This window comes from Sphingomonas pseudosanguinis, assembly GCF_014196255.1.
Lineage (GTDB): Bacteria > Pseudomonadota > Alphaproteobacteria > Sphingomonadales > Sphingomonadaceae > Sphingomonas > Sphingomonas pseudosanguinis.
In genome coordinates this window covers 1-57,671 of record NZ_JACIDH010000004.1, presented here as the reverse complement: position 1 = coordinate 57,671, position 57,671 = coordinate 1, and the positions used below count along the sequence as shown (strand labels likewise).

The following is a 57,671-nucleotide window of genomic DNA, read 5'->3' as shown; positions in this document are numbered from 1 at the left end:
TAAATCCATGCAGCGCTACGGTGTCTATGCGATGGAAGTCTTGATCAACGCCATGATGGCCCTGGGAGCCCAGCGACACAGCCTGAAAGCCAGGCTGTTCGGTGGCGCGACCATGCGCGACGGGTTCCGCGACATCGGCGGCGCCAATGCGCAGTTCGCGCGGCGTTTCCTGGCGGACGAGCGAATCGCGCTGGTCGGCGAGGATGTCGGCGGCGTCAGCGCGCGCCGCGTCGAATTCCGCCCCGCGCTGGGCCTCGCCCGGTGTCGCCACGTCACCGATACCGTGGCGCCGATGCCGCGGATCGCCCGCCCCGCCCCGCCGCCGCCGCCCGCCGCGACCGGCGACGTCGAATTTTTCTAATGTCTCTCGATCCTTCCAGGAAAGGCCAGTTCGTGTCCCAACTCATCATGACCGTGGACGATTCGCCCAGCATGCGAATGCTTCTGCGCGCCGCGCTCACCGATATGGGATATCGGGTGCTCGAGGCCGAAGACGGCGTCCATGCCCTCGATACGCTCGACGGCGTGACGGCCGATACCGTGCCCGACCTCGTCATCACCGACATCAACATGCCCCGCATGGACGGTTTCGGCCTGATCGAGGCGCTGCGCCGCCAGCCGGGTCATCGCAACCTGCCGATCCTGGTGCTGACCACCGAAAGCTCGGACGAGAAGAAGGCCCGCGCGCGCGAGGCCGGCGCGACCGGCTGGATCGTCAAGCCCTTCAACCCCGAAAAGCTGGCCGCGGCGATCCGCCGCGTGCTGCACTGATCCCATCCAGAGAGGAACCGACCATGTCGCGTCAGCTCATCACCTTCCAGCTCGGCGACCAGATCCTGGGCGTCGACATCATGGCCATCCGCGAAATCCGCGCCTGGTCGCCCGCGACCCCGCTGCCCAACGTGCCCGCGCATGTGCGCGGCGTCGTCAACCTGCGCGGCGTGGTCCTGCCGGTGCTCGACCTGCGCCACCGGCTGGGCTGGGGCGTGACCGACCCGAGCGCGCGCCACGTCATCATCGTGGTGCGGATCGGCGAGCAGCTGCAGGGCCTGATCGTCGATGCGGTCAACGACATCGTCACCATCCCGCCCGAATCGATGCAGCCGCTGCCCGACATGGGCGATGCGACCGCCGCTCATTATCTCGAAGGGCTGGCGACGATCGAACAGCGCCTCATCCTGATCCTGGCGCTCGATCGCCTGTCGGACAGCGTGGCGTTGACGGCGGAAGCCGCGTAACACCCTGTTTTTCAATACGTAACGGCGTATCCGTTGGAAGGTAAATGCGTAATGGCGGACGTTAAGGTTCTGGTCGTCGATGATTCGCTGACGATGCGGGTGCTCATTTCGGGCGCGCTCGAGCGGATCAAGGGCGTCACCGTGGTCGGCGCCGCCGACGGCGCGGCGGAAGCGCGCAAGATGGTCGAACAATATCGCCCCCAGGTGATGACGCTGGACGTCGAGATGCCGGGCATGAGCGGCCTCGAATATCTTGCCGAGATCATGGAGGAGCGGCCGATGCCGGTCATCATGTTCTCGACCAAGACCGCCGCCGGCGCCGCCGATTCGATCGAGGCGCTGCGCCTCGGCGCGATCGACTGCTTCCCCAAGCCCAAGGTCGCGGTCCAGGCCGAACTGGACGAGATCATCGGCAAGCTGGGCAAGCGGATCAAGGCCGCGCGCAACGCCGACCTGAAGAAGACGAGCGCCGCCAAGTCCAAGAAGGGCAGCCCCGCTACGCCGATCGACTGGAACGGCCGCCTGCTGGCGATCGGCGCCGACGCCGCCAACACCCAGTCGATGTTCGACCTGTTCGCGACCTTCCCCGCCAACTGCCCGCCGACCCTGGTCGTGCAGCAGATGTCGCCCGGCCTGCTGACCCCGATGATCGAGCAGCTGAAGGACCAGATCGCGCCCAAGGTGGTCGAGGCGACCGACGGCATGAAGGTAGAGCAGGGCACCATCTATTTCGCGCCGCAGGGCGAGAACCACATGGTCGTCGACACCTGGCCCAACGGCAGCCTGCGCCTGCTGGCGCGCGAGCCGGTGGCGGGCGAGCGTCCGTCGATCTCGCTGCTGTTCGCCTCGGTCGCCAAGGCGGCGGGCAGCAACGGCCTGGGCGTGTTGCTGGCGCTCGACGACGAGGACGGCTCGGCGGGCCTGCGCGCCATGCTGGCGGGTGGCGCCTATGCCATCGGCCGTTCGGAAACCGACTTCACCCTGATGAAGGGCGCGGTCACGCAGCCGGTCGCACGCGATGCGATTTCGGCCAATATCCTCAAGCTCTGCTCGAAATAAGCGCGAGGGGCCAGCGGGTGGGAAGGGAATTTGGCATGGATCAACAGCTTGCCCATGCGCTGGCCGACGAGCTGGTCGAACTGACCCGCTCGCTCGCCGACCTGGCCTATGACCTGGGCAGCGACAGCGACACGCTGCGCCGACACATGGTCAGCATCCAGTCGGTCGACCGGATCACCCAGGCGCAACTGGCGATCGCCGACATATTGCGCTCGGACGCGCCGGTCGCGGCGCGGATCGACGGGGTCACGCTGGAAACGCTGGCCGATCGCCTGCGCGAGCGGGTGGCCGGCAACGCCTGACCGCCGCCGTCCTTGGCGCAGGGTGGCAGGGATGAACCCACCCCGCTTCGGGGGATCGTTGCGAACTCTTCACACCGTCCCGACGCAGACCGGGATGGAACGTGAAGAGCGAGGAAACTCTGATTTCGCCCCCTCCCCTTCAGGGGAGGAGCTCGCATGAATTCGATACGATGTCGTCCTGGCCTGAGGCATAGGCCGATCAGCCGCGCGGGGTCGCCCGTGCGGCCTCGACCCGTTCGAGGAGTGGGCGCAGGCCGCCCAACCATTGACGCATCCCTTCGCGCGCCTCGTCGCTCATACTGAGCAACGCCAGGCGGCGGTCGGTGGGATGCGGCGCGCTGTGGAACAGGCCCATGCCGATCAGCATGTTGATCCAGCGCACCGCCGTGGTGCGCGGCACGCCCGAGGCGCGGTAGCAGGCGCTGGTTTCGACCTGCCGCCCCTCCTCCTCTTCCAGAAACACGAACAACAGCATGTCGAAGGCCGGGTCGGCGAAGAGCGACCGGTCGAAGAAGCGGCCTATCCCCTCCCGCGCGGAGCGGATGACATTGCCGATGTCCCCGGGCGTCAGCCGCGCCTCGCTCTCGGCCCGGACCAGGGTTTCGACTACATCCAGCTCATCGCGAATCCGCCGCAGCCGGTCATCGATCCCCGACGGATCGGACCCCGCCCCGTCCGTATAGCGATCGCTCACGAAATCCACGCTAGGCCCCTGATCATCCATTCCCCCGACAGTCGGACAGCCCTTCAACGCTTTGGCCGACGCTCCCTGACATCGCCGTGCCGCATGAAATCATAGGACATGTCCATCATAGTGTTCGAGACTATCGAAGTTTCATAACCGATTGAAACTAAATTCGTTTGCACCGATCCGGCTTTTTTGGACGGGATCGGATCAGAAAAACAGCTTGCGGATCGACAGCCGGACCGTGCGGCCCAGAGGATCGAGATAGCCCGGCTGATAGCCGATCGGCACGGTGCCGGTGGCGTCGGTCACCCGCTGGCGCTGGTTGAACAGATTGTCGACCGACAGGCTGATCCGTGTGCCGCGCAGCCAGGGACGCGTGCGGACCAAATCCAGCCGCTGCCCCAGATCGGCGAACAGCCGCAGGTCGATCGTCGCCAAGCTGCCGAACGCCAGCGGTTCGGGATTGGCGGGGGTGCCGCCATTGACGCGGGTGGCGCTGCGCCAGTTGCCCGACATACGCACGCCGATGCCATTATTGGTATAGCCCGCCTGCGCCTCCAGCTGATGCCGCGAGCTGCCGCCGCTCGCCCCGATCGCATCGCCGCGCAGCAGGTCGAGGACCGGGCCACCATCGGCGACCGTCACCCGGTCGGCCAGCGTCCAGCTGTGATAGAGCGCGAACTGTAACCGGCCGCCGCCGCGCCCGCCGCCAAAGCCGCCGCCCCGGAAGCCGCCACCGGCCCGCCCGCCACCCGGTCCGTTCGCCCCCGGCGCACCGCCCTGCCCGTCACCGCGCGGCCCATCGCCACGGGGGGCGTCACCGCCACGTCCTTCGCCGTCCCGCCCTTCGCCCCGAGGTCCATCGCCGCGTCGGCCGGGGAAGGTCATGCCCGCAAAGGGATTGGGGCCGGTCCCTGCACGATACGCCTCGATCTCCTTCTGGATCTTGGACTTGATCGGCTTGGAGAAGTTGAAGCCCCAGCGCAGCTGCTGCCGCTCGGTCCGCGCGAAATTGATCGGCCGCGAATCGACGCGCAGCAGATTGCCGGCGGCGTCGCGGGTGAAGCGATCGGGAAAGGCCGCCTCGATCGCGGCGGTCGGCGTCGGGAAGGACGCGATCGGATCGTCGGTGCCGATGCGGTAATAATTCGCGGTCAGGTTGATGTCGCGGTCGCGCCAGGGTTTCAGCGTCAGGCCCAGCTTCATGACATGGCGGTTGTCGGCGATCAGGTTCGGATTGCCGCCGGTGACGGCGGTGATCGTCGCGGTGGTGCCGCGCACATAGTCGAATAGGCGGACATTGGGGGTGGTGATCGTCGGATTGCCCAGCTGCTGCGCGCTCGGCGCATCCTCCTGATCGGTCCAGGAGGCGATGATCCGCACCCCCTCCAGCGGCGCCCAGTTGGCCCCGTAACCCACTGTGGTCAGCGTGCCGAAGTCCGACAGGCGATTGGCCGCGGCATTGAGGTTCAGCGACAGATTGCCGATCGCGCCCAGCACCGAGCGATCGCGATTGGCGATCGGCAGGTCGAGGTTGAGCTGGCCGTTGACGATGTCGCGCGACACTTCGCCGCTCTGTTCCTGTCCGAAGCGGAACGAACGGCTGGAAAAGTCGCTGGTCTGGCCGCCGAACTTGACGCTCGCCTGCGCATCGCCTGCCGGCAGTGCGAAGACGCGGCCGTTGAGCAGCGCATCGACCTGCGCGGTGGACGAGGTCGAGCGGGCGAAATTGCGCGGCGACAGGCCGATCGCCTCGATCGGGCCATAGGGATTGGCGGTCGGATCATTCGCGTTCAACCGCGCCTGGAACGCCGCCGTGTCGAGACCGGTATCGGTCGCCACCCGGCTTTCGGCGCGGTCATAGGCCCCCGTCACCGACCAGCGCCACTTGCTGCTGATCTGGCCGTTGAGCACCGTGCCGAAATGCGCGGTCAGCCCGGTATTGTCCTGGGTCAGCGGGCCATAGGCGTCGGTCAGCCGCGCAATGGTCGCGGTCGTGCCGAACGGCGAATAGGGATTGCCGACCGGCAGTTGCAGATTGGCGGACGGCAGGCCGTTCCAGCTGTTGCTCTGCGTCGCCTGCACCTCGGCGTTGAACGAGGCGGCGACATTGCCCAGGATGTTGCGCGCATAGACGATATTGGCGTCCCACTGACGCTGCGCATTCTGGAGCGTGCGATAGCGGGTGACGTCGGTGCCGTTGACCGGCGTGGCGGCCAGCGCCGACAGCGTCGGGACGCCCGCCAGCCCTGCGGGAAGGCCGACCACGCTGGGGTTCGAACCGGTCAGCGCGGCGAGGCCGGGGTCGGTGGTGACGATATTGCCGCCCAGCGCCGCATTGCTGGCGGGCGCGAGGATGTCGCGCTCCGCCTCGGTCAGGCGCGAGCTTTCCTGATAATCGGTATGGATGCTCAACCGCTTGTCGCGGCGGATGGTCAGCCAGTCGAGCCGCCCCTGCCCCATGGCCGAGCCGCCCTCGGTCGGCACCCGCGCGATCGCCTCGGTCGCCAGCGAGCGGAAACGCGGGCGCAGGACGAAGTTCACCACCTTCTGGTCGGCGCTATAGCCATATTTCAGCGCGACCTCCTCGGGCAGGATGTCGACGCGCAGGATCGCCTCGGTCGGCAGGTCGCGGATTTCCTGGAAGCCCGCGATGCGCCGGCCGTTGAGCAGGACGACGGGCGATCCACCGCGCCCGCTGGTCGTCTGCGGCGCGAGTTCGGTCAGCAGGTCGGCGACGCTCGACACGCCGTAGGAGCGGATGTCGGCGGGGCTGAGCTGTTGCTCGGGCGGGATGTCGCCGGGCACGGTGCCGGGCTGCCGCCGCGCGGTGACGACGACATCGCCCTCTTCTGCGCCCTCCTCCTCTTCCGGCTCGGCCTGCGCGGCGGGCGGGGTGCGGGCCGGCGTCGTCTGCGCCGTGGCGGGGGCAGCGGTAACGGTCGTCGTGATGGCCGGCGGTTCGGGTGCCGCGGCGGGTGGTTCCGACGGGGCAGCGGGGGCCGGGGCCACCTGCGCCTGTGCGATCGCCGGCATCGCACTCGCCAGCATCAAGCTCGCCCACAGCCGCATGTCCGTCCCTTTACCTGAAATCGAGGCTCCGGGCGTTAGGACGCAATTGTCGCACAAATGTGCCGCGTATTCGTAACAAATGTCGCGGTTCGGGAGGCAGCACTTCCTCCCCCACAGGGGGAGGGGGACGATGCGAAGCATGGTGGGGGGGTGTCACCGCCAGCGATCGTCCCGGCCATCAGCCGGGACACCCCTCCGTCAGGCCTCCGGTCACCTCCCCTTGCAGGGGAGGATAGAGGTTCAGCCCGCGAACGCCTTTTCGATCACATAGGCGCCCGGCTGCGCATTCGAGCCTTCGGGGAAGCCCATCTCCTCGAACTTGGCGCCCAGCGACTTGATCATCTCCATGCTGCCGCACATCATAATCCGGTCGGTTTCCGGGTTGAAGCCGTGCTGGCTGGGCAGCCCTGCGAACAACCGGCCATCCTCGATCAACGCGTCGATGCGGCCCGTGGTATGGAACGGCTCGCGCGTGACGGTCGGGACATAGTGGAACTTCTCCTGCGCCACATCGCCGACCAGGGGATCGTCGGCCAGCTTGCCCGCCAGCTCGTCGTGGAAGGCCAGGTCGCTGACCCGGCGGACCGAGTGGACGATCACCACCTCGTCGAACATGTCGTAGATGTCCGGGTCGCGCGCGACCGACAGGAAGGGCGCGAGGCCGGTGCCGGTCGACAGCATGAACAGCCGCTTGCCAGGCAGCAGCGCGTCGGCGACCAGCGTGCCGGTGGGCTTGCGGCCCAGATAGATGTTGTCGCCCGGCTGCACCTTTTGCAGCTTGCTGGTCAGCGGGCCGTCCTCGACCTTGATCGACAGGAAGTCGAGCTTCTCGTCATAGGACGGGCTGGCCACCGAATAGGCGCGCAGCAGCGGCTTGCCGTTGTCGCCCTGCAGCCCGATCATCACGAACTCGCCCGAGCGGAAGCGGAAGCTGTCGGGGCGCGACACCGAGAAGGAGAAGAGATGCTCGTTCCAGTGATGGACGCTCTGAACCGTCTCGACGCTCAGCGCCGTGGTCGGGGTCAGTTCGGGCAGGGCAGTATCGGTCGACAAACCTCAAAACTCCTTTGCGCCCCCACCCGCCGAGCGTCCGGCGAAGGGGGCGAATACGTCATATGCGAGTGAATCGGATGCGCCCTTACCAAGAATAGCGCAGGCTGCCTACAAAGGTCCGCGATGCCCCGTAATAGCAGCCATTGTTGAAGAAACAGCTGGTGATGTGGCGCTTGTCGAACAGATTGGCGATGTTCGCGGTGAAGCTCAGCCCCTCCATCGCCGGGCTGACCCGGCCGAGATCATAGCCCAGCATCAGGTCGGCCAGCCAGTAATCGGGCGACTGGAAACGACGCACGACGGTGCGTCCCGAGGCCATGGTCGTCGCGGTCCCATCCGATTCGCCGACATAGCGCACCCCGGCGCCCAGGCTCAGGCCGCCCAGCGCGCTGCCGACGCCAGCCTTGCCCAGATCATAGGACAGGAAGCTCGACGCGCTCCACTGCGGCACGCCCAAGGGCCGCGTGCCGGTGACGCCGCTCATCTGGTCGCCGGTGCCGACCACGGGCGTCCCCTGCCGGACATAGGGGTCGTTATAGGTGGCGGCGACGATCACGTCGAAGCCGGGCGCTACCGTGCCGCGCCCGTCCAGCTCGATCCCGCGCACCGAAACCTCGCCGATCTGCACCTGCGAATTGCTGGGGATATTGCCCGTGCCCGCGCGCGGATCGGCGACCGGCACGTTGCGGCGGCGCAGGTCGAAGGCCGACAGGGTGAACAGCGCGGTCGTCCCGCGCGGCTGGTATTTCAGCCCCGCCTCATATTGGCGACCCGTGACGGGGATGAAGTTCGTGCCGTCCCAGGTGCTGCCCGCCTGCGGCTCGAAACTCTCCGAATAGCTGACGAAGGGGGCCAGGCCGACCTTGGTCTCGTACAGCGCGCCCAGACGGGTGGTGAAGGCGTTCTGGCTGAGCCGCGTCACGCGGTTCGTGACGCGATTCTGCGTCGTCTGGCCATAGCTGTCCCACCGCCCGCTGGCGATCAGCTGCAATCCGCCGATCGCGATCTGATCCTGAAGATACAGGCCGACCTGATCGCGCTTGGTGTAATTGTGCGTCTGGTTGACCGGGAAGGTCGGCAGCGGCACGCCATAGACGGGCGCGAACAGGTTCAGATCGGGGATGTTGAACACCGGATTGGCATTCTGCCCGGTGTAGAAGGCCTGGTAATTCTCGCCGCGATTATGCTGCCAGTCGACGCCGGCCAGGATGGTGTGCGCGACCGGGCCGGTGTCCAGCTTGCCGACCAGATGATTGTCGACGGTGAAGGTCTGGAACGCCTCGTCCGAACCGCCGCCGCCGCGCTGTAGCGTCGAGAAGTCGCTGTTCGCATTGGTGCCCGTCCCGCGCGTCACATAGCCCGAGCCATAGATTTGCCGATAATGCAGGTCGATCGCCAGATAGCGGGCATTGGTGGTCCAGCTCAGCCGGTCGTTCAGATCGTGGCGGAACAGGATCGTCGCCGATTTCTGGGTCCGGTCGAACGCCTCATAGGACGGCTCGGACGTGTTGAAATCGACGGGCAGCACGCCGAACGGATTGGGCAGCGCCGAGCCATAGACGGGCACGCCGCTATAGGAGGCCGATTCGGGATCACGCTGATAGTTCAGGATCAGCGTCACGCTGGTCGCGCCATCGGGGGCGAAGCGCAGCATCGGGCGGGCGTAATAGCGGCGATTGGCGGTCCGCTGGATGAAGCCATCCGACTCCTCGGCGCCCGCGATCATCCGGAACAGCCAGCGATTGTCCGCATCCAGCGGCTGGTTCACGTCGATCGACGAGCGGAGCAGCGCGAAATTGCCACCCGCGAGCTCGATGCGCCCGCCCTCGCCGGCATAGGGCAGCTTGCTGGTCAGGTTGATCAGGCCGCCAGGCGTACCCGAACCATAGGTGACGCCCGCCGGCCCCTTCACCACATCGACCGATTCGACAAGGTGGAAGTCGATCTGCGGGCTGGAATAGACGCCGCCGAGCAGCCGCATCCCGTCCATGAAGATGCCCGGCTGGAACCCGCGCAGGAATAGCTGGTCATAGCGGGTGGCGACATTGCCGCGCTGGTTGGGCGCGACGCCCGCGACATAGCCGAGCGCCTGGTTGATCGACAGCGCGTTGCGCCGGGTCAGCTCCTCCTGATCGATCGCGATGATCGTCTGCGGCGTGGCGATCAGCGGAATGTCGGTCTTGGTCCCCGACACCGCGCTCTTCTTCGCGCGTTCCCCCTCGACCACGATCTCCTCGTTGCGCAGCCGCTGGGGATCGTCGTCATTCCCGGCCGCCGAACCATCTGCCGACCCATCCGTCGGCAGGCCCAGAGCGAGGGTCGGCGAGGCCCATCCCAGCACGGCCCCCGTGACACAGGCCGCCAGCAGCATTGCGCGAAACCCCCGCATGTTTTTCCCTAACCTTGCTATTGATAGTGACTCTCAAATGCTGCTAAAGCGAGGCCGTCACGATGACAAGGGGAAAGACCAGGTGGCGCAAAGCCGGGCCATCACTGCCGCTGCAACGCCCCGCTGGCGCGGTCCGCTGGCCATGGCGTGGCGCTGGCTGACCGCGATCGTCGGCGGCTATGCCTTCGCGGTGGCGACGGCGATGCTGGCCGCGCGACTGCTCCCCGTGTCGGACGCGCTCACCCGGGTCGAGGCGACCGGATGGCCGATGATCCTGTCCTTCCTGGTCTATGCGTCGATGGGCCTGTGGGCGCTGCACGACATCCGGCTCGGCCGGGTCAGCGCGGTCATCTGGGGCGGCGCGATCGTCATGGCGGGGCTGCTCTGGTCGCTGGGCGTGCGCGCATGAGCGGCGTCGCGGCACCCGAACAGCGCGCGCTGCGCCAGACCATGGCCTGGGCGCATGGCTGGCTGGGGCTGATCGCCGGGTGGATTCTCTTCACCATGTTCCTGACCGGCACCTCGGCCTATTTCCGGCCCGAGATCACCCAGTGGATGCAGCCCGAGATCCATGCCGCAAGGACGTCGCCGGCACAGGCGGCGGCCTCGGCGGTACGTTATCTGACGCGCACCGGCGCGGACGACCTGCAATGGTATATCTATCTGCCCGAGGAACGGACGGTCGCCACCCGCGTCTTCCGCATCCCCGCCAAGCCCGACCCCAAGGCACGCGGCGGCGAGTTGCAGCTCGACCCCGTCAGCGGCGCGCCCCTGTCCGCGCGCGCGACGCGCGGGGGCGAGCATTTCTATCGCTTCCACTTCCAGCTGCAATTGCCGCACCCCTGGGGCCGCTGGCTGGCCGGGCTATGCGCGATGGCGATGCTGGGCGCGATCATTTCGGGCGTGATCACCCATAAGCGCATCTTCGCCGACTTCTTCACGCTGCGCTGGAACAAGGGACAGCGCAGCTGGCTCGACGCGCACAATGTCTCGGCGGTGCTCGGCCTGCCCTATCATGCAATGATCACCTATACCGGGCTGATCACGCTGGTGACCATGTACATGCCCTGGCCGGCGATGATGAACTACGCCAAGCCCGCCCAGTTCCTGCAGGCCGCCTATGACACGCCCGCCGATGTGCCCGCCAGCGGCACGCGGCAGCCGCTGGTCGCGATCGCACCGCTGGTCCGCGACGCCGAGCGGCGGCTGGGCGGCCCCGCCACCCGCGTCATCATCCAGAATCCGGGCGACGCCGCCGCACGCGTCTCCATCGCGCTCGCCAAGCACGGCGCGATCAGTTCGCGCACCCCCGCCATCGTCTATGAAGGCGCGACCGGCCGCTTCGTCAGCCAGAGCGGCGACCCCGCCTCGGCGATCGAGACGGCGGGCGTGATGCTGGGCCTGCATCTGGCGTCGTTCGCGGGCACCGGGCTGCGCTGGGCCTATTTCGTCATGGGCCTGACCGGCGCGGCGATGGTCGGCACCGGCCTGCTGCTTTGGACCGCCAAGCGGCGCAAGCCGGGGGCGGCGCCGTTCTTCGGGCTGCGCCTGGCCGAGCGGTTGAACATCGCGGTGATCGCCGCCTTCCCCAGCGGCATGGCGGCCTATCTGCTCGCCAACCGCCTGATCCCCGCCGACCTGGGCGGCCGCGCGGAGGCGGAGGTGTCGGCGATGTTCTGGACCTGGGGGTTGCTCGCACTCGTCCAGCTCGGCCTGCCCGCCCGACGTGCCTGGACCAGCCTGTTCGCCATCGCCGCCATCAGCTGGACCGCGATTCCGGTGGTCAACGCGCTGACCACCTCGCGCTGGCTGATCCCCTCGCTGCTCGATGGCGATCACCTGTTCCTCGCCTTCGATCTCGCCTGCCTGGCGATCGGCATCGGCTTTGCCGCCGCCGCCTGGCTATCCGCCCGCCCCGCGCCGCGCGCACCCAACCGCATCCGCCGTTTTTCGGAGCCTGCCCATGCTTGATACGATCGTCCTGTGCTTCATCGGCTTCTGGCTGCTCGCCGCCGGCTCCTATCGCCATGCGCGCGAGGCCGGGACGCTGCACGATGCGCGGTTGCGCGGCGGGTTGAAGCTGCTGGGCGGCGCGGTGCTGCTGCTGGCGCTGTCGGGCTGCGGCACGGCGGTCACCGGCGAGCGGATCGTGCGGCTGGCCGGCGCGGCGTCGATCGCGGGTGTCGCGCTGAACCTGATCCTGTCGGTGCGCGCTGCGGCCGCCTTCGCCCCCTTGCGCGCGGTCAACCGGCTTGCGGGTCGAACACGGACCAGCCGGTCCGCTGCACCAGCCGTTCGAGCGCCAGCGTACCAAGCTGCGAATTCCCGCGCGCGTTGAGCCCCGGCGACCACACGGCGATCGAGGCCCGGCCGGGCACGATCGCCAGGATGCCGCCCCCCACCCCCGACTTGCCCGGCAGGCCGACGCGAAAGGCGAACTCGCCCGATCCGTCATAATGGCCGCAGCTCATCATCAGCGCGTTGATCCGCCGCGCCCGCTGCGGTGACACGACCGAGCGCCCCGGCCCCGGATTGACCCCACGCGCCATCAGATAGCGTCCCGCCAGCGCCAGTTGCCGACAGCTCATCGCCAGCGCGCAAAAGTGGAAATAGACGCCCAGCACCCGCTCGACCGGGTGATGCAGATTGCCGAAGGCGCGCATATAATGCGCCAGCGCCTGGTTGCGGTGCCCGGTCTCCATCTCGTCATGCGCGACCGCGGCGTCGATGCGGATGTCCTCCTCACCGGCCAGCGCGCGCACGAAGCGCAGCATCTCGCCGATCGCCTCGCGCGGCTCATGGCTGCCAAGGAGGACATCGGCGACGACGATTGCGCCGGCGTTGATGAAGGGATTGCGCGGGATGCCGTGTTCGGTCTCCAGCTGAACGATCGAGTTGAATGCGGTACCCGATGGCTCGCGCCCCACCCGCCGCCAGAGCTGGTCGCCGACCGCGCCCAGTGCCAGCGTCAGCGCGAAGACCTTGGAAATACTCTGGATCGAAAAGGCCCTGTCGGCATCGCCGGCCAGATGACAATTGCCGTCCGCCTCGACGATCGCCATCCCGAAATGCGCCGGATCGACCCCGGCGAGCGCGGGGATATAGTCGGCGGGGGTCCCCCGGTCGGGCGCGTCCGCCATTTCGGCGGCGATGTCGGCGACGATGGCGGACAGGTCCATGGCCCCGTGGTGCCGTGCGCACGCGCCTTTGTCGAGCCGCCGCGAACCCGTCACAAACCGGCGCTAGGGAGCCGGGGCTTCTGCAAAAGCACCGAAACGGACCGACATCAGCATCATGCGCGACAGGGACACCGCCCCGCCCGCCCCCGGATTCTGGACGCTGGCCGGCGTCGAGGGATGGGAGCGTTTTGCGATTCACGGCACGAAGTCGCTGCTGACCCTGTTCCTGCTGACCGATCTGCTGGCGCGGCCGGGCCTGCCGGTCGCCGGACTGGCGACGTTGCGCGCCGGTATCGAGGGAGTGACGGGAACGACGACCGATCTCGCCTTCGCGTCGCAGCTTTACGGCCTGTACGGCGCGCTGACCTATCTGGTGCTGCCGCTCGGCGGCTGGATCGCGGATCATGGGCAGCGGCGGCGGCCGGCCATGTATGTCGGCGCCGCGCTGATGGCAGCGGGGATGGTCGCGCTGGCCAGCCGGCAGGGCGCGCTGATCGGCCTTTGCCTGATGATCGGCGGCATCGGTCTGCTCAAGGGCAATCTGGCGGCCGAGGTCGGCACGCTGCGCGGACGATCGGGGAGCGAGCGGCTGTTCGCGGCCTATCTGGCGTTCCTCAATGGCGGCGCGATGCTGGGGCCGCTGCTCGGCGGCTGGCTGACGGCGCGCATGGGGTTCGCCACCGCCTTCGCCGCGATGGCGGGCAGCATGATCGTCGCGATGCTGTTGCTGCGCACCGCGCCGCGCGTCGCACCGGCCGCCTCGCCGGTCGGCGGAGATCGGCGGGTCGACTGGGCGCGCGTGATACCGGCCATCGTGGCGGTGACCCTGTGCTTTTGCGCCTATGAGCAGTTGAGCAACATCGTCCTGGTCTGGGCCAAGGCACGTGTCGCGTTGAGCGTGCACGGCTTCGCCATTCCGCCCAGCTGGCTGATCGCCGCCGACGGGCTGTTCACCATCATCCTGGCGCTCGCCGCCTATCGGCTCTGGCCCCGACTGGCCGCGCGCGGGGCCGAGCCGTCGAGCGGGATCAAGCTGGCGCTGGGCGGGGTGGCGATCATGCTGGCTTACGGGGTCCTCGCGCTGCTGTCGGCGGGGGTGTCTACGGGTTCCGGGCGGATCGGCCTTGGCGGGCCGCTGGCGGCGATCCTGCTGCTCGACATCGGCGTGGTGCTGGCCTGGCCGGCGGCATTGGCGATCGTCACGACCGCCGCCCCGCCCGCCCGGCGGGGGACGATGACCGGGCTATTCTATCTCCACGGCTTCGTCGCGCATCTGGCGGTCGGCCAGCTCGGCACCCTCTATCCGGGGATGAGCCAGCCGGGTTTCTGGATGATCCATGCCGCCTTGGCGCTGGCGGGCGCCGCCGTGGCGCTCCTGATTCCGCGCGGTCAGGCGATGACGACCTCCACCTCGCCCAGCGCCGCCGCATAATCGGGATCGAGCGCCGCATCGGTGACCAGCATGTCGACCCCGTCGAGCGGCGCGACCTGCACCGTGCCATGGCGGTCGAACTTGCTCTGGTCTACCGCGATCAGCGTGCGGCGCGACCGGTCGATCATCATCCGGCACACCGCCGCCTCGCCAACATGATAATCGGCGAAACCATGGTCGAGATTGACCGATTCGACCGACAGGATCGCCAGTGACGGCGTGAAGGCGGCGAGATAGTCGCGCGCGGTCGCGTCGAAACAGGCGCGATATTCGTAATCCAGCTCGCCGCCCGCCAGCAGCACGCGATTCTCGTTGCGCCCGCCCAGCTCGGCCGCGACGCCCACCGCATTGGTGATGACGGTCAGCCGCTGGTGATCGCGCAGCGCGCGGGCGACATAATGGCCGGTGGTGCTGGCATCGATGTAGAGCGTCTGGCCATCGGCGACCAGTTCGGCGACCGCGCCGGCGATCCGCTGCTTGGCCTCGGCATGGCGTTGCAGGCGGGTGGCGAACGACCCTTCGGTCTCCACCTTGGCCAGCCGCACCGCGCCGTGCGCACGCACCACCGCGCCCGACGCCTCCAGCACGCGCAGCTCGCGGCGGATCGTCTCCTCCGACACCGACAGCGCCTCGGCCAGGTCGCCGATGCCGCGGAAATGCCCCTCGGCCAGAAGCGCCACGATCTCGTGCTGGCGGCGCTGACGTTTCATCATGATCTTTGGCTTCCTCTCGTCGGGGGCATGCTAACCGCCCTCACGTTTCGGTCAATCGGGTGGGTTATCCGGTCCGAATCGTCGCCTCCCCCACAAAAAAACGCCGATGGCCACGGGACCATCGGCGTGAAGTTGCGCCCCGATACCTGCGGGGGTCGCAGATACCGGGTCGGGGAGAGGGTAAGATCAGAAGGCGTAGGTCATGTTGAGCATGTAGATGCGGCCCGTCTCGACATAGCCACCCTTGCGGTCGTTCGACAGATACGCCTTACGCTCGCTGGTCGTCGCCCAATAGCTATGTTCGTTGAACAGGTTCTGTATCGAAGCACCGACCGTCAGGCCAGAGGGCATCGTGTAGTTGACGATCAGATTCGAAATGGTCGTCGGCTGGATATAGGTGTCCGGCCGGCTGGAGCGCAGATCATACAGGCGGTCGCCGGTATAATTGTAGTTCCACTCCGCCGCGAACCCGCCATGGCTGTAGAACAGCGCGGCGTTGTACATCACCTCGGGCGCCTGGGTCATGCGCTGTTCGCGCATCTGGCCGTTGACGAAGACGTTCGCCTTGGCCTTTTGCAGCGTGACATTGGCCTGGACGCCCAGACCGCTGAGCAGACCCGGCAGGCCCTTCAGCGTGTAACGGCCGAACAGCTCGACGCCGTAGATCTGGCCGGTCGCATCGGTGGTCAGGCCCGACACCTCGACGCCACCCTGCTGTTCCGGCTGCGGATTGCCCCAGATGTTGTAATCGCCGCCGGCATTGGTGGTGCCGGTCGCGAACAGGACATGGTTCAGCTTCTTGTAGAAGGGGCTGACCGAGAAGAAGTCGGTGCCCTGCCCCTTGATCTCGAGCGAGGTGTCATAGTTCCACGAGGTCTGCGCATCGAGGTTCGGGTTGGGGATGAACACCCCCGTCACCTCACCCAGATCGTTGCGCGTCACCTGCGTCGGCCCGAGCAGCAGGTCGAAGGCCGGCCGCGAATAGCTCTTCCGGATCGAGGCGCGGATGACCATGTCGTCGTTGGGCCGGTAATTGGCGATGACGCTGGGCAGCCACTGGTCATAGTTGCGCGAGCTGTTCACGAACTTGCCGGTGTCATTCCCCTGATCCTGGAAATACATCCCCTTGAACCGGTTATATTCGTAGCGGACGCCCGGCACGACCTGAAGCTGGCCGAATTGCAGCGTCGCCATGACATAGCCGCTCAGCCGGTTCTCGCGACCGTCGAGCCGGTTTTCCTTCAGCTTCACGGGGTCGAGATTGGCGAGCTTGGGCGAGGAGAGCTGGCGGACCTGGTTCTCGATATAATCGGTGTCGATCAGATAGATCGGCACCTGCGCGGCGTTGTTCATGAACCCGCCCAGGAAGCGGCCGGGCAGCGAGGTCAGCGCCGGGCCGGTCGCGGCATAGCGCGGCGAGTTGCTGCCGTCCGCATTGGGGAAGGTATATTGCAGCGCGCCGTCATCGCCCAGCGCGTTGGCGTAGCGCTTGGCATCCTCGACCTTGGCGCCGGCCGCGATCGACACCAGGCCCTGGTCGGCATGATGCCAGGTCGTGTCGAACTGGCCCTCCAGGCGGCGTTCCCAGGTGTTCTCGAACTGCTGGGTGACGTACCACTGCTTCAGCTTCGACGGATCGGCCAGATAGGCGCGCGCCGCGTCGGTCAGCACGACCTGCGGGAAGGTACGGTCGCCGATCGAGGTGACCATGCGGTAAGCGGCCGTGCCGCTGTTGGTCGCGGTGCCGATATAGGGACGGCCGGCAAAGCCCGACTGGATACGCAGCGGATAGTCCTGCGATCCGCGCGAATAGGCGCCGTGATAGTCGAAGGTGAAGTCGCCCGACCGGCTCTGGCCGCCCAGCTTGGTCGTCACCAGCTCTTGCTTGCTGTGCTCGGTGCGGAAATAGTGAGTCGCGGTCAGGCCGTAATCGGCGCGGAAGCCGGCGGCGTCGTACGACCCCTTGTTGGGGTTCGGATTGATCTGATCGGGCGCCAGGCTGGTCTGGCGCAGCGCGGTCTGGTCCATCCAGCTCTTGAGATTGTACCGGCCATAGGTGGAGTGCAGGTACAGGTCGGTGCTTTCACCCTTCCAGTCGAGGTTCAGCGTGCCGCCGACGCGCTCGATCCGGTTGCGGAAGGACTGCCACTGCACGCCGCGCGGAAACAGATTGTCCAGATTGTCGCGGATCATGCCGGGGATGTTGTTGTTATACTTCTCCCAGTCGTGCTGCATCGCGGTCGATTCGCCCAGCACATGCTTCAGGCCGTAATAGGCCGAGGCATAGACGCCGAGATCGCCGACGCGCTGCGCGGTTTCGACCTGCACGGTGCCGCCCCAGGGGTCCTGCCGGCGCGCATCGGCGCGGCCCGCGAGCTGGCCCTGAAGACGGATCTGGGTGCGGTGGTTGGGCAGGTCGAACGCGGTGATCGGCACCATGTCGATAATGCCCGCGATCGCATCGCCATCGAAGCGCGCGGTCGGCGCCTTGTCGACGCGCACCGTCTGCAGCGAGAAGGGCGACAGCAGGTTCATCGAGATGGCGCGGGTGCGCGCATCGGTCTGCGCCAGTCGCACGCCGTCGAGCGAATAGGCGTTGTACGAGGTGTCGAGGCCGCGGATCGAGACATATTGCGCCTCGCCGGTCGCCGCCGCGTTGCGCGACTGGTCGACCGAGGAGCTGATGCCCGGCAGGCGGGTGAGCAGGTCGGCCAGATTCTGCTGCGGCAGGACGCGCAGTTCCTCGCCCGAGACGACGGTGGCCAGCGACTGGCTGCGCAGCTGTTCGTCCTGCGCGTCGACGATCGCCTGGCGGTGGCCCTTGACGACGACTTCCTCGCCGACCTGCGGATCGACCGCCGGATCGGTGGCGGGCACGGGTTCGGCGGGCGCGGCGACGGGCGCGACGGGATCGTTGGCGAACGCCGGGCCGGCGATCAGCAGCGTGGCGGCGGTGCCGCACAACAGGCGCACGACATGCGCCCGCTTGGCAGAAGCGGTCATGATTTCCCCCTGGAACAGTCTTGATTGGCGACGCCCCCGGGCGCCTTCGCCGGTCCCGCTAGAGATGCCCTGTGACAGTCCGATGACTTATTGACCGAATTTTGATGAATCTTGAAAATTACGTTCAGACCGCACTACGCAGCGTCATCATTCGGGCAATGTCACCAAGGTGACGCGGAAAGCGTGCAAGGCGCGCGCATGATCCTATCCCGTCTCGCTCCCCTCGGTGCGCTCGCACTCCTCGCCTGCGCCGCGTCCTCCGCCACCGCCCGGACCACCCCCCGCACGACCGGGCTGACGCTCGACCGTGTCGTCGGGCTGATGCGCCACGGCGTGCGCGCGCCGCTGGATGGCGAGGTGCCCAAGGGCACCCGCACCGCCAAGCCCTGGCCACGCTGGACCACCCCGGAAAGCGAACTGACCCCGCACGGCGCCGAAGCGCTGATGGCCGAGGCGCGCGCCGACCGCGCTCGCTGGATCGCGCAAGGCCTGCTGCCCGCCACCGGCTGCCCGGTCGAGGGCGCGGTGCGAATCGCCACGAACACGTCCTCGCGCACCATCGCCAGCGGCGAGGCCTATGCGCGCGGCCTCGCCCCGCAATGCCCGGTGGCGGTCGCGCATCTGCCCATCGGCCAGGTCGATCCCCGGTTCGAGCCGCTGCGCGCCCGCGCGACCCGGTTCGACGCGGCGGCGGCGGTGGCGGACATCAACCGCTTCACCGGCGGCATGGACGCACTGGTCGCCCGCCACCGGCCGGCGCTGCGCCTGCTCGACAGTGTGCTGGGCTGCGGCGATGCCAAGGGGTGCGACCCCGCCGGCCCGGCGCGGCTGACGCCATCGGCGGACGGGCATGGCATCAACCTGAGCGGTCCGATCCGCACCGCATCGGGCACCGCGCAGGTGTTGCTGCTGCAATATGCCGAGGGGCTGTCGCCCTCGGTCGGCGGCGTGCCCGTCGATGGCGCGATGCTGGCGCGGCTGGGCGGCATCCACGCCGCGCTGTTCGATGTCTATTCGCGCTCGCCCTATATGGCCGCACACCAGTCGGCGGCGTTCGGCCGACACATGCTGGACGCGCTGACCGCGCCGCAGGGGGCCAGGGTCGACATGCTGGTCGGGCATGACACCAATGTCACCGCACTGGCCGCGCTGCTCGGCTTCGATCTGGTCGCGCCGGGCTATGCCACCAACGATGCCGCGCCGGGCGGCGCGATCCTGATCCAGCGCTGGCACGACCGGCAGGGCCGCGCCTTCGTCACGCTTGCCTATCGCACCCAGTCGCCCGAACAGATTCGCGGCCATGCGGCCAATGTCAGCGTGAAGCCCGTCCAGGTGCGCGGTTGTCCGGTCGCTGCGCCCTGCCCACTCGACCGGTTCGTGACGCTGATGCGCGAACGGCTCGCCCCGCTCGCGCGGTGAGGGCCGTGAACGCTTCGCTTACGTTTTTTGCGCTATGGCGGCCAGCATGTCGCCTTCCGACTCGCGTTCCGGATCATCCGCCACGGGCCTGATGCCCGTGGTGCGCGGCTGTCGCCCGCATCTGATCGCGGCGGCGCTGTTCTCGGGGTTGATCAACCTCCTGAACCTCGCGCCGACGATCTTCATGCTGCAGGTCTATGACCGGGTGGTGCCGACGCGCGGGGTGCCAACGCTCCTGTTGCTGACGCTGATCCTGGTCGTCGCGCTGGCGGTCTATGCGATCCTCGACGCGGTGCGCATGCGCCTCCTCCTGCGCGCCAGCATGCGGCTGGAGCGGCGGCTGGCCCCCGCCATCCTGCTGCGCATCCTGGGCTCGCCCAGCGGCACGCCGATGGAGCGCGCGCAGGCGTTGCGCGATTTCGACACGGTGCGCGGCACGCTGACCGGCGCGCCCATCATCGCGCTGTTCGACGCGCCCTGGGCACCGATCTACATTCTGATCGCCTTCCTGCTCCACCCCTGGATCGGTCTGCTGACCTTGGTCAGCGCGCTGCTGCTCGGCGCGATCGCCATCGCCAGCGAGCGGTTTACCGAGCCGACCGTCGCGGCCTTGCGCGGCCGCACCGCGCTGGCGCAGCGCGAGCAGGACAGCTCGATCGTCGCCTCCGACGTGGCGCAGGCGCTGGGGATGCGCGATGCGCTCGTCACCCGCCATTTGCTGGAGCGCGCCGATCTGGCGCGGCGGCAGGCGGGGCTATCGAGCACCTCGGGCCAGTTCCTGGCGGTCACCAAATTCCTGCGCCAGCTGCTGCAATCGCTGGCGCTGGCGCTGGGCGCATGGCTGGCGGTGCGACAGGATATTTCGGGCGGCGCGATCTTCGCCGCCTCGCTGCTGCTGGGCCGGGCGATACAGCCGGTCGAACAGATATTGGGCGCGATCAAGCCGCTGACCGCCGCGCGCAGCGCATGGCGCTCGCTCGACGCGTTTTGCAGCCGCCCCGGCCCCGACCGCGCGACCAGCACGCTGCCCGCCCCCACCGGACGGATCGAGGTGCGTGGGCTGAACGTCGTCGCGCCGGGCAGCGACCGGCCGATCCTGACCGACATAAGCTTCACGGTGCAGCCGGGGGAGGTCGTCGCGCTGGTCGGCCCGAGCGGTGCCGGCAAGTCGACGCTGCTGCGTGTGCTGGCCGGCGCGCAAAGCCCCGACAGCGGCGAGGTGCGGATCGACGGCGCGTCCCTGACCGACTGGAATCGCGAGCAGCTCGGTCGGCATCTGGGCTTCCTGCCGCAGGTGCCGACGCTGTTTCCCGCCACCGTCCACACCAACATCGCCCGCTTCCGCAGCGTCCTCGACGGCGAGAGCGAGACGCTGGACGGCGAGGTGGTCGCCGCCGCGCAGGAAGCAGGCGCGCATGACATCATCCTGGGCCTGCCGAACGGCTATGCCACCATGCTGGAGCGCGGCGAGGCGGGACTGTCCGCCGGTCAGGGCCAGGCGGTCGCGCTGGCGCGCGCGCTGTTCGGGCGGCCGACCCTGCTGTTCCTCGACGAACCCAATGCCCATCTCGACAGTGAGGGCGAGGCGCGGCTGGCGCGCACCATCGAGGGCCTGCGCGCGCGCAAGGCGACGGTGATCGTCTCGACCCACCGTACCGGGCTGCTCCAGATCGTCGACAAGGTGCTGCTGCTGCGCGACGGCAAGGTGCAGTTGTTCGACGATCGCGCCAAGGTCATCCGTCCGCAGGCCGCCGGCCGCCCCGCCGATGGCGGCATCGTCACCGCCGGGGGCACGCGATGACCGACGCCGCCCGCGCCCAGGTCGCCGAAAGGCTGCACCTCGACGATTCGCCCCGCCGCGCGATCCGGATCGGGGCGATCGTCGCCATATTGTTCTTCGTCGTCGGGCTGGGCTGGGCCGCGCTCGCCCGGCTGGACGCCGCCGCCGCCGGCGAGGGCCAGGTGACGGTGTCGGGCAATCGCCGCACCGTGCAGCATCGCGACGGCGGCATCGTCAAGGCGATGCTGGTCCGCGATGGCGAACGTGTCCGCGCCGGTCAGGTCCTGTTCCAGCTGGAGGGGGCCGAGGTCGCCGCCAGCGAACGCGCGCTCGCCGCCAGCGTCATCGACCTGCAAGCCCAGCGCGCGCGGCTGGAGGCCGAGATCGCCGGCCGCGCCATCGTCTGGCCCGCTGAATTCGCCGCCGCCACCGGCGACGATCGCCGGCTGGTCGAACGCGCCAAGGCGCTGCAACTCGCGCAATTGCGCAGCCGCAACGCCGCGCTCGCCGCCAGCGATCAGGTGCTGCGCCAACAGGCGGCCGAGGTCGGCAAACAGACCTCCGGATATAATGCGCAGGCGAGCGCCACCGAGCGCCAGCGCGCCAGCCTGCAACAACAGCTGGAGAGCACCCGCAAGCTCGCCGATGAGGGCTATGTCTCGCGCAACACGGTGCGCGCGATCGAACGCTCGATCCAGCAGCTCGAAGGGGCGGACGCCGACTATACCTCTCGCTCCGCCGCCGCGCGCGAACAGATCGGCCAGACCCGCGCACAGATGGTGCAGACCCGCCGCCAGCAGGTAGAGGGGGCCGCCACCGCACTGCGCGACACCCAGTTCCAGTTGAACGAGATGCTGCCCAAATGGGCCGCCGCGCGCGAGCAGCTGGCGCGCACCGAAATCCGCGCGCCCGTCTCGGGCCAGATCGTGGGCCTGCGTGTTTTCACCGTCGGCGGGGTGATCCAGGCGGGCCAGCCGATCCTCGACATCGTCCCCGATGCCGCGCCGCTGATCGTGCGCGCCAATTTCGCGCCGGGCGATATCGACGGCGTCGTCGCGGGCCGGCCGGCCGAGGTGAAGTTCCTGTCACTGCACGATCGTGGCCTGCCGATCCTGGCCGGCACGGTCCGCTCGGTCTCCGCCGACTCGCTTCGCGACGAAGCCTCGGGGCGCAGCTATTTCACCGCCGAGATCGCGGTGCCACGTGACCAGATCGCCCGCATCGCGGCGGTGCGCGGCGGCGACACCGGCATTCGCGCGGGCGTGCCGGTGGCGGTCACCGTGCCGCTGCGGGCGCGCAGCGCGCTGCAATATCTGCTCGATCCGCTGACCGAGACCTTCGCGCGGTCCTTCCATGAGCGGTAAGCGCTGGGCCCCGCTCGCCGGCCTGCTGCTCGCCGGTCCCGTCGCCGCGCAGACGGTCGAGGCGCCCGACACGCTCGACCGCGCGATCGCCGATGCCTATCGCTCCAACCCCACGCTGGAGGCGGGCCGCGCCCAGCTGCGCGCGCTCGACGAACAGATCGTCCAGGCGGGATCGCCCTATCGCCTGAACGTCGGCGTCAACCTGAATCTGCAATATCGTCAGCAGGATCAGCGCAACCTGCTCGATCAGTTCGCCACGGTGCGCAGCCGGACGATGGGCGCGACGATCACCGCATCGCAGATCCTGCTCAACGGCGGGCGCACCGCCGCGCAGGTCTCCGCCGCCGAGGCGACCGTGCTGGCGGGGCGCGAACGGCTGCGCGAGACCGAGAACGGCATCCTGTTCGGCGTCGTCGATGCCTATGCCTCGGTCCTGCGCGATCAGGCGCTGGTCGCGATCCAGACACGCTCGCTCGACAGCTATGGCCGGCAGGTCGACCAGGCGGTGGCGCGCGAGCGCGGCGGCGACCTGACCCGCACCGACATCGCCCAGGCGCAGGCGCAGCGCGAGATCATCCGTGCGCAGCTGGCACAGGCGCAGGCCAATCTCCAGGCCAGCCGCGCGCGCTTCGCCGCGCTTGTCGGGCGCAATCCGGGCCGGCTCGCCCCGCCGCCGCCCTTGCCCGGTATTCCCGGCTCGCTGGAATCGGCGTTCCAGATCGCCGAAAAGGAAAGCCCGGCGCTGTGGCAGGCGATCCTGGCCGCGCGCGCCGGCGATGCACGGATCGCCGCGCAGCGTGCCGAGCGCGCGCCGATCGTCGCGCTGACCGGCGGCTATGGCTATACCAGCCCCTATTCCTACCAGCTGCGCGACATGGGCAGCCAGGCGACCGGCGGGGTCAGCGTGACCATGCCGCTGATCGCGGGCGGGCTGATCGGATCGCGCATCCGCGCCGCCATCGCCGAGCGCCAGCAACTGGGGTTCGAGGCGGAGGGCACACGGCGCGAGGCGCTGGCCAATGTGCAGGAGGCATGGAACCAGGCGGTCGCCGCCGGCGAGCAGCAGGATTCGGGCCGCGTCGCCACCCAGGCCGCCGAAGCCGCGCTGACCGGCGTCCGGCGCGGCTTCCAGGAGGGCTTCCGCTCCAATTTCGAAGTGCTCGATTCCGAGCAAAGGCTGCTCAACGCGCAAATCGTTGCGACCAATGCGCTCTATTCGGGCTATGTCGCGCAGGCGCGGCTGCTCGCCACGCTCGGCCGCTTGCAGGCGGGCGTGATCGCCGCCGGGGTGCCGATCTATGATCCCTCGGCCAATATCCGCGCGGTGAAGAAAGAGGTGTTCGGCCCGTTCGATCCGCTGCTCGCGCCGATCGACCGGGCCGCGCGTCCCTCGGCCGCCGCCCCCCCCACGCCCGTCCTGGCGACGGCCAGCGCCCCGACGCTGCGCCCCGCGACGACACCGGCCGCATCGGGCACGTTGGGGCAATCCCTGCCCGTCACCCCTGCCCCCGCCCTGCCCGCGCCGTCCTTCGCCGAGCTAAGCGACACGGTGGTCACCGGCGGACGCTGACGCCTCCCTTTCCTCCCCTGTAAGGGGAGGTGGCAGGGCGAAGCCCTGACGGAGGGGTGTCGCCGGTGGCGAGAAAAGGAGTCTTCGCGACCCGGGACACCCCTCCACCATGCTTCGCGTGGTCCCCCTCCCCTTGCCGGGGAGGATTGGGCAGGTTTTATCCCCGCGCCGCCAATTCCCCGTACAGCCGCCGATACGCCCCGATGATCGTCGGATGGTCGTAATCGCGCTTCACCCGCTCGCGCATCGTTTCGCCCATCGTCCGGCGCAGCGCGGGGTCGTCCATGATCCGCCGGATCGCCGCCGCCGTCGCGGCCGGGTTGACCAGCGGGGTGACGATGCCGCCATGGCCGCTGTCAACGCCGCCCCGGCCCTCGATCATCTCACGGCAGCTGCCGACATCGGGCGCGACGACGGGGATGCCGCAGGCGCCGCCCTCCAGAATGACCAGCGGCTGCGCCTCGGACAGGCTGGTCAGGACGAGCAGGTCGATCCGCATCATCCAGTCCTCGATCCGCACCCGCCCCTCGAAGGACAGGGCTTCGCCCAGCCCCAATTCGGCGACCAGCGCGGCGCATTCGGCGGCATAGGCGGGGTCCTCGTCCTCCGGCCCCAGCACGACGAAGCGGATGTCGGGCCGCGCGGCGTGGACGATCGCGGCGGCGCGGATGAAGGTCTTCACATCCTTGATCGGCACCACCCGGCCGAGCAGCGCGACGACCGGGCGGTCGGGGTCGCGCGCGTCGGGCAGATGCGCGAAGCGGCGGACGTCGATGCCATTGGGGATCGCCCGCACCCGATGGGGCGCCGCGCCCAGCCGCCGTTGAACGACATTATTCTCGCCATAGAGCGCGATGACCGGATCGCAGGCGGCGTAACAGGCCTCGGCATAGCTGGTGAACGCGCGCACCCACAGGTCGCGCAGGTCGCGCACGCTGCGCTCCAGCTCCAACCCGGTATCGACCTGATCGCCGATCCAGTCGGCCATCATCACCTCGATCTGGCGTTCGAGCAGATAGATGCCATGTTCGGTGATGAAGGCCGGCCGCCCCGTCCGATAGCGTGCCCGCGCCGCCAGCAGTCCGGCAAAGCCGGTCGAGATGGTGTGATAGACCCGCGCGCCCGGCAGCGGCGCGGTCAGCACGGTCAGCAGCCCGCCGAGCAGCGTGCGCATCGCCCAGAAATAATGGTGGAAGGACGCGCGCGGCAGGATCGCGCGGTAATGCCGCTGCAACCGCGCGAACATCGCCGGATGCGCGAGGATGTCGCCGGGGTCGAGCGGCCGGCGCGCGCTGGCGAGCAGGTCGAGCAACGTCGCCATCGCGTCCGGCCGCCCGGTCGCGACGAACACCATCAGCGCATCGGCGATCGCGGCGGCCAGCCGGTCGGGTATGGCGCGCGGCGCGACGGCGGCGGGCGCCAGCCCGATCTCGGTGACGCCCACGACATTGGCGGGCGGGGTGATGCGGAACGGCAGCGGCGCCGGCCCCGCCTTGATCGCCACGACATGGAAGCGGATGTCGGGCAGATGGGTGATCAGGTCCTGCAGCCAGCCGGAAACCCCGCCGATGACGTAAGGATAGGCCCCCTCGACGATCAGGCAGACATCGGCGTCCTCGCCGACACCGCTCACCGCGCGGCCTCGGTGCGCCACCAGGCGGCATCCGCGTCCTCGGGTACACGCGCCGAGATCCGGTCGATCGCGTCATAATCGCGCCCGTCCCAGGCCATCTCGATCGCCAGCCGCTCCGCCTCGCCCACCAGATCGCCGCGCGCCAGCAGCAGCACGGCCTCCTCGCGCAACGCCGCGCGCTGCATGTCGGACAGCAGGATATTGGCGCGACCATGCTCGGCGAGCAGCCGGCCGAGCGCGGGCACCGCCGCCGCATCGCCCCTGGCGATACGTGCCTCCAGCGCGGCGCGGTGCTCGCCCAGATTATGGACGATCCGTGCCGAGGCGGCGGCGGCGAGCGCGCGGATCGTCTGGTCGGGATCGTTCAGCACCTGCGCGACCAGCGGCGACAGCCCCGGCTCGAACGAGCGCACCACCGTCTCCAGCGCGCGACGACGCTCGGCCACCGGCGCATGGCGCAGGATCGCGACCAGCGAATCGAGCCGTTCCGAGACGGGAAAATAAACCCGCCCGTCGAGCAGCCGCGCCATTTCACGCGCCGCACCGCGCCGGGGATTGGGCGCAGGGCGACCGAAGACGCGCGCATGATGATCCGACGCGGACATCCTTGCCCAGCCGCGCTCGCTCCCGCGGCCGATCATCTGTCCCAGCACCAGCCCGATCGGTCCCGCCACACCCAGGATCGCGGCGGCGAACCCTCCATGCGGATCGGAACGCAGCCACAGGTCATAGGTCAGCGCGCTCAGCAGCGCATGGCCGAACAGCGCCGCCCCCGCCCCCATTCCGAACAGCATCGCCGTGCCGATCCAGGCGAGGTTGAGGATCGCCAGCGCGACATATCTGGCCGTCATGCGATCCGTCCGGCATTCCGCAGCACCCGCAGCGGCGCCTGTCCCTGATCGAGGATCAGCGGGCCGAGCCAATGGCCGATCTCGGCCAGTTCGGCGATACGGTGCGCATTGAACCGGTCGATCGGCAGGTCGTGGAACAGCAGCACGCCGCTCAGGCCGCCTTGCGCGTCGGCCAGCGGCACCGCCGCGACGCCCAGCCCGGCCAGCCATTCGCGATCGCCCCGCCGCGCGACATGGCGGACGCGCATCTCGCCCGACGCGGCCAGCGCCTCGACCATCGCCGGCGGCAGCAGATCGGGCCGGCCCATACTGGCCCCCGTCACCGCCCCGCCGCGCAGCCAGGCACGCGCGCCGTCCGGCCCCAACCGATAACAGGTGAAGTCGTCGCCATGCGCCGCCAGCCCGATCAGTTGCGACAGCGCGCCGCGCCGCGCGGCGGGGTCGGGCGAGGACAAGCGCGACGCGGTGGCGATGATATGGCCGGCGGTGCGGGGATCGGCGGCGATGCGGCGTTGCAGGTCGCGATTGGTGCGCGTCAGCCGCTCATGCGCATCGGTCATCCGCCCGACATCGCGCACCGCCTGCGCACCGCGCCGCAGCGCCTTGGCAAGATGGCGTTTGCGCGCCAGCGTCACCTCGCCCACCGCGACCGCCACCACCGCCCAGAGCAGCGGCGGGATCGACAGATGCAGCAGCCAGTCGAGATAGTCGCGCTCGCTGCCGTCCCGATGCGCGGCGAGCAGCCACAGGCCCGAGGCGATGACCGCCGCCGCGACGCCCGGCCCGGTGCCATAGACCAAGGCCATGACGAGCACCGGAATCCAATAGGGACTGGGCCGCACCCCGGCGAATCCCAGGCCCCCGGTCAGCCATTCGTCGAGCGCGGCCAGCAACGCAAAGGCGATCGCGATTTCCAGCGCGATGCGCGCATGACGCCGCCACCGCTGTGCGGGCTTGCGCTCCGCCACCGTCTCGGGCGTCATCGCGGCGCCCCCAGGCTGCGCGTCACCAGCGCCCGCGCGAACAGCTGCTGCCCCGAAAAGCCCGGCCGGCTGATCGAGGTGATGCCACCCGACGCCTCGACCTTCCAGAACAGACCGATCGGCGTGACCAGCCCCAGGCTGGCATTGGGGCCGTCGCCGCCGAACCGGTCGATCGTCCAGCCGGCCATGCCGGTCAGTTGCACGTCGCCCAGCGCCTCGCCCAGCATCGCCTGCACGGTGTGATTCTCACGGTCCGCCAGCGCGATCAGCGGCAGGCCCGCCGCATCGTCGCGCATGTGCTGCACATATTCCGCCTCGATCCGATAGCTCAGCCCGAACAGCGGGTAACGGCGGCGGATCAGGTAATCGAGGCCGCCCGCCAGCGTCACGCTGTCGCTCGCGCCGCGTGCCCCCGCCAGGCCATAGCGATTGACGCCCAGATCGCCCTGCACGACCACGCCCGACCCCAGGCGATAGGTCCCGCCCAGCGCCGCGCGCGACAGATAGCCGCCGGCCAGCACCTGCGCCGGGGTCGCATAATCGGGCATGTGCCGGGTCAGCGCGACGCGCAACTGTGCTTCGCTCGGGCCATAGGTCATCTTCACCCCGCCGCCGGTCACCCCGTCGTCGAGCGCGGCGGCGGCCAGCAGTTGCAACCGCGCGGCATCGCTGAGCGCCACCGCCAGCCCGGCATCGACGATCGTCGCGGTCTCGCTCCGGCGGCGCGCGCCCGTCTCGACCCGGCTGACCAGCTGGCGGACGGCCAGGCCGGCACCGATCCGGTCGTCGAGCGGCAGATCGGCGCGGGCACTCACCTCGATCTGCGCCAGATCGCCGCCTTCGCGCGCGACCAGTCCGACGCTCGCGGTGCCGCCCGCCGCCGCCATCGCGCGGCGTGCCGGGGCATCGGTCGCCCCCGCCGCGCGATAGCCCCGCGCCGCGCCCGCGACATCGCCGTCGATGGCGGCGGCATCGGCGAGCAGCCGCGCGGCACGCTGGTCCTGCGGATCGCGCGCGAGCAATGCGGCGGCTTCGCGTCGCCCCCGGCCGGGATAGCCGGCGGCCAGGTCGGCCTCGATCCGGGCATGGTCCAGTTCGTTGCCGGCGCGCGTGGCGGCGGGCGCGAGTGCCTCTGCCAAGGGGCGAAAGGCGGCGATCAGCGCGTTGCCGACGATCCGCGCGTCCATCGCCCATCCCGCCGCCGGGCGCAGCACCAGGCTGACATCGTTCCAGCGCAGATCGCCGATCGCCGCGCCCGCCTGCGACTGGAACAGCGCCACCGCCTCGTCACCCGGCGGGCGATCGGCATGGACGATCACCTCGCCCCCCGCCCGCTCCAGCGTCAGCACCGTGCCGGCGGGCCAGATCAGCCGCGGGTCGCCCGGCGCGACGATGCGGTGGTCGACCAGCACCGTGTCGGGCACGGTCAGTTGCGGCAGGACCACGCCGTCCGATGGGGGCAAGGCGAGGACGATCATGGCCTCAGCACCGCCCGCGCCCGCCCCGGCTGACCGGCCGCGATCAGCAGCCGCGCGTGCAGCGCCGCCAGTTCGGCGTCGCGCGGCGCATCGCGACGCATCGCCGTGACCAGCGCCAGCGCCTCGTCCCGTCGCCCGAGCCGGTCGAGCAGTTCCACCCGCGTCCGCCCGGTACGCGGCGCCTGGAGCAGCGCCCGCTCCAGCCAGGGCCGCGCCGCCGCCGGGCCGCCCAGCCGCGCCTGCGCATCCGCCATCAGCCGCAGGGCGGGCAGGTCGCCGGGCGCCTCGGCCAGATAATCGCGTAACTGGTCGCGCGTCGCCGCCGTATCGCCCGCATTCCACGCCGCCCAGGCGAGGTCCAGCCGGTCACGCGGTCCGGCAATCCCCGCCGCGATCCGCCGCTCGGCCAGGCTGCGCGCCTGCGCCGGATCGAGCCCGTCGGCCAGCCCTGAGACGCGGCGCAAGGTCACCGGCTCCAGCGACCGCCCATCGAGCAATGTCGCCATCGCTTGTCGCGCGGCGCTACGGTCCCCCGCCGCCTGCGCCAGTTGCAGACGCAGGATCGCGACATCCGTGCGCGCGGCGAGCGGATGCCGCTGGACAAAGGCCAGCGCCGTGGCCGGCGTATCACGCTCGGCATAGGCGGCCAGCCAGCGCGCTTGCTCGCTCGCATCCCCCGCCAGCGCGCGGACACGCAGCCAGTCACGATCGGCGGGCGCGGGGCGTGGGCCCATCAGATAGAGCAGCCGCTGCCCCACCGCCGAGCCGGGCGACTGGTCGGTCGCCGCCCGTCGCAGCAGCGCGATCGCATCGGCGCGGGCGTCGAGCGCCAGCAGACGTTCGGCCAGTACCGGCAGGTCGGCCCCCGGCCGCGCCGCCTGCGCCCCTATCGCCGCGCGCAGCCCCGCCCGGTCGCCGGTCCGCGTCATCCAAGCGGTGCGTGCCGCGTCCCGCTCTCCGGCGGGTAGGGCATCGATGGCACGCGACACCGCCGCCTGGTCGCCCGTCCGCGTCGCGACCCGCAGCGCCAGCCAGGGATCGCTCGCGCGCCAGTCGGCACCCCCCGCCCGGCCGAGCCGTGCGATCCAGTCGAGCCGCCCGCACGCCTCGGCCCGCTGTGCCAGATCGTGCGCCAGTTTCGCGTCCGGCGGCGGGATCGCCCCCGATGCCGCCGCCGTGATGATCAAATCGGGGCGATCCAGCGCATAGCCCGCCGCCACGATCGCCGCCGCCGGCACACCGCCGGGACGCGTGGCGGCGGTGGCGAGCAACGCTTGCGCCTCCTTGTCGCGGCCCAATTTGCGCAGCAGTTCGATACGCAACGGCCACGTCGCGGGCGTCGCGCCATCGGGCCGCGCCGCCAGATAGTCGAGCGCCACCGCCGGACGCCCCGCCGCCGCCAAATCATAGGCGACCTGCGCGGTCGTGACCGCCACGCCCCGGTCGATCAGCGCCTGGGTCAGCCTGACCAGCTCGGCCGCATCGGCGCTGCGGACCGCGGGGGCGAGTTCGGGCGGGGCCGGCGTGGCGGGCGCTACGGCGATGACGGGTGTCGCTGCCGGCAGCGCGGACGGAGCGGGCGGCGCGGCGCGGCGCGCGGCCTGCTCCACCTCGCGCGGTCCGGGCATCAGGGCAAGACCCAGCCCCAGGATCGCGAGACCCGCCGCGATCGGCAATCCGATTGCCATCCAGCGCTGCGACGGATAGCGCCTCATCCCGCCGGCTCCGCGATCAGATGGTCGAGCGCCAGCGTCGCGACATAGGGATCGAACCCCGCCGCGCGTTCGCGGGCATAGAGCGTCGCCACCGTCCGCCGATCGGCGGGGTCCCAATAGTCGAGCGTGGTCAGACGCAGCGCAGGGTTACGCGTCTTGGCCCCGCGCAGCCGCTCGGCCTGCCACCCCCAGTCGCTGTCCGACAGCATCTCGTACCGCTTGGCCGCGAAGCTCCAGCGCGACGCCATCGATTCACCGAGCAGATAGTCGATGCGCGGCGCCACCTCGGGCAATGCGGCATAGCCCCGGTTGAGCATCAGCAGGATATTCGGGAAGCGCGCGCGCAGCGCCGCGACCAGCGCCGCGCCGGCCGCGACCATGCCCTTATGCCCGACCGGATCGGCGTGCTCCATCGCCTCGGCATTGTCGAGCGTGTCGAGGAACAGCCCGTCATAGGCCATCGCCAGGATCTCGGGCACCACCCGGTCGAGCAGGGTCGCGCGCCAGGCGGGATGGCGCAGGTCGACATGCCGCGCATCGGGCCAGTGCGGATTGGGCGCGAGCAGCGCGCCGTCGCGTACCAGCGTCGCGAAATAGGGGCGGCTCTTCTCCACCTCGCCCAGGCTGACATAGCCGAGCAGCTTGCTGCCCGGGCCGCGCAGAGGCGCGATCGGACGGGCGTGATGCGGCTCCAGCACCAGCAGGTCGAACCGGCGCGCCAGCACCGGATCGGTCGCCGCGCCATAATCGACGCCCCAGCGCCAGCGGCGGTCGGCGGCATCCCCGCCATCGCGCTGGAACAGCGCCGTGCCCAGCGCGCCGGCACCCATCGCCAGCAGGGTCCGTCTTCCCATCATGCCCAACGTCCCTCGCGCCCCACCACGGCCGGGTTGTTGCCCACGAAGAGCAGATAGACCAGCCGGACGGTCGATTCCGCGACCATCGCGATACCCACCGAGGCCCCGACCACCGCGCCCGCCATATAGCCCCAGCCAAAGGCCGCGAAGCCGGCATCCCATTGCAGCCAGGTAGCCAGCGCGCTCGTCAGCGCGAAACTCACCCAGATCAGCACCACGCGCGCGAAGAGGTCGTAATAGGACAGGACGACGGTCGCCCCGATCGCGACGAGGTGAAAGACCGCGCCCGCCGATGTATGCCGAAAGGCGAAGATGCCGCGCGGGTCCGCGCCGATCAGTTCGAACAGCGGCACCGCCAGCACCCAGGCGAGTGCGGCGACCAGCGCCTGGATCAGCACCAGCAGGCGCAGGCCGTCGAACAGCGTCTCGATCAGCTCGGCACGCGCCTCCTCGATCCGGGCCAGCGTCGAGGTGCCGGTGCACCGCGCCATCAGGTCGCCAAAGGCGCGGTCGAACCGCGTCTCGCCGACGATCAGCACCAGCGTCAGCCCCGGCACGATGGTCAACAGCCCCAGGAAACTGCCCGCATCGTTGATCGGATTGAGCCGCAAACGCCCCAGCGTCGCGATGCTGTCGGGGCCGGCCCAGAGCAGCCATTTGTCGACCCAGATCGCCACCGCCCCCGCCAGTCCGGCCATGCCCACGATCAAAGCCAGCCGCCAGCCGATCAGGTCGCGCCCCGGCAGGATCGGCGGCGCGGTGAATTGCCGCCGCAATATGAAAAGGACGGCCGCCAGCGTCAGCCCGGCACCGCCGGTGACGCTCGCCAACACCCAGGTCCCGCCGGGATGCCCGGCAAGGGTGAGGCAAATGCCAGCGCCACCGACGCCCAGCAGATAGGCGAGCGGCACCGCGCGATACTGGCGCAGCGCGGTCAGCAGGGGCGAGGCGATCCAGATCTGGGTCAGCCAGGCAAGCAGCACGCTGGCCCAGGCGGCGCGCACCAGCGGCAGTTGTGCCCACACGCCGAACACCAGCGCGCCCAGCGCCAGCGCCAGCGCCCCGCCGCCGGCGAGCGCGACCAGCAAGATACCCGGAACCCCGCCGACATCGCGCGCGAACAGCCGGTCGGCCATCAGCCGCGTCGCCAGGATCGCGATCGGTCCCGCCGCCAGTGCCGACAGGCTGAAGGCATAGATCAGCACGCTGTGCACCATCAGGGCGTCACCCGCCGCCATGGCGCCGGGCGTCCAGCGCTCGAACGCCGCCATGGCCAGTGCGGTGACCAGCCACGGCCCGGCGCTGATGACCGCGCCGTGCAGCGCGGCGCCGGCGATCCCGCCGACTCCGCCCTCACGCGCCATCCTGGCCAGTTGAAAGCCGATTCCCGCCATGACGGCGGTCTTAGCCCCTATTTATAAATAAAAATCACCGGCGGTCAGGTTGTGATGCCCGAGCAGCGCGATCGAGAAGTCGGCCAGACCGAAGGCGTCGGTATTGCCCTCGACGATGGTATATTCCTTGCCGCCGACCATCTGGTAGCTGAAGCGCAACTGGCCCGCACCGGTGAAGGCCGCGCCGGGCTTGGACAACAGGGTGAAGGCCTGGTCGCCGCGCGCGAAGAGCGAGGTGTTGGCGTCGATCGCCGACAGGTCGATCTTGTCCTCGCCCGAGCGGAAATCGGTGATGACATCGCGCAACGACGACAGGGTCGAGCTTTCTTGCGTCGATTCGAAGCGGAAGACGTCCTTGCCCGCGCCGCCGGTCAGCATGTCCTTGCCCATGCCGCCGATCAGGATGTCGTCGCCATCGCCGCCGTTCAGCGTATCGTCGCCCCAGCCGCCGATCAGCCGGTCGTTACCGCCCAGCCCGTTCAGCACGTCATGCCCCCAGCCGCCGTCGAGCACGTCCTGCTCGCCGGTGCCGTTGATCGTGTCGTTGAAGATCGTCCCCGTCTTGGTGATGCCGACGACATCGGTGACGCCGATCGACAGCGTCTGCATATCGACCGCGCCCTTGGCGTCGGTGGCGATCACGGTCACGTCATAGACATTGTCGTGATTGAGGTCGGTCGGATTCTCGTAATCCGGGCCGTTCAGGAACTTCAGCACGCCGGTCGTCGCATCGATGGCGAAGGCCGCGCCGTCGCCCTTGTTCGCGATCGAATAGCGGATGCTGTCGCCCAGCGCGATGTCGGGATCGGTCGCGGTGATGGTGGTGACGGCGGTGCCGTTCTCCGCGATCGACATCTTGCCCGTATCGCCGCCGCCGAAGGAGGTGATGGTCGGGCCGCTATTGGCGACATGGCCGATGGTCACGTCATGCTGGCCGATCGACCCGATGTCGAGGGTCAGGATCTCGCCGACCAGGCTGGCGACGGTCGCGCCCTTGACGGTGGTCCAGTCGGTGCCCGGCGCCTTGAGGTCGACGACGACCTTGCCCTCGCCCTCGACCGAGAAGCTAAGGTCGCGACCGTCACCGCTCAGCGAGATCAGCGAGGCGCGCATCGGCAGGTCGGTGATATGGGTCACGTCATCGGCCGCCTGGCCCATGGTGATGGCATAGGTGCCGCCCGCCTTGGGCAGGAAGACCTTGTTGGCGTCATAGGCGTACCAGCCCGTCACGCTCTTGATCACCTGCCCCGCCTGCTGGCCGTCGACGTCGAGCGCGAAGGTGCCGAGCGTATCGCCCGCCGACGTCACCTTGGCGGTGATCGTGTCGCCCGCCACGGTGGTGGTGATCGATGCCTTCTGGAACGCGCCGATGCGCGCGGCCAGATCGGCCAGCGTCACGAACTCGACGCCGGCGGCGGCCGCCTTGGCGATGAAGTTGGTGAACATCGACGTGACATAGGGGCTCTGCACCGCCGCATCGCCGGTCCACATGGCGGGGCCGTAGTCATGCCACGGCCATACGATCACCGGCGCATCGGCATGCGCGGTCAGCGTCGCCAGTTCCTTGCCCCATTCGGCCTCCGCCTCGGCGACGGTCTTCTTCTGGAACTCGATCAGCGAGAAGTCGAACATGGTGTTGGGGGCGAGATAGACCTTGCCGTCCGCCGCATTGCCCGGGGTCATATAGCCGAAGGCGTTGGGGTAGCCCGCGCCGACGCCGGTATAGCCGCCCGACAGATAGTCGACATGCTTCAGGATTTCCTGGCTGGTCGCGATCGTCTCGGGCGCACCCGGAACCGCCGCACCGCCCAGCGACACCTGCCGGCCCAGATAGGCGCTCATCTGCTTTTCCAGCTCGGCGCGCTCGGCCCCGAACTCGTAGGCGATCTGATCGGCGGTCAGGACATTGGTGTCCTCGGGATGGGTATAGCTGTGCAGCCCGATCTCGTTGCCCGCCGCCATCATCCTGGCATAGATCGGCGCCGACACCGACCAGTCGGTCGAGCGCTGCTGCGCCGGGTCGTTGCCGATATTGACGTAATAGCTGCCGACGAAATTATAGAGCGCCTTCCACTGATCCAGGATCGGCAGCATCTTGGTATAGATGCCGGCCGAGCCGTCGGTCGGCTTCACCTCGTCCGAATACTGGCTCTGATCCATGTCGACACGGGACGCGAACAGGCCGGCGTCGCGGGTCATCTGCAGGCCGACGCGCAGGCCGCCGGTGCTGGCCGAGCCATGCACCGAATAATCGATCGCCTTTTGCAGCAGATTGTCGTCGGCCATCGCCGCTTCGGTCGAGAAGATGACGTTGCGGCCGCCGGTATGGGTGGCGATGGCGGCGGCATAGGTCTGGCCGTTCACCGTCTGGGTCGCGATCGTCTCGCCCGTCCCGCTGACGCTGGTGAAGGCGTTCCAGCCAACGCCCTTATAGTCGCGGATCGTCTCGCCATTGGCATAGCCGTCGAGGACGCTGCCCTGCGCATCGGTCGCCTTGATGGTGACGTCGGCCGGCCAGCCGCCGGTGACGCGGGTGGCATCGAACAACAGCTTCATGCGCGCATAGCTGTCGCCCGCCAGCGCGCTGCCGTCCGCCGCATTGGTCATGAACTCGCCCGCCGCGACCAGGCCGATGCCGAACTGTTTGGTCGCCTGTTCCAGCGTGTGGGCGATCGCATCCGCCTTGTCCGCCTGCACGTTGCGGAACGAGGGGAAGACGATGGAGTCGTACTTGGCCAGCGTCGACAGGTTGGTGAGATCGTCCTCGGTGATGATGTCGAACGGCGTACCCGCCTGCATCGCCTGGGACTGCGCGGCCATGAACAGCTGCGCATACGCCGTCTTGCTGAAATAGGCGTTGGCGGTCGTCTCCGACCAGACGATCGCGATGCGGTGGGACGGGTCGGCGGTGATGCCGGTGTCGTTGAAGACGGTGAAGGGCCTGGCCGAGTAATTGCCAGGCAGGAACGCGCTGTCGTTGACGTCGTACAGCGTGTCGATCGCCTGCGGATTGCCGATCATCGCCTTGGGCACGCGGAACTCGACCGTCTGGCGATCCGCCGACCATGCCGCCTGCAGCCCCGCCATCACCAGCGTCTCGCCCGCGCCGCCCTTGTAGAGCGAGACGGTGCCGTCGGCGTTGAAATTGACGTTATATTCCGCGCCGCCAGCGAAACCGAAGACCTGATAGCCGGTGGCGGCGTTGCGATCGGTGTTCAGCCAGGCGGTGGTGTTGGCCCCGATCGCCATCGGCGCGGTCATCGCGAAGACGAAATCGCCGCCATCGCTCTTGGCATAGATCGAATAGCCCTCGCCCAGCCCGCTATCGATGCGGTCGGTCGCGCGCCAGTCGGACAGGTCGCCGTCCAGGATGATCGAAGTCGTGGTCGCCATATCTCGCCTCTTGGCCCTGGGGTCTTCACCCGGCGCTCCGCACGCGGAAGCGCCCTTCTGTCGGCTTTGCTGCTACGCGTGCGACGCCGCCGGCGGAACCATGGAGTCCCTGCCCATCTGTCCCGACTGTTCCAGCGCGATACGAACCGGACGATTCGGGCTTGGCTTTTTCCCCCGATGGGACGATTCGCCCGGTTCGAGATGGAATGCGCCCGATGAGTCTGCACCTGCTTCTGGTCGAGGACGACCGCGACTATGCCGCCGGCCTTACTGCCGATCTCACGCGGCTGGGCCACCGGGTCGAACATGTCGGCGACGGTCGCCTGGCGCTCGCCGCGCTCGATCGCGAGCAATTCGACGCGGTCATCCTCGACCGGATGATGCCCCGGCTCGACGGGCTGTCGGTGGTCGAAACGTTGCGCGAACGCGGGCTGACCATTCCCGTCATCATGCTGACCGCGCTGTCGATGGCCTCGGACAAGGTCGACGGGCTGGAGGCCGGCGCGGACGATTATGTCGTCAAGCCGGTCGCCGCCGAGGAGCTGAACGCGCGGCTGGGCGCGGTGCTGCGCGGCCGCCGCTGGACGACCGGCGACAGCGACACGATCCGCGCCGGCGACATCGTCGTCAGCCCGACCAGCTTTCGCGCCTGGCGCGGTGGACAGCCGATCGCGCTCGCCAATCTTGAACTCAAGCTGCTGACCGAACTGGCGCGCCATGCCGGTGAGGTGCTGACCCGCGCCATGCTGATCGAGCGCGTCTGGGGGTACGAGTTCGAGCCGGAGACCAATGTCGTCGACGTCTATATCCGCCGCCTGCGCATCAAGCTGACCGAGGGCGGCGCCGCGGACCCGATCGAGACGGTGCGCGGCATCGGCTATTCGCTGAAGCCGTGATCGATGCGGCGCTCCGCCGGGTGTCGCTGCGCGGGCTGACCGCCTGGGTCCTGGCGCTGTTCCTGATCGCCACCATCGCCACGGGGGTGTCGATCATCGCCGCCAACCGCGTCACCGTGGCGCGGCTGGTCGACCGACGGATCGATGTGGTCGGCGACCTGCTCTTGGAGCGCGAGGGCCGCGCGGGACCGGTCCCGACGCCCGCGCTGCTCACGCGGATCGCGACCCTGGCGGGCCAGCGCGACACCGGCGACATCGGCGTGCTGCTGCTCGATTCCGCCGGCCGGCCGCTGGGCGGCAATATCCGGTTGCGCCACGCCCTGCCCCTCGGCCGGTCGGACCTGCGCGCACGCGCCGGGATCGCCGGGCTGTCGCATGGCCGCGCGCTGGTCCGCGACGCGGGGGCCGGACGGCGGCTGGTCATCGTCGCCGAGACCGAGCCGTTCGACGATTACCGGACGCAGCGGACGCGCATCTATCTGATCGGCTTCGGATCGATCATCCTGATCGTGGTCGGCGGCATGATCGCCTTTTCCCGATTGGTCGGGCGGCGGATCGACGAGCAGCGCGCCGCGGTCGACGCGATCATCGCCGGCGACATCCGCCACCGCGTACCGCTGACCGGATCGGCCGACGTCTTCGACCGCCAGGCCGCCGCCTTCAACCGGATGCTCGACCGCATCGGCGAGCTGATGGAGGGGATGCGCGGCGTCTCCAACGACATCGCCCACGACCTGCGCACGCCGCTGGGTAGCTTGCGCGGGCAGGTGGCGCGCATGGCCGAGGAAGCGGACGCCCCCGAACAGGCCGCGTGGGCGCAAGGCGCACTGGCCCAGTGCGACGCGCTGCTGGCGATGTTCGCCGCGTTGTTGCGCATCGCCGAGGTCGAGGCGGGCCACCGCCAGGCGGGCTTCGCGCCCCTGGACCTCGCCGCGCTGGTCGAGGAGACCGCGACGATGATGATGCCGGTCGCCGAGGAAGCGGGCCACCATCTGACGTTCGCCATCACCAGCCGCCCCGCGCCCTTCCAGGGCGACCGCCAACTGCTGATCCAGGCGCTGGTCAACCTGATCGGCAATGCGATCAAACATGGCCGCCCCGGCGGCACGATCCATGTCGAATTGGCGACAACGGACGATGGAGGAATCACCCTTCAGGTCCGCGACGACGGCCCCGGCATCGCGCCCGAGGACCACGCCCAAGCACTGCGCCGCTTCGGCCGCCTCGACAGCGCCCGCACCCGCGCCGGCCATGGCCTGGGCCTGCCCCTGATCGCCGCGATCGCCCGGCTGCATCGCGGGCGACTGGACCTGAGCGATGCGCGGCCGGGGCTGGTCGTGTCGATGATCCTGCCGGGGTGACTATTTGCTGGACGGGGCCGGCATGCAGGGCACCTCGCTGCCGCTCCAGTCCATGTCATAGGTGGCGGGCACGCGTTCGCCATGGCCGACCACACCGTCTCGTCCCGTGGGCGTGTAGGTGATCCAGGCCATGCTGTTGTCGAACGCCGCGATCCGCGCATTGTCGCGCTTGGCCCATTCGGCATCGATCTCGGGCTGTTCGATGCGCGAGCTACGGACCATGCGTATCGCGCCGTCACGTAATTCCCAGGCGCGGTAATAACGCCGCCCGAACAGACTATTGTCGTAACCCGGCTTGGCCGACCATTGCGGCGGCTTGGTCGCGGTCGGCAGACGCACGGTGGTGACGTGGCAGCTGTAATCCGGGCTGGAATAATAGGGCGCGTCCTGCGCCTGATCGGCCGAACGAACGCGGCGCTCCGGCGGGCTGACGCCGCCGCCGGGCAGCGCCAGCGACCGGCCGCTCCCATCCTCCTGGTCCCAATCGATCGTACCCGTCCCCTTGATCGTCAGGATGCTGGCACCGGTCTTCTCGTCGAAGCGCCAGGATACGTCCTCGATCGTCTGCCAGGTGTCGCCGATGGCATTTTGCCGGATCGCCTGATCCAGTTGCTGCGGCGTGGCCGCCGCGAACTGCATCTGCTGCTGAAGCCCTTTGACCCCGCGCACGATCTGGGTGGAGACGATCCGGGCGGGCTGGTCGAAACCGGCGCGCGCGTCGAATTCGAACAGGCTCATTTCGTCCGGCAGGCTGGCGGGTTTCCAGGCGATCCGCTCGATCCCGCGCCCCTGCGCCGCGATCGGCAGGACCCACCGCACCGGATAGATCAGCTGCGTGTTCATTCCGGCGACGGCGGGCAGCGTGCCGTCCAGCCAATATTGGGTGCCGTCGATCGTCGCGCGCACCAGCACATGGTCGAACAGTTGCGGGATCGGCAGCCTCTGGTCGATCCCGTCATCACCGCCCTGGGCGTTGATCAGCACGGGTTCGGCCGCGACGCCCAGTTCGGCCAGCAGCGCCAGTAGCAACGCCGTCTTGCCCTTGCAGTCGCCATAGCGCCGCTGCCACGTCTCTTCGGCGGAGGCCGGCGTCAGATTGCCGCCGTTCAACCCGACATAGATGTAGCGAACATTCTGCTGCACCAGCTTCAACGCCGCCGCCGCCCGCGCCATCGGCGTCGCATGCGCCGCCGCGATCCTGGCCGCCTCGCTTTTCAGGGTCGATCCGGCGGACAGCGTCGCGGCCTTGGCGTAGAAGGGCGCAAAATGCCGGGCGAGATCGGCCCAGTCGGCAAAGTCGCTGAACTGGACCGCGCGCTGCCACATATAGCGGGGCGGCGCGTTTTTCGGCGTCGTCAGAAAGGGCGGATCGTCGAACCGGAAATCGACGCTTTGCGCGCCTTTCGTCATCGCCGCCGTCAGATCGGGCGTGACGTTAAGATGGGGCGCACGCGCCATGTCCCAGCGCAGACCGAAATGATAGCGGCCCGGCGCCAGTGTCGATGCCAGCGCCAGGAGGCCGGCATTGTTGGAGCCCATAGTCGGATCGCGCGAGGCGATGGTCATGCCGACGTCGATCTCGTCACCGACGCGCAGGTCGGGCACGCGCAGCACGGCGGTCAACATCCCGTCGAGATGCGCCGCCTCCAACTGGTCCTCGCGGCGCAGCACCTCGAAACCGGCGGTCTTCAGCACGTCGATCGTCTGGCCGTCCCGGAACACCTGGATGCTATGGACGATCGGCGCCCCCGCCGCCGGGTTCCAGGTCAGTGCGATGTTACCCAGTTCGAGCGCGCTCGATTGCAGGACCTTGATCCGGTAACCGATATATTGCTCCTGCCCGTGATCGGTCAGCCGGGTTTCCAGATCCTGCCGGCGAACGAAGACCGGCCCGCTGGGCGACTCCGGCACGGGCCGCATCGCCGACACCTCCACCCAGGCCGGCACCGGCCCTTGCCGCACCTTCTGCTTGTCCTGCGCGACGACGGGCGTTGCCGCGACCAGCAACCCCAACACCCCATATGTGATACGCAAAGCCCATCCCCCCTGTTGCGGGCGGAATTGTGGCAGATGGACATGCGCCTTTTCAAGCGGCGCGGTCGGGCGCCCCATGAGGAAACGGGCCGCGTTTCCCGTTCGGGAAAGCGGCCCGCAACTGCGATCAGACGATCCGAATGGGGATCAGCCGGATCAGAACCGCACCGTGCCCTCCAGACCGATGGTCCGGGGCGGGTTGAAGTTGGCGTAGTCGCCCAGCACCGCCGCGTTCGCGGCCGAGCGGCGATAGATGTACGTGTTGTTGAGCAGGTTGCGGCTCCACAGCGACACGGTCATCTTCGTGCCGTTCTCGGTCAGCGGCAGGTCGGCCAGCGCGATGCGGCCGTTCATCACGAAGCTCTTGTCGGTGCGCGTCGTCTCGTTCTGGAAGCTGTAGACGGGGTCGGCGTAGTTGCCGTCCAGGTGGAAGCGCAGCTTGGCCTCCGACCCCGGCATCGGCACCTCGTAATCGACATAGGCCGAGGCGGCGTTGCGCGGCGTGAACACCACGAAGACCTGGGTCAGCGCGTTGTTCAGGAACGGGTTCGGCGTCGCCGGCACGTTGGTGTAAGTGTACGCATAGGACGCGCCGACCGTCATCCCCTCGACCGGGTTGGTGGTCAGGTCCGCCTCGATCCCGCGAATCTTGGACGTGCCCGGCGCGTTGCGGGTTTCTTCCGTGTGCAGGTTGTAGGTCGGGCTGGCGGGGTTGGTGTCGACATTGTCGAAGTCGATCTGAGTGCCGGTGCGGTCCATGATGTACCCGGCGACGTTCAGGCGGACGCGGCGGTCGAACAGGTCCATCTTCGAGCCGATCTCATAGGACTTCACCGCTTCGGGGCCGAAGGCGGTGAAGGTCTGCGACCGCGCATTCGCCCCGCCCGCGCGGTAGCCGGTCGAGTATTTGGCATAGAAATGGACGGTGTCGCTGGCGTCGAACGCCGCCGTCACCATCGGATCGAACCGGTTATTGTCGAAGGTGAAGGGGAAGTTGGTCGACTTGCCCTGCACCAGATAGAGCGTGCCGTTGCGCTTGTCGTGGGTGTAGCGCCCGCCGACCGTCAGGTGGAAGGCGTCGAAGCCCGCCGGGGTATAGGTGCCTTGCGCGAAGGCGGCATAGCTATAGGCGCGCGCGAAGCTGCCGCGCTGGAGGAAGAACGAACCCGGCGCCCAGCCCTGGTTGCCCGAGGTGATCGTGCCCAGCGCGGTCTGCGACAGGATGGTGTAGCCGGTGCCGTCGCCATTCCACTGGTTGGTCGAGGGCGTCGCGGCGACCTCACGCGCGTTTTCGGTGAAGTAATAGAGGCCGGCGACATAATCGAACTGCGGCAGGCTGCCGACCGCCTGGAATTCCTGGCTGAACTGGTGCTGCTGCATGAAGGACAGGCTGTAGCGGCTGAACTTGCCGTTCGGCAGGAACACGGTGCGATGCGCGCCGCCCGAATTGTCCCACTGGTCGGTGTCGACGCCGCGCCATGCGGTGATCGAGCGCAGCTCGAACCCCGGCATCACGTCATAGTTCAGCTTGGCCGAGAAGCCGTGGGTGCGGTCGGTGCTCAGCGCCTGCGGTACGCCGATATCGGCGCGCTTCATACGGGTGTCGCCCGACACGACGACCAGCGGCGACAGCGGCGCGATGGTGCCAGAGGGCAGCTTGCCGCCATTGGCGTTGATCTGCGCGATCGTCGCGACCGGCAGGCCGCGCGGGTTGTAGTTGACCAGCTGGCTGTAGAAGGGCGTGTTCTGGTCCTTGGCCTGGTCGTAGGACAATTCGGCCGAGAAGCCGTCGACCGGCTTCCAGAGGACGGCGGCATGGCCGCCGACGCGGTTGAAATAGCCCCAGCCGGCCGCCCCCGGCAGCGGGTTCGTCACGAACGCGTTCTGATGCTGGAGCACGCCGTCCAGCTTGACCGAGATATTGTGCCATTCGGGCAGATTGACGTGCAGCGCGCTGTTATAGGCGCCGTAATTGCCGATTCCGGCAGTGACCGACGCACCGAACTTGCCGGTCGGCTTGGCGGTGACGATCGACAGCGCGCCGCCCTCGGTATTGCGGCCGAACAGCGTGCCCTGCGGCCCGCGCAGCACCTCGACCCGCTCGATGTCGAACAGCGCGGCGTTCAACCCTTGCGACCGGCCCAGATAGACGCCGTCGATATAGACGCCGACGCCGGTGTCGCGCGCGGTCTGGTTCTGGTCGAAGGGGACGATGCCGCGAATACCGATGGTCAGCGCCGACTGGCGCGCCTCGAAGGTGGCGACGCGCAGGCTGGGCACGGTGCCGTCGGCCAGGTCCAGCAGGCTCTGGACATGGCGGTCCTTCAGCACGGTCGGGTCGAGCACCGAGATGGCGATCGGCGTCTTCTGCAGGCTGGTCTCGCGCTTGGTGGCGGTGACCACGATCTCCTTCAGCTGGCCGGCATCGTCCGCCGGATCGGCGGCGGCGGTCGCCGGTACCGGATCGGCCGGCTTGGCGTCGGCGGCAAGAGCGGGCGTGGCCGCGATCGCCAGGAATGCGGTGCCGCCCAGCAGCGTCGCGCGGATGAAATCGGTCGTCATGGTCGTCTTTATTCCTATCCCCCGATCGACCTTGCCGGTCGTCGCTGGCCGCGCGGATAGGGATGCTCGGAGAAGGTAGCGTTACCCTTTGGTGACCGAGCGGGACTTGTTCATTTCATCTCGCGTTCATCCGGCGCCGGCGCGCTCAGCGGGTTCACCAGTTCCAGCCGCTGCGGCACGGTGCCGATGGTGATGCCGCGCTCGCGCAGCGTGGGGAGAAGTTGCAGCAGCACCGCGCTGCGGGCGCCGTAAGCCGCGCGCGGGCTGGCGACATGCGCGAAGCAGTTGAACAGGATTCGCCCGTCGATGATCGAGTCGATAAAGGCCGAGGGCGCCGGCTCGGCCAGCACCGCCTCCTGCTGCGCGAAACAGTCGAGCACGATCGACCGCACCAGCGCGGCATCCGATTCGATCGGCACCGAGAACTGAATCTGGATGCGGCCCAGCGGCCCCGACAGCGTCTTGTTCAGCACCGATTTGGTGATCAGTTCGGAATTGGGGACGATCAGCGTCGAATGATCGGCCAGCTCGATCTCGGTCGAGCGCACGCTGATCCGCTTGACGTCGCCCTCGTCGGTGCCGACGCGCACAAGGTCACCGATCTTGATCGGCCGCTCCGCCAGCAGGATCAGGCCCGAGACGAAATTCTGGGTGATCGCCTGAAGGCCGAAACCGATGCCGACCGACAGCGCCGAGAGCAGGAGCGCGATCCGCTCCACCCCGATGCCGAGCGAGGCCAGCCCCCAGATAACGGCCAGCGCCACGCCGATGTAGCGCGCGACGAGGCTGACCGAATTGCGCCCCGATCCGTCGAGATCGGTCGCGGGCAGATAACGCTGGTCGAGCCAGCGCATGAAGGCGCGGACGATCGCCAGCCCGATGAAGAGCATCAGCAACCCACGCAGGATCGCGCCGGGCGAAATCCAGACGCCGCCGACCTTCACCCCCTCGGCGAACTGACCGAGCTGGTCGAACACCGCGCCGGGATCGCTGCTCGCGCCGAAGGGGCGCAGCAACAGGCCCAGCGCCAGGATGATCAGCGTCAGCCGGACGACGCCCGACAGGACCAGGCCGAACTGGTCGACCATGCTGCCGCGTATGCCAAGCGCCCGCGTCAGGGTGACGCCGATCCGGCTGTCGCGCACGAACACGGTGGTGGCGATATCGTCGGTGGCGACCAGCATCAGATAGAGCGCCGAGCCGAGCAGCACGGTCCAGCCGATCATCAGCGCGACGAACCACGCGAACCAGATATAGCCGATGACCAGCGCCACCGCCGCCACACCCACCGCGATCCAGGCGAGCAGAATCGCGATGCTCAGCCCCGCGCTGATCCCGGCGCTCGTCGTCTGCTCGCGTGCGGCGCGCGCGGCGCGCAACCGGCCGAGCACGACCAGCGTGGCGACGATCAGCGCGAGGTGGATCAGCGCCTCGATCGCCTGGGTGGCGATGATCGCCGAACGGCTGCTGCCGATTGCGCCCTCGAACGATCCGATCATCGTCGTCGTGAAGGTCAGGACGGTCAGCACCCAGGACAGCGGCCGCAGGCGGTTGGCGGTCTCGTCATCGAACGGGGTGATCCGCCAGGACGGCTGGCTGCGCATCAAGACCGCGCCGGTCACCGCGGCGGTGAAGCCCGCGACGCCGGTGGCGAAGACGAACCCGTCGAGAAAGCCGCTCCAGCGCTGCGGCAGCAGGCCCGACCAGCGCAGCCCCTGCACGAACAGGAACGCGCCCGCCAGCGGGCACAGCGTGCCCACCGCCACCCGCCACAGGCTGTTGGCTGATCGCCGCACCCGGCTGGGCGGGGCCTCGGCGATCAGCCGCCGCTGCATCAGCCGGTGCGCCTTCAGCCGCACCGGCCCGATCAGGACGATCGCCAGCGCGAAGCCCAGCATCGCGTGCCAGGGAATACCGCCCCGCCATTGCCGCTGCAGCTGGGTGCCGCCCTGCTCCAGGAACAGCCATACCCGGCGCAGGTCGCGCGGCGTCTGGTCGAGGACGATCGTCCAGAAGGTCGGGCTGAGCGGCGACGGCACCTTGGAGGATAGTTTCTGGCTGAACTGCTCGGCCTGGCTGCGGTCGATCTCGTCGACCAGCTGGCCCGCCTCGACCCCCGCCAATCGGCCCCGCTTGATCGCGGCGTCCAGCGTCGTGCGCATATTGGTCAGCGTCCGCCGCTGCGCACGCAATTCGGGCGCCTCCACCTCGCCGGGCGTCACCGTGCCCAGCCCGGCGATGCGCGCATTGACCAGCGCCAACTGCTCGGTCAGGTCGGCGACCGCCTGGGTCGTCGCGGTCTGTGCCCCCTGCGCCTTGCCGCGCAGATTGCGACGGTCATCGTCATCGACACTCGCATCCAGCGCCCGGTCGACCCCGCGCACGTCCAGTTCGGCCTGCGCGATCCGGTCCGTCGCGGCGGCCACCGGATCGCCCTGCGCCAGCGCCGGGCCTGCCAGGGCGAAGGCCGCGACGAGCCACAGGATCAGCGCGAGATGGCGGACGGTACGGGTTAGACGGACGACAAGGGGCATGGGAACAGGGCCAATCGGAACGGACCCAGCCCTCATACCCACCCCGCCACCGTCAGGCGAGAGGCACCCGCCGGTGTCGCACGCGCATGGCATTTGCCAGCGGGGCGGAAATTGTGTGTACCGGGGACCCGGCACTGGCCGGGTTCGTTGAGAATGCTCGGGAATTTTTGAAACCATGTCCGATTCGGCCGATCCGCCCCCGCGCGCCACTATGCCCGAGCCGCCAGTCGACTCGGTGCAGCGCGACGCGCATGTGCTGGCCGGGATCAACCGCATCCTCCGCGAAGCGCTGAGCGCCTCGACCGAGGAGGATCTGGGGCAGCTGTGTCTGGAGGTGGCCGAGGACCTGACCGGCGCGGCGTTCAGCTTTTTCGGCGAGGAGCGCGATTCGAGCGGGCGGCTCGACCATCTGGCGATCAGCGAGCGCGGCTGGGCCGCCTATCGTGGCAGCGACCCCGAATTTTCGCAGCGCAAGCTGCCCAATGGCCTGAAGATACATGGCATCTTCGGCGAGGTGATGATTCAGGATCGCACCCTGATCGTCAACGAACCCGCCAGCCATCCCGCGCGCGTCGGCCTGCCCCAGGGACATCCGGTGCTGCACAATTTCCTGGGCGTGCCGCTGCGTCACAATGGCGAGACCTTCGCCATGTTCGCGCTGGGCAACCACCCGACCGGCTTTACCGAGCGCGAGAAGGCGATCGCTGAGGAACTCGCCCCCGCCATCGTCCAGGCGCTGCTGCGCAAGCGCGCCGAAGTGGCCTCGCGCGCCAGCCGCCGCCGGCTGCTGACCCTGATCGAGGGGATACCCCAGCTGGTCTGGACCGCGACCAGCGACGGCCGGTGGACCTGGGCCAGCCCGCAATGGGTGACGACGACCGGGCTGTCGGTCGAGGAGAGCCTGGGCCATGGCTGGCAGGCCGCCGTCCACCCCGAGGACCGCGACGCCGCGCACGCCTTCTGGGCGCAGGCCGGCGATCACGGCGACCTGACCATGGAGGGCCGGCTGTTCCATGCCGAGACCGGTCGCTATCGCTGGTACAAGACGCGCGCGACGCCGGTCCGCGACGATCACGGTGCGATCATCGAATGGTTCGGCACCTCGACCGACATCGACAATCTGCGCCGCCTGCAGGACCGGCAGGAAACGCTGGTCGCCGAGTTGCAGCACCGGGTGCGCAACATCCTGACCATCGTCCGGTCGATCTTCACCCGCACGGTCGAGGCGGGCGGGCCGATCGACGAGATTTCGGATCATTTCCGCGGCCGGCTGGACGCGCTGGCGCGCACCCAGATCGTCGCGACCCAGACGGTGTCGGGGCGCGTCGACCTGGAAAACCTGATCCGCGACGAACTGCTGGGCGTGGGGGCGATCGAAGACGAACGGCTGTCGATCCGGGGACCGGACGTCACCCTGCCCGCCGATACCGCCGAGTCGATCGGGCTGGCGATCCACGAACTGACGACCAATGCGTTGAAATATGGCGCGCTTCGTCATGCGACCGGGCGGCTGGCGATCGCCTGGCATGTCGAGGCGCATCCGAACGGCAAATGCGAACTGATTGTAAAATGGGATGAAACGGGTGTACCAGCCATGCCTGTCCCGCCGGTCCGTGAAGGATTCGGGACCGAGCTGATCCGTGAGGCTCTGCCCTATGGGCTGGGCGCGCGGACCGAATTGCAATTCCGTGGTGGCGGTGTCTTTTGCGTGATATCGTTACCATTGCCGGCTGAGGACGTCGGCCAGTTGAACCGGAGTGCCGAGGGATGAGCCACGATTCGCCGCTTGCCGCCAAGCGAATCCTCGTGGTGGAGGACGAATATTTCATCGCCCGCGACCTGGAGCGCGCGCTGCGCGCCGCCGATGCGATCGTCATCGGCCCGGTCGCGACGCTGGAGCAGGGATTGGACCTGGCCGAGACCCAGGAGCTGGATGCGGCGGTCCTCGACGTCAATCTGGCCGGCACCCGCGCCTTTCCCATCGCCGATCGCCTGTCCGCGCGGTCGGTGCCCTGGACCTTCCTGACCGGTTATGACGACTGGGCCCTGCCCGCCCCCTATCGCTCGGCCTCGATCGTCGCCAAGCCTTTCCATGCCGACCGCGTCATCCGCGCGATCGGCGCGCTGATGCCCGATGAAGGACGCGCATGACCCAGCTTTCCCGCAAAATCCGTCCCGAGGATGAGGTCGAGGGCCTCGATGCGCCCGCGCTCCGCCGGCTGAACGCGCTCGGTCCGCTGGACGCGGCGGATCGCGAGCGGCTGCGCGCCGCGATGGCCGAGGCGCGGATCGTGCCGGTGCGTCACCCCATTCTGACGCTGGGCCGGCCGATGCCGGAAAGCCAGATCCTGCTCCAGGGCTGGGCCGCGCGCGTCCGCATCCTGCCCGATGGCCGGCGGCAGTTCATGAGCTTCTATCTGCCCGGCGACGTGATTGGGCGCGTGCATCACGCCCTGCCGATCGCCTCCGCGACGGTGCTCGCGCTGACCGAATGCGTGCTGTGCACCGCCCCCGCCGCGCCCGCCGGATCGAGCCTGGAACAGGTCTATGCCGTCGGCGAGGCGCTCGACGAGGCCTATCTGCTCGGCCATGTCGTCCAGCTCGGCCGGCTGAACGCGCAGGAACGGATCGGCGACTTCCTGCTCGAAATCTATGAGCGGCTGTCGCTCGCCGGGCTGACCGTGGGCGGCAGTTTCGAGATGCCGCTGACCCAGGAGATGCTGGCCGACGCGCTGGGGCTGACCCCGGTGCACGTCAACCGCATGATCCAGCAGGCCCGGCGCGACGGCGACCTGATGTGGAAATCGGGCCGCGTCCTGCTGCGCGATCCCGATCGCACCGCGCGCACGATCGGCCGCCTCCGCCCGCAAGTAACGGGTGCCCAGCCCGAGGGTGGGACCGACACGACGTCGGAGCCGTCCCGACCGGCGTAAAGGCGATCGTCATAAATTGACCGATATATGTTTGCTTTTGGTCTTTGATTGGCATTTTCATCATATCGTCATCGATATTTCGCCGATCTGACATCACCTCCCCCTAACGCCCCCGTCGAACCGGCATACCGGCCGATGGGGGATCATATTCATGCTTACGTCTCGCAGCCTGCTGAAGGCTTCGGTTTCGCTCATCCTGATGACCGGCGCGCTGGCCGCGCCCGCCATGGCGCAGCAGGCGCCCGCCGCCACGACCGCCACGACCGCCACCGATGAGGGCGAACAGGGCGAACAGGGCGAAGAGATCGTCGTCAACGGCACCTATGCCCGCAGCCTGGCCGCCGGCATCGAGACGAAGCGCCGCGCGGCCTACGGCGTCGACTCGATCAGTTCGACCGACATCGGCAAGTTCCCGACGCAGAACGTCGCAGAGGCGCTGCAGCTCGTCCCCGGCGTGGCGATCACCCGCCCGCGCGGTGAGGGCCTGTATGTCAGCGTGCGCGGTCTGGGGCCGCAGTTCCAGGACACGCTGATGAACGGGCGCACCATCGCGCTCAACGACCTGATCGAAAATGGCGGCGCGGCCGGGCGGCAGTTCCGCTTCGAGATGCTGCCCGCCGAATTCACCTCGAGCATCGACGTGGTCAAGACCCCGACCGCCGACATGAGCGAGGGCGCGCTGGGCGGCAATATCGACGTCAAGACCTTCCGCCCGCTCGAGGTCGGCAACAAGTCGACCGTCAACATTCGCGGCACCTACACCACCCAGACCAAGGATGTGCGCCCCAACGTCACCGTGCTGACCAGCGCCAAGAATGGCGACGGCACCTTCGGCATCCTGGCGGGCGCGCAATATTGGGGCAAGACGGTCCGCAACGACCGCTTCATGAACTTCGGCTGGTTGCTCAACCGCTATACCGATGCGGCACGCGGCGGCGCGCCCACCGGCCTCTACTCGCCGACCCGCACCCGCCCGACCGTCGAGACCGAGGATCGCAAGCGCATCTCGGGCATCGTGTCGGCGCAATGGGCGCCGACGACCGAGCTGGAAACCACGCTGGACGTGATCGCGACGCGCCTCGACGTCGCCTATGACGAGTTCGGCCTCGACATCTATCCCGACGACGTCAACGTCACGATCGGCGGCGTCAAGCAACTGCCGACCGTGCTCCAGCCGGGTTATACGGTCACCGGCGACACGATCACCAAGGCGACGATCGCCAATGCCCGCTTCATGGGCACCCGCGAATATAGCCTCAACCGCCACGACCTGCTGACCATCGGCCTGAAGCAGGCGTGGAACCCTGATCGCTGGCATGTCACCGCCAACGTTAACTGGTCGGCGGCGCACAGCTATCACCCCGACTACCGTACCGGCACGGTGCGCAGCCGCGCCTATTTCATCGCGCCGCTGACCTATGACGCGAGCGCCGGCTATCAGACGATGCCGACCTTCACCACGCCGGTCGATGTCACCAATCCGGCCAATTACAAGCTATTCCAGTTCAACATCGCGCCCAAGGACAGCAAGGACTGGGATTTCTATTCGCGCCTCGACGTGGCGCATGATTTCGACGGCTTCCTGTCGAAGCTGGCGGCGGGTGGCGAGTATCACTGGCGCAAGCGCGACTATTTCCGCCGCGACTATCTGATCGACACCGGCACCAACCAGCCGCTGACCAATTACGGCGCGGGCGCCTATCAGCAGCTGCCCTATGACGATTTCCTGTCGGACGTGGGCGGCAATGCGTTCCGCAACTGGCTGGTCCCGACCACCGCGGCCTATGTCGGCAATTTCTTCACCCCCGCCATCCAGGCGCAGGGCCTGTCGCTGGGCGACCGCCGTTCGTCCTTCGTCGTCAGCGAAAAGATCGCCGCCGCCTATGTCCGCGCCGATTACCAGTTCGACGCAGGCGCGGTGCCGGTCAGCGGCAATGTCGGCGTGCGCTATGTCCACACCGATCAGGTGGCGAGCGGCACGCTGACCGCCGGCAGCACTTACACGCCGGTCAGCTACCCCAAGACGTTCAACAACGTCCTGCCCAGCTTCAACCTGCGCGCCGATCTGACGCAGAAGCTGGTCGGTCGTCTGGCGGCCAGCCGCGTGCTGACCCGCCCCAACGTCACCGACACCGCGCCGCGCATCACCGTGTCGACCGATGCGCAAACCGCCAGCGGTGGCAACCCGCAGCTGGTCCCCTTCCTCGCCACCCAGTTCGACGGGTCGCTGGAATGGTATTTCGCGCCCTCGGGCATGTTGTCGGGTGCGGTCTTCTATAAGGCGATGGACGATTACATCACCCAGTCGAATACCGAGATCAACATTCCGAATCGCGGCACCGTCCGCCTCTCCAGCTCGGTCAATGGCGGCAATGCCAAGGTGTACGGGGCGGAGGCCGCGTACAGCCAGGTCTTCTCCTTCCTGCCCGCGCCGTTCGATGGCTTCGGCGTGCAGGGCTCGTATACGCACACCGAGGTAAGCGCTACCTACAAGGCGGGGTCGCGTGACATCAAGGATCAGCTGATCGGCCTGTCGAAGAACAGCTTCAACCTGGTCGGCTTCTACGACAAGGGGCCGCTGTCCGCCCGCCTGTCCTATGTCTGGCGCGACAAATATCTGTCGAGCACGGGCAGCACGGTGCAGGCGCCGACCTATGTCGCGGCCTTCGGATCGCTCGACGGCCAGCTGTCGGTGCGCACCGCCGACAATATGACGCTGACGCTGGAGGGCATCAACCTGGCCGGGGCGCGCCAGAACACCTATAACGACAGCAAGATGCGCTTCGGCGAGATCAACTATTATGGCCGGACGATCCTGTTCGGCGTGCGGGCCGAATTCTGATGTCGGCCCGGACCTTCCTGACGCTGGCGGCGGTCCTCGCGACCGCCGCCGCCCCGGCCCCGCAAGGCCCGTTGCGGATGAACGACATCCAGGTCGTCGGCTCGCACAACAGCTACAAGAAGCGGATCGCGCCGGCGGTCTTCGCCGAACTCGAACGCCGCGATCCCAAGCTCGCCGCCGCGCTCGATTATGATCATCTGACGCTCGCCGAACAGCTCGATCGCGGCGTGCGCCAGTTGGAGATCGACATCTTCGCCGATCCGCAAGGCGGGCGCTTCGCCGATCCCAAGGGCGAGGCCATGGCACGCGCCGCCGGCGAGCGGACCGGTTTCGATCGCGCCGCGATGATGAAGCCGGGCTTCAAGGTCTTCCACATCCTGGAAGTCGATTACCGCTCCTGCGGCACGTTCAAGCAATGCATCGGCCAGATCGACGCCTGGTCGCGCGCGCATCCGCGCCACCTGCCGATCATGGTGACGATCAACGCTGCCGACCGGCCGATCAACAAGCCCGGCGTCACCGATCCGCTGCCGCTGACCGCGCCGCTGCTCGATGCGCTCGACGCCGAGATCCGCGACGTGCTGACGCCCGACCGGATCATCACGCCGGACGATGTACGCGGCAAGGCGCCGACGTTGCGCGAGGCGGTGACCACCAAAGGTTGGCCGACGCTCGATCGCGCGCGCGGGAAAATCTGGTTCGTGCTGGACACGCCCTCGGACGTGTCCGACCGCTACCGCGCGGGGCATCCGTCGCTGAAGGGTCGTCCGATCTTCGGCTGGTACGATACCGACCAGCCCGAAGCCGCGGTCGAGATCGTCGGCGATCCGCGCACCGATGGCGCCAAGATCAGGCAGTGGGTGAAACAGGGCTTCATCGTCCGCACCCGCAGCGACGCCGACACGCGCGAGGCTCGCGAGAACGACCATGCCCGCCAACAGGCCGCGATCGACAGCGGCGCACAGGCGGTGTCGACCGATTATTATCCCGGTGCCCCCGCTCGCGCGTGGAACAAGGGCTTCACCGTGACCCTGCCCGGTGGGGTGATGGAACGCTGCAACCCGGTCACGCGCGGGCCGGACTGCACCTTACCCCGATAAGGGTCTTCATCCCCGCAACAGCAAAACGCCCGCCGATCGACCATCGGCGGGCGTTTTCTTGTCGCCGCGATCAGCCGCCCCGACCGGCGGCCAACGCCATCGGCTCGAACGCGATGTGCGACGCCCCGGCGCGCACGCGGATATCGGTCAGCACATCGTCCAGCGTCAGGTCGGCGAGCTTTTCCTCCAGCGCCTCGCGCACCGGGGTCAGCATCGCTTCCAGGCTGGGGGTGATATGGCGATCGATCACGCTGTCGCCCTCCGGCGGCTGGCGGTGGAAGGCGAAGAAGTTGCGATCCTCCACCGCATGATAGACATCGACCAGCCGGATTTCGGACGACGGCTTGGCCAGCATCGCCCCGCCGCGATTGCCCAGCTGCGACCGGGTCAGCCCCGCGCTCGCCAGCCGCAGCAGCAGCGCACGGACGACCGCGGCGTTGGAATTGACACTGGCGGCGATGTCTTCGGAGCGAAGGGGCATGTCGCCATGATCGGCAAGCAGCGCCAGCATATGCAGCGAGACGACAAAACGCGTACTGGTCGGCAAGTAATCCCGCTCCTGTTTCCCCGTTCCGCTCCGGCCCCAACGCCAGAGCGGCACCGCTGACCGCATATCATACCCATGCACGGTCAATCAGTTAATAACTCAGGTTAGTCTTATACGATCACCGGTGCCACGCAAGTCCGGCATCGTTTACGGTCGCCAGAACCCCGCGCGGCCGGGAAAGTGCCACGCCGCCCCTATCTTTTCGCGCCACCGCCCAGCCGGATCTCGTACAGCTCGGGCCAGTTCTTGCCGGTGACGAAAATCCGGTGCTTCGCCCGGTCATAGGCGATGCCATTGGCCACCGAATCCCGGTCGGTGACGCCCGCGCGCGCGACCAGTTCGCTCAAGTCGACGACAGCCTTCACCACCCCGCTCGCCGGATCGATCCGCACGATATAGGGCGTCATCCAGACATTGGCCCAGATCTGCCCGTCGATATATTCCAGCTCGTTGAGATATTTGAGCGGCCGGCCATTGACCGTAACGTCCAGCGTGCGCGCCACCGCCATGGTCGCGGGGTTCAGGAAGCGCAGGCGCGGCGTGCCGTCCGACAGGATGATCTGGCGACCGTCATCGGTCATCGCCCAGCCCTCGCCGGCATATTTCCATTCGCCGAGCTTCTTCAGCGCCGGCCGGCTCCAGCGGAAACCGCGTCCGCCATGCCAGGTCACGCTGCGCAGTTCGGGGCCCCAGGCGACGATGCCCTCGCCGAACAGGCCGGAGGGCACGGTCGCCTGGCGCAGCGTCCTGCCGCTCGCCAGATCGACCTGGCGGATCACGCTCTGCCCCTCGCGCCCCGTGCTTTCGTACAGCGCGCCATCGGCGATCAGCAGTCCCTCGGTGAAGGCGGTACTGTCATGCGGATAGGCGCGGACGACCACCGGCTTTTCGACCGGCGGCGGTGTGGGCGCAGGAACGGGGGCCGTCGCCTGTGGTGCGGCGGCCGGCAGCAGCAGGGCGAGCGCGAGGATCAGCGGACGGACCGTCACAGCGTGCGCACCAGTCGCGCCACCCGCGCGATCCAGGCGGGCGCCGTCACCGTCACCCCCGCCGCCCCCGGCTCCAGCGGCAACAGATGCAACCCGTCGCCGGGCAGGCCCGCCAGGCGAGCGAAGACATAACCACCGGCCGACCGGGGAACGAGGATATCGCGATTCATGGCCTCGGCGAATCTATCGGGGCCGAGCGGTTCGCACCAGAGCTCATCGCCCGCCCGGTATTCGCCGACCGCGCCGGTCACCGTGACCGCCATCATCCCCGGCGCGGCGCAGGGCGGCGACACCACCCGCGCGGTCCGGGGTGCGACCGCGCCGCGTGGCCCCAGCAGCGCCGCGACGGGCAGCGTCTCGCGCACCGGCAGGGTCACCAGATCGGTCGCGGTACAGCCCAGCGCCGCCGCGATCCGGTTGAGCCAGGGCAGCGACACGGTGCGCGTCCCCATCTCCAGCCGCCCGATCGTCTGCGGCGTGGTCGGAGGGCAACAGGCCCGCGCGACATCGTCCAGCGTCATGCCCTTGGCGCGGCGCACTTCGCGGATCGCGGTGATCATCGCAATCTCCCCCCTTGAACCTTCCCGGTTCCAAGGTGTCGGACAGTCCCGCCGCGATGGCAAGCCCCGGCCCGCTGGCGGCCGTCCCCCGGCTGGGCTAAGCGGGCGGCTCGACAGGTTTTTCTCCGGAGGTGTCGCCGATGCGGTTCGCGATCGTCAAATGCCATGGGTCGGGCAACGACTTCCCGATGATCGACGCGCGTACGCTGTCCCTGAGCGAGGCGGAATGGGCGGGCGTGGCGCGCGCTCTGGCCGACCGCGCCGGACCGGTCGGCGGCGACGGGCTGCTCCTGCTGGTCCCCGGCGACGAGCGCGCCGAATTCGGCATGGTGATGCGCAACAGCGACGGCAGCGAGGCCGAGACGTGCCTGAACGGCGTGCGCTGCGTCGCGCGGGCGGGGTTCGAAGCGCTGGGGATCGACGCCGCCACCGTCCGGCTCAAGACCTCCTACGCCACCGCGTCGCATGACGCCGATCTGATGCCCGGAGTCTATACGGTGCGTGAGACCGCCGGCCCCGCCGGGCTGTCGACCGCCGCCTGGCCGATCCATGGCGCGCCCGACCGGCTGGTCGATGCGGTGCTGCCGATGCTCGACCCCGCGCGCCGCTTCACCGCCGTCACCATGCCCAACCCCCATTTCGTCCATTTCGTCGAGACGGTGGACGAGGCCGAGCTGGTCCGGCTGGGCGAGATCTGCGAGGCCGCGCCCGACTGGCTACCCCACCGCGCCAATGTCTCCTTCGTCGAGGTGCGCGGGGACTCGCTGTTCGTCCGCACCTTCGAGCGCGGCGTCGGCCTGACCGACAGCTGCGGTAGCGCGATGGCGGCCTCGACCTATGCCGCCTGCCTGACCGGCCGGATCGCCTGGGACGTGGCCACCGTGGTGTTTAACCGTGGTGGCCTGGTCCGCGCCTTTGCGGGCGAGGACGGCATGGTCACGCTGTCGGGCAATGCAACCTATGAATGGGCGGGTTCGGTCACGGTCGACCTAGACACCGAAACGGCGAGCGATCTGGTGGTGGAGCGACGCTTTCCGGACGAGATCGCGGCATGGGAAACGGCCAAGCGGGGGTGAGGTGCCGAGCGTGGCCTTCGACTTCGCTCAGGCGGAACGGCGGGTTGGGAATAGGGCTTGCTTCCGTTCCGTCTGAGCGAAGCGGCAGCACGATGGCAGACTAGCACCATGCGCCCTGCCAGAGCGAGCACATGGCCCAGGCCGGATCGACATTCATTTCATTCCTCCCCTGGAAGGGGAGGTGGCAGGCCGCAGGCCTGACGGAGGGGTGTCCCGGCTGGAGAGATTGGACTGCGTCCGCGACCGGGGACACCGCTCCACCATCTTTGGGATAGTCCCCAGTATCAGGACGAACACCCCCGACGGACGTTTTCCATGGCATCAGCGGGTTGATGCCTTTGCGAGCGAGAACGGCATGGTCACGCTGTCGGGTATGCGACCGACGAATGGGCGGGTTCGGTCGCGGGCGAAGTGCCCGGCGAGGCCTTCGACTTCGCTCAGGCTGAACGACCGTTGAAGTGCATGGCATCGTCAGGCGCGATGGATACAGCCTGACCTCCGTTCCGCCCGAGTGAAGTCGAAGGCCACGCGACTCGCCGCGACCAACGCAACACCCCGCCACGCGGCGCGTTACCCCTTCATGCTTCCCGTCCGCCGCCAGATCGCCGACCAGATACGCGACGTCGTTGGCAGCGACCGGATCGACCTGTCGCGGCCGCCCGGCGATGACGGACTGTTCGGCCCCGGTTCGGCGACCTGGGCAGTGCATGGCGATTTCACCGCGATGATGGCGGGCGGCATCGCCTCGCTACTCATCCAGATGCTGCACCCTGCCGCGCTGGCGGGCGTGTGGGATCATAGCGATTTCCGCCGCGACATGGCGGGCCGGTTGCGGCGGACGGCGGGGTTCATCTCGGTCACCACCTATGGCTCGACCGAGGCGGCGGAGCGGATGATCGCGCGGGTGCGCGCCGTCCATACCCGTGTGAAGGGCAGTCTGCCCGACGGCACGCCCTATGCCGCCGACGATCCGCATCTGCTGACCTTCGTCCATGCCGCCGAAGTGGACAGTTTCCTGCGCGCGCACCGCACCTATCGCGATCCGGCCTTTCCCGATGCGCGCGCCGACCAGTATCTGGCGGAGATGGCGACGCTCGCGCGGCGGCTGGGCGCGCAAGACGTGCCCGAGGACCGGCAGCAACTGGCGCGCTTCCTCGCCTCGGTCCGCACCGAATTGCGGGTCGATGCACGGACGCGAGTGGTCGCGCGCACGCTCCTCAATCAGCCGGCGCCCAGCCCGGCACTGGCGCCGGTGAGCAAATGGCTGACCCAGGCGGGGATCGCGCTGCTCCCCGACTGGGCGGCGCGACTGCACGGTTTCGATGCGACCAGCGCGATGCGACCGGCGATCCGGCTGGGCACGCGGCAACTGGGCGGCGCGATCCGCTGGGCGCTGGCGGGCTGAGCCAGGCCGGATCGACATTCCCCTCATTCCTCCCGTGGGAGGGGAGGTGGCAGGCCTAGACCGGAATGAACCAATGCGAGCCCCTCCCCTTCAGGGGAGGGGTTGGGGTGGGGCATCGCCCCACACTGCCCGCTTGTGGAAGCGGGGCCCCCCCCCCCCCCCCCCCCCCCCGCGGGGGGGGGGGGGGGGGGGGGGGGAAGCGGGGGGAGAAAAAAAACGGAAGAAACACGCACGCAGGCAGGGACCCCGACCCAACACCACACACCC

The 57,671-nt window shown here is 68.6% G+C and carries 43 protein-coding genes (1 of these 43 running past the window's edge); 22 read left to right on the top strand and 21 right to left on the bottom strand.

Annotated elements, in window-relative coordinates; all coding sequences use genetic code 11:
• The 5 genes in view from GGR48_RS07195 to GGR48_RS07175 are tightly spaced (at most 51 nt apart) and all read left to right on the top strand, a layout consistent with a single transcriptional unit that may run on beyond the window.
• On the top strand, window positions 1–361 hold the 3' portion of the coding sequence (locus tag GGR48_RS07195) for a chemotaxis protein CheD (RefSeq protein ID WP_183951241.1). Its footprint begins 212 nt before the window's first position; the window shows 361 of its 573 coding nt (coding positions 213–573); its start codon lies off the left edge, out of view; the stop codon is at window positions 359–361.
• A 32-nt stretch (window positions 362–393) separates the two neighbouring features.
• Window positions 394–771, top strand: coding sequence for a response regulator (locus tag GGR48_RS07190; RefSeq protein WP_183951239.1), 378 nt, complete (start codon window positions 394–396; stop codon window positions 769–771).
• 23 nt (window positions 772–794) lie between these two features.
• On the top strand, window positions 795–1,238 hold the full coding sequence (locus GGR48_RS07185) for a chemotaxis protein CheW (protein WP_183951237.1): 444 nt from the start codon (window positions 795–797) through the stop codon (window positions 1,236–1,238).
• Between the two features lie 51 nt (window positions 1,239–1,289).
• Window positions 1,290–2,297, top strand: coding sequence for a chemotaxis protein CheB (locus GGR48_RS07180; RefSeq protein ID WP_183951236.1), 1,008 nt, complete (start codon window positions 1,290–1,292; stop codon window positions 2,295–2,297).
• 35 nt (window positions 2,298–2,332) lie between these two features.
• The gene (locus GGR48_RS07175; protein WP_183951234.1) at window positions 2,333–2,599 is read left to right on the top strand and encodes a hypothetical protein; all 267 of its coding nucleotides are present in this window, start codon (window positions 2,333–2,335) and stop codon (window positions 2,597–2,599) included.
• 199 nt (window positions 2,600–2,798) lie between these two features.
• Here the strand turns inward: GGR48_RS07175 and GGR48_RS07170 are convergent, their stop codons facing one another.
• From GGR48_RS07170 to GGR48_RS07155, 4 genes are all read right to left on the bottom strand, one after another.
• Window positions 2,799–3,302: a helix-turn-helix domain-containing protein gene (locus GGR48_RS07170; RefSeq protein WP_183951232.1), complete on the bottom strand. Its 504-nt coding sequence runs from the start codon at window positions 3,300–3,302 to the stop codon at window positions 2,799–2,801.
• Window positions 3,303–3,494: 192 nt separating this feature from the next.
• On the bottom strand, window positions 3,495–6,359 hold the full coding sequence (locus tag GGR48_RS07165) for a porin family protein (RefSeq protein ID WP_183951230.1): 2,865 nt from the start codon (window positions 6,357–6,359) through the stop codon (window positions 3,495–3,497).
• 240 nt (window positions 6,360–6,599) lie between these two features.
• The gene (locus GGR48_RS07160) at window positions 6,600–7,412 is read right to left on the bottom strand and encodes a ferredoxin--NADP reductase (RefSeq protein ID WP_183951228.1); all 813 of its coding nucleotides are present in this window, start codon (window positions 7,410–7,412) and stop codon (window positions 6,600–6,602) included.
• A gap of 85 nt (window positions 7,413–7,497) precedes the next feature.
• Window positions 7,498–9,801: a TonB-dependent siderophore receptor gene (locus GGR48_RS07155; RefSeq protein ID WP_183951226.1), complete on the bottom strand. Its 2,304-nt coding sequence runs from the start codon at window positions 9,799–9,801 to the stop codon at window positions 7,498–7,500.
• Between the two features lie 37 nt (window positions 9,802–9,838).
• Here GGR48_RS07155 and GGR48_RS07150 point away from each other — a divergent pair, with 37 nt between their 5' ends.
• Genes GGR48_RS07150 through GGR48_RS07140 form a run of 3 tightly spaced genes read left to right on the top strand, consistent with a single transcriptional unit; the run spans window position 9,839 to window position 12,139 of the window.
• Window positions 9,839–10,210 carry a hypothetical protein gene (locus GGR48_RS07150; protein WP_206362512.1) on the top strand — a complete coding sequence of 124 codons (372 nt, stop codon included), beginning with the start codon at window positions 9,839–9,841 and terminating at the stop codon, window positions 10,208–10,210.
• On the top strand, window positions 10,207–11,772 hold the full coding sequence (locus GGR48_RS07145) for a PepSY-associated TM helix domain-containing protein (RefSeq protein ID WP_183951222.1): 1,566 nt from the start codon (window positions 10,207–10,209) through the stop codon (window positions 11,770–11,772). Before GGR48_RS07150 ends, GGR48_RS07145 begins: the two co-directional genes overlap by 4 nt.
• Window positions 11,765–12,139 carry a hypothetical protein gene (locus GGR48_RS07140; RefSeq protein WP_183951220.1) on the top strand — a complete coding sequence of 125 codons (375 nt, stop codon included), beginning with the start codon at window positions 11,765–11,767 and terminating at the stop codon, window positions 12,137–12,139. The genes GGR48_RS07145 and GGR48_RS07140 overlap by 8 nt, the downstream gene beginning before the upstream one ends.
• Here the strand turns inward: GGR48_RS07140 and GGR48_RS07135 are convergent.
• Window positions 12,045–12,980, bottom strand: coding sequence for a glutaminase (locus GGR48_RS07135; RefSeq protein ID WP_183951218.1), 936 nt, complete (start codon window positions 12,978–12,980; stop codon window positions 12,045–12,047). The two genes, GGR48_RS07140 and GGR48_RS07135, sit on opposite strands and share 95 nt — an antisense overlap.
• A 115-nt stretch (window positions 12,981–13,095) precedes the next feature.
• On the opposite strand from GGR48_RS07135, the gene GGR48_RS07130 reads away from it, so the two are divergent.
• On the top strand, window positions 13,096–14,412 hold the full coding sequence (locus tag GGR48_RS07130) for a POT-type proton-dependent oligopeptide transporter (RefSeq protein ID WP_183951216.1): 1,317 nt from the start codon (window positions 13,096–13,098) through the stop codon (window positions 14,410–14,412).
• Here the strand turns inward: GGR48_RS07130 and GGR48_RS07125 are convergent.
• Both GGR48_RS07125 and GGR48_RS07120 read right to left on the bottom strand, forming a co-directional pair.
• On the bottom strand, window positions 14,370–15,125 hold the full coding sequence (locus GGR48_RS07125; RefSeq protein ID WP_183951214.1) for a DeoR/GlpR family DNA-binding transcription regulator: 756 nt from the start codon (window positions 15,123–15,125) through the stop codon (window positions 14,370–14,372). The genes GGR48_RS07130 and GGR48_RS07125 overlap by 43 nt on opposite strands.
• Before the next feature lie 186 nt (window positions 15,126–15,311).
• Window positions 15,312–18,128, bottom strand: a complete 2,817-nt coding sequence (locus GGR48_RS07120; protein WP_183951212.1) for a TonB-dependent receptor — start codon at window positions 18,126–18,128, stop codon at window positions 15,312–15,314.
• A 198-nt stretch (window positions 18,129–18,326) separates the two neighbouring features.
• Here GGR48_RS07120 and GGR48_RS07115 point away from each other — a divergent pair, with 198 nt between their 5' ends.
• Genes GGR48_RS07115 through GGR48_RS07100 form a run of 4 tightly spaced genes read left to right on the top strand, consistent with a single transcriptional unit; the run spans window position 18,327 to window position 24,261 of the window.
• The gene (locus tag GGR48_RS07115; RefSeq protein ID WP_183951210.1) at window positions 18,327–19,547 is read left to right on the top strand and encodes a histidine-type phosphatase; all 1,221 of its coding nucleotides are present in this window, start codon (window positions 18,327–18,329) and stop codon (window positions 19,545–19,547) included.
• A gap of 34 nt (window positions 19,548–19,581) precedes the next feature.
• Window positions 19,582–21,348 carry a type I secretion system permease/ATPase gene (locus GGR48_RS07110; RefSeq protein ID WP_425326504.1) on the top strand — a complete coding sequence of 589 codons (1,767 nt, stop codon included), beginning with the start codon at window positions 19,582–19,584 and terminating at the stop codon, window positions 21,346–21,348.
• Window positions 21,345–22,691, top strand: a complete 1,347-nt coding sequence (locus GGR48_RS07105; protein WP_183951206.1) for an HlyD family type I secretion periplasmic adaptor subunit — start codon at window positions 21,345–21,347, stop codon at window positions 22,689–22,691. The genes GGR48_RS07110 and GGR48_RS07105 overlap by 4 nt, the downstream gene beginning before the upstream one ends.
• A complete protein-coding gene (locus tag GGR48_RS07100; RefSeq protein ID WP_183951205.1) occupies window positions 22,681–24,261 on the top strand; it encodes a TolC family outer membrane protein in 1,581 nt (526 codons plus the stop codon). The genes GGR48_RS07105 and GGR48_RS07100 overlap by 11 nt, the downstream gene beginning before the upstream one ends.
• Window positions 24,262–24,418: 157 nt before the next feature.
• Here GGR48_RS07100 and pelF read toward each other — a convergent pair whose 3' ends face one another.
• From pelF to GGR48_RS07060, 8 genes are read right to left on the bottom strand one after another with little or no spacing between them, the layout of a single operon-like run.
• A complete protein-coding gene (gene pelF, locus GGR48_RS07095) occupies window positions 24,419–25,915 on the bottom strand; it encodes a GT4 family glycosyltransferase PelF (RefSeq protein ID WP_338110520.1) in 1,497 nt (498 codons plus the stop codon).
• The gene (locus tag GGR48_RS07090) at window positions 25,891–26,745 is read right to left on the bottom strand and encodes a hypothetical protein (protein WP_183951203.1); all 855 of its coding nucleotides are present in this window, start codon (window positions 26,743–26,745) and stop codon (window positions 25,891–25,893) included. The genes pelF and GGR48_RS07090 overlap by 25 nt, the downstream gene beginning before the upstream one ends.
• Window positions 26,742–27,728 (bottom strand): hypothetical protein, encoded by a 987-nt coding sequence (locus GGR48_RS07085; RefSeq protein ID WP_183951201.1) that lies wholly within the window; start codon window positions 27,726–27,728, stop codon window positions 26,742–26,744. Before GGR48_RS07085 ends, GGR48_RS07090 begins: the two co-directional genes overlap by 4 nt.
• Window positions 27,725–29,206, bottom strand: a complete 1,482-nt coding sequence (locus GGR48_RS07080) for a hypothetical protein (protein WP_183951200.1) — start codon at window positions 29,204–29,206, stop codon at window positions 27,725–27,727. Before GGR48_RS07080 ends, GGR48_RS07085 begins: the two co-directional genes overlap by 4 nt.
• Window positions 29,203–30,921: a tetratricopeptide repeat protein gene (locus tag GGR48_RS07075; RefSeq protein ID WP_206362513.1), complete on the bottom strand. Its 1,719-nt coding sequence runs from the start codon at window positions 30,919–30,921 to the stop codon at window positions 29,203–29,205. The genes GGR48_RS07080 and GGR48_RS07075 overlap by 4 nt, the downstream gene beginning before the upstream one ends.
• Complete coding sequence (locus GGR48_RS07070) at window positions 30,918–31,778, bottom strand: glycoside hydrolase family 191 protein (RefSeq protein ID WP_183951197.1); 861 nt, start codon at window positions 31,776–31,778, stop codon at window positions 30,918–30,920. Before GGR48_RS07070 ends, GGR48_RS07075 begins: the two co-directional genes overlap by 4 nt.
• Window positions 31,775–33,172 carry an exopolysaccharide Pel transporter PelG gene (gene pelG / locus GGR48_RS07065; protein WP_183951196.1) on the bottom strand — a complete coding sequence of 466 codons (1,398 nt, stop codon included), beginning with the start codon at window positions 33,170–33,172 and terminating at the stop codon, window positions 31,775–31,777. Before pelG ends, GGR48_RS07070 begins: the two co-directional genes overlap by 4 nt.
• Before the next feature lie 21 nt (window positions 33,173–33,193).
• Window positions 33,194–36,565, bottom strand: a complete 3,372-nt coding sequence (locus GGR48_RS07060) for a M10 family metallopeptidase C-terminal domain-containing protein (protein WP_183951195.1) — start codon at window positions 36,563–36,565, stop codon at window positions 33,194–33,196.
• 215 nt (window positions 36,566–36,780) lie between these two features.
• Here GGR48_RS07060 and GGR48_RS07055 point away from each other — a divergent pair, with 215 nt between their 5' ends.
• Window positions 36,781–37,461: a response regulator transcription factor gene (locus tag GGR48_RS07055; protein WP_183951194.1), complete on the top strand. Its 681-nt coding sequence runs from the start codon at window positions 36,781–36,783 to the stop codon at window positions 37,459–37,461.
• A complete protein-coding gene (locus GGR48_RS07050; RefSeq protein WP_338110521.1) occupies window positions 37,458–38,822 on the top strand; it encodes a sensor histidine kinase in 1,365 nt (454 codons plus the stop codon). The genes GGR48_RS07055 and GGR48_RS07050 overlap by 4 nt, the downstream gene beginning before the upstream one ends.
• Here GGR48_RS07050 and GGR48_RS07045 read toward each other — a convergent pair whose 3' ends face one another.
• The 3 genes from GGR48_RS07045 to GGR48_RS07035 all read right to left on the bottom strand — a co-directional run bounded on the left by GGR48_RS07045 (window position 38,823) and on the right by GGR48_RS07035 (window position 45,952).
• Complete coding sequence (locus tag GGR48_RS07045) at window positions 38,823–40,856, bottom strand: DUF3857 domain-containing protein (RefSeq protein ID WP_240456105.1); 2,034 nt, start codon at window positions 40,854–40,856, stop codon at window positions 38,823–38,825.
• A gap of 156 nt (window positions 40,857–41,012) precedes the next feature.
• Window positions 41,013–43,418: a TonB-dependent receptor gene (locus tag GGR48_RS07040; protein WP_183951193.1), complete on the bottom strand. Its 2,406-nt coding sequence runs from the start codon at window positions 43,416–43,418 to the stop codon at window positions 41,013–41,015.
• A 110-nt stretch (window positions 43,419–43,528) separates the two neighbouring features.
• Entirely contained in the window at window positions 43,529–45,952 is a 2,424-nt protein-coding gene (locus GGR48_RS07035) for a DUF3772 domain-containing protein (RefSeq protein WP_183951192.1), read from the bottom strand.
• A gap of 175 nt (window positions 45,953–46,127) precedes the next feature.
• On the opposite strand from GGR48_RS07035, the gene GGR48_RS07030 reads away from it, so the two are divergent.
• From GGR48_RS07030 to GGR48_RS07010, 5 genes are all read left to right on the top strand, one after another.
• The gene (locus GGR48_RS07030; RefSeq protein WP_183951191.1) at window positions 46,128–47,723 is read left to right on the top strand and encodes a sensor histidine kinase; all 1,596 of its coding nucleotides are present in this window, start codon (window positions 46,128–46,130) and stop codon (window positions 47,721–47,723) included.
• The gene (locus tag GGR48_RS07025) at window positions 47,720–48,103 is read left to right on the top strand and encodes a response regulator (RefSeq protein WP_183951190.1); all 384 of its coding nucleotides are present in this window, start codon (window positions 47,720–47,722) and stop codon (window positions 48,101–48,103) included. The genes GGR48_RS07030 and GGR48_RS07025 overlap by 4 nt, the downstream gene beginning before the upstream one ends.
• Window positions 48,100–48,885 carry a Crp/Fnr family transcriptional regulator gene (locus GGR48_RS07020; protein WP_183951189.1) on the top strand — a complete coding sequence of 262 codons (786 nt, stop codon included), beginning with the start codon at window positions 48,100–48,102 and terminating at the stop codon, window positions 48,883–48,885. Before GGR48_RS07025 ends, GGR48_RS07020 begins: the two co-directional genes overlap by 4 nt.
• Before the next feature lie 151 nt (window positions 48,886–49,036).
• Window positions 49,037–51,727 (top strand): TonB-dependent receptor, encoded by a 2,691-nt coding sequence (locus GGR48_RS07015; RefSeq protein WP_240456106.1) that lies wholly within the window; start codon window positions 49,037–49,039, stop codon window positions 51,725–51,727.
• Window positions 51,727–52,827 carry a phosphatidylinositol-specific phospholipase C1-like protein gene (locus GGR48_RS07010; RefSeq protein WP_183951188.1) on the top strand — a complete coding sequence of 367 codons (1,101 nt, stop codon included), beginning with the start codon at window positions 51,727–51,729 and terminating at the stop codon, window positions 52,825–52,827. Before GGR48_RS07015 ends, GGR48_RS07010 begins: the two co-directional genes overlap by 1 nt.
• Window positions 52,828–52,897: 70 nt before the next feature.
• Here GGR48_RS07010 and GGR48_RS07005 read toward each other — a convergent pair whose 3' ends face one another.
• The 3 genes from GGR48_RS07005 to GGR48_RS06995 all read right to left on the bottom strand — a co-directional run bounded on the left by GGR48_RS07005 (window position 52,898) and on the right by GGR48_RS06995 (window position 54,923).
• The gene (locus tag GGR48_RS07005) at window positions 52,898–53,374 is read right to left on the bottom strand and encodes an Rrf2 family transcriptional regulator (protein WP_183951187.1); all 477 of its coding nucleotides are present in this window, start codon (window positions 53,372–53,374) and stop codon (window positions 52,898–52,900) included.
• Between the two features lie 194 nt (window positions 53,375–53,568).
• On the bottom strand, window positions 53,569–54,363 hold the full coding sequence (locus GGR48_RS07000) for a glutaminyl-peptide cyclotransferase (protein ID WP_338110522.1): 795 nt from the start codon (window positions 54,361–54,363) through the stop codon (window positions 53,569–53,571).
• On the bottom strand, window positions 54,360–54,923 hold the full coding sequence (locus GGR48_RS06995; RefSeq protein ID WP_183951186.1) for a helix-turn-helix domain-containing protein: 564 nt from the start codon (window positions 54,921–54,923) through the stop codon (window positions 54,360–54,362). Before GGR48_RS06995 ends, GGR48_RS07000 begins: the two co-directional genes overlap by 4 nt.
• Window positions 54,924–55,063: 140 nt before the next feature.
• Between GGR48_RS06995 and dapF the strand changes: the two genes are divergently transcribed.
• Window positions 55,064–55,999 (top strand): diaminopimelate epimerase, encoded by a 936-nt coding sequence (gene dapF / locus GGR48_RS06990; RefSeq protein ID WP_183951185.1) that lies wholly within the window; start codon window positions 55,064–55,066, stop codon window positions 55,997–55,999.
• A 580-nt stretch (window positions 56,000–56,579) separates the two neighbouring features.
• On the top strand, window positions 56,580–57,404 hold the full coding sequence (locus GGR48_RS06985) for an oxygenase MpaB family protein (RefSeq protein WP_183951184.1): 825 nt from the start codon (window positions 56,580–56,582) through the stop codon (window positions 57,402–57,404).
• The last annotated feature ends 267 nt before the right edge of the window (window positions 57,405–57,671 follow it).

What these genes read in the sequence shown, in the direction of transcription:
- GGR48_RS07030 (WP_183951191.1), top strand. Translation starts at nt 46,128, where the DNA reads ATGTCCGATTCGGCCGATCCGCCCCCGCGCGCCACTATGCCCGAGCCG.
- GGR48_RS07125 (WP_183951214.1), bottom strand. Translation starts at nt 15,125, where the DNA reads ATGATGAAACGTCAGCGCCGCCAGCACGAGATCGTGGCGCTTCTGGCC.
- GGR48_RS07165 (WP_183951230.1), bottom strand. Translation starts at nt 6,359, where the DNA reads ATGCGGCTGTGGGCGAGCTTGATGCTGGCGAGTGCGATGCCGGCGATC.
- GGR48_RS07140 (WP_183951220.1), top strand. Translation starts at nt 11,765, where the DNA reads ATGCTTGATACGATCGTCCTGTGCTTCATCGGCTTCTGGCTGCTCGCC.
- GGR48_RS07120 (WP_183951212.1), bottom strand. Translation starts at nt 18,128, where the DNA reads ATGACCGCTTCTGCCAAGCGGGCGCATGTCGTGCGCCTGTTGTGCGGC.
- GGR48_RS07100 (WP_183951205.1), top strand. Translation starts at nt 22,681, where the DNA reads ATGAGCGGTAAGCGCTGGGCCCCGCTCGCCGGCCTGCTGCTCGCCGGT.
- GGR48_RS07025 (WP_183951190.1), top strand. Translation starts at nt 47,720, where the DNA reads ATGAGCCACGATTCGCCGCTTGCCGCCAAGCGAATCCTCGTGGTGGAG.
- dapF (WP_183951185.1), top strand. Translation starts at nt 55,064, where the DNA reads ATGCGGTTCGCGATCGTCAAATGCCATGGGTCGGGCAACGACTTCCCG.
- GGR48_RS07145 (WP_183951222.1), top strand. Translation starts at nt 10,207, where the DNA reads ATGAGCGGCGTCGCGGCACCCGAACAGCGCGCGCTGCGCCAGACCATG.
- GGR48_RS06995 (WP_183951186.1), bottom strand. Translation starts at nt 54,923, where the DNA reads ATGATCACCGCGATCCGCGAAGTGCGCCGCGCCAAGGGCATGACGCTG.
- GGR48_RS07085 (WP_183951201.1), bottom strand. Translation starts at nt 27,728, where the DNA reads ATGACGCCCGAGACGGTGGCGGAGCGCAAGCCCGCACAGCGGTGGCGG.
- GGR48_RS07110 (WP_425326504.1), top strand. Translation starts at nt 19,582, where the DNA reads ATGGCGGCCAGCATGTCGCCTTCCGACTCGCGTTCCGGATCATCCGCC.
- GGR48_RS07155 (WP_183951226.1), bottom strand. Translation starts at nt 9,801, where the DNA reads ATGCGGGGGTTTCGCGCAATGCTGCTGGCGGCCTGTGTCACGGGGGCC.
- GGR48_RS07115 (WP_183951210.1), top strand. Translation starts at nt 18,327, where the DNA reads ATGATCCTATCCCGTCTCGCTCCCCTCGGTGCGCTCGCACTCCTCGCC.
- GGR48_RS07150 (WP_206362512.1), top strand. Translation starts at nt 9,839, where the DNA reads ATGCTGCTAAAGCGAGGCCGTCACGATGACAAGGGGAAAGACCAGGTG.
- GGR48_RS07130 (WP_183951216.1), top strand. Translation starts at nt 13,096, where the DNA reads ATGCGCGACAGGGACACCGCCCCGCCCGCCCCCGGATTCTGGACGCTG.
- GGR48_RS07185 (WP_183951237.1), top strand. Translation starts at nt 795, where the DNA reads ATGTCGCGTCAGCTCATCACCTTCCAGCTCGGCGACCAGATCCTGGGC.
- GGR48_RS07180 (WP_183951236.1), top strand. Translation starts at nt 1,290, where the DNA reads ATGGCGGACGTTAAGGTTCTGGTCGTCGATGATTCGCTGACGATGCGG.
- GGR48_RS07040 (WP_183951193.1), bottom strand. Translation starts at nt 43,418, where the DNA reads ATGACGACCGATTTCATCCGCGCGACGCTGCTGGGCGGCACCGCATTC.
- GGR48_RS07070 (WP_183951197.1), bottom strand. Translation starts at nt 31,778, where the DNA reads ATGATGGGAAGACGGACCCTGCTGGCGATGGGTGCCGGCGCGCTGGGC.
- GGR48_RS07090 (WP_183951203.1), bottom strand. Translation starts at nt 26,745, where the DNA reads ATGACGGCCAGATATGTCGCGCTGGCGATCCTCAACCTCGCCTGGATC.
- GGR48_RS06985 (WP_183951184.1), top strand. Translation starts at nt 56,580, where the DNA reads ATGCTTCCCGTCCGCCGCCAGATCGCCGACCAGATACGCGACGTCGTT.
- GGR48_RS07105 (WP_183951206.1), top strand. Translation starts at nt 21,345, where the DNA reads ATGACCGACGCCGCCCGCGCCCAGGTCGCCGAAAGGCTGCACCTCGAC.
- GGR48_RS07080 (WP_183951200.1), bottom strand. Translation starts at nt 29,206, where the DNA reads ATGATCGTCCTCGCCTTGCCCCCATCGGACGGCGTGGTCCTGCCGCAA.
- GGR48_RS07135 (WP_183951218.1), bottom strand. Translation starts at nt 12,980, where the DNA reads ATGGACCTGTCCGCCATCGTCGCCGACATCGCCGCCGAAATGGCGGAC.
- GGR48_RS07060 (WP_183951195.1), bottom strand. Translation starts at nt 36,565, where the DNA reads ATGGCGACCACGACTTCGATCATCCTGGACGGCGACCTGTCCGACTGG.
- pelG (WP_183951196.1), bottom strand. Translation starts at nt 33,172, where the DNA reads ATGGCGGGAATCGGCTTTCAACTGGCCAGGATGGCGCGTGAGGGCGGA.
- GGR48_RS07175 (WP_183951234.1), top strand. Translation starts at nt 2,333, where the DNA reads ATGGATCAACAGCTTGCCCATGCGCTGGCCGACGAGCTGGTCGAACTG.
- GGR48_RS07055 (WP_183951194.1), top strand. Translation starts at nt 36,781, where the DNA reads ATGAGTCTGCACCTGCTTCTGGTCGAGGACGACCGCGACTATGCCGCC.
- GGR48_RS07015 (WP_240456106.1), top strand. Translation starts at nt 49,037, where the DNA reads ATGCTTACGTCTCGCAGCCTGCTGAAGGCTTCGGTTTCGCTCATCCTG.
- GGR48_RS07010 (WP_183951188.1), top strand. Translation starts at nt 51,727, where the DNA reads ATGTCGGCCCGGACCTTCCTGACGCTGGCGGCGGTCCTCGCGACCGCC.
- GGR48_RS07075 (WP_206362513.1), bottom strand. Translation starts at nt 30,921, where the DNA reads ATGAGGCGCTATCCGTCGCAGCGCTGGATGGCAATCGGATTGCCGATC.
- GGR48_RS07020 (WP_183951189.1), top strand. Translation starts at nt 48,100, where the DNA reads ATGACCCAGCTTTCCCGCAAAATCCGTCCCGAGGATGAGGTCGAGGGC.
- GGR48_RS07035 (WP_183951192.1), bottom strand. Translation starts at nt 45,952, where the DNA reads ATGCCCCTTGTCGTCCGTCTAACCCGTACCGTCCGCCATCTCGCGCTG.